This window comes from Streptomyces sp. NPDC019396, from assembly GCF_040632375.1.
Taxonomy (GTDB): Bacteria; Actinomycetota; Actinomycetes; order Streptomycetales; family Streptomycetaceae; genus Streptomyces.
Window position 1 is genome coordinate 1 of sequence record NZ_JBEYBS010000028.1, and the last position, 57,671, is coordinate 57,671.

The following is a 57,671-nucleotide window of genomic DNA, read 5'->3' on the forward strand; positions in this document are numbered from 1 at the left end:
TCTTCAAAGGAACCTCGACCATCCGAAACCGGATGGACGGGGTATCAACTAATCTGGCGTTGATTTTTGGCACGCTGTTGAGTTCTCAAGGAACGTCCGCTTCCTTTGTACTCACCCTCTCGGGCTTTCCTCCGGGCGCTTCCCTTCGTGTTTCCAACCCTACCAGATTCATTTTCCGTCCCGTTCCCGGTTCGGATTCTGTTTCCAGTGGCCGTTGGAGGGCCTTTGCCTTTCGGCTGATCCGACTTTATCAGAACTTCTCGGTCGGAATTTCCATCCTCCGCGACGCTCTCCGTGCACACGAGTGTGTCCGGGGTTTCGCTCAGGCGGAGCCGTAAACGTACTGGAGCGGAGCAGCCGATGCAAATCGAGGGCCGCTCCGCTCCAGGATCACCCGACGGCGTGTCAGACCTCCACGACCACAGGCAGGATCATCGGGCGCCGACGGTAGGTGTCGGAGACCCACTTGCCGATGGTGCGACGAATGAGCTGCTGCAGCTGGTGGGGCTCGGCGACACCGTCCGCCGCGGACTTGCTGAGGGCTTCCTCGACCTTCGGGATCACCGCGTCGAACGCGTTGTCCTCGATTCCGGAGCCTCGCGCATGGATGTTCGGTCCACCGACGATCTTGCCCGTGGTCGAGTCGACCACGACGAAGACGGAGATGATGCCCTCGTCTCCGAGGATGCGCCGGTCCTTGAGCGAGCTCTCGGTGACATCTCCGACCGACAGGCCGTCGACGTACACGTAACCGGCCTGGACCTTGCCGGAGATCCTGGCCTTGCCGTCGACGAGGTCGACGACGACGCCGTCCTCGGCGATCACGATGCGGTCCTTGGGGACGCCCGTCATGGCTCCGAGCTCCGCGTTGGCGCGCAGGTGGCGCCATTCGCCGTGGACCGGCATCAGGTTCTTCGGGCGGCAGATGTTGTAGAAGTACAGCAGCTCGCCTGCCGAGGCGTGGCCCGAGACATGGACGCGTGCGTTGCCCTTGTGGACGACGTTCGCACCCCAGCGGGTCAAGCCGTTGATGACGCGGTAGACCGCGTTCTCGTTACCGGGGATGAGCGACGAGGCCAGGATCACCGTGTCACCCGGGACGATGCGGATCTGGTGGTCGCGGTTGGCCATCCGGGAGAGCGCGGCCATCGGCTCACCCTGGGAACCCGTGCAGACGAGCACGACCTCGTGGTCCGGCAGGTCGTCCAGCGTCTTGACGTCCACGACGAGGCCCGCTGGGACCTTCAGGTAGCCGAGGTCGCGGGCGATGCCCATGTTGCGCACCATCGAACGGCCGACGAACGCGACCCTGCGGCCGTATTCGTGCGCGGCGTCGAGGATCTGCTGGATGCGGTGCACATGGCTGGCGAAGCTGGCCACGATGATGCGTTTGTCGGCGCCGGCGAAGACGCCACGCAGCACATTGGAGATATCGCGTTCGGCCGGGACGAATCCGGGGACCTCGGCGTTCGTGGAGTCGGACAGCAGCAGGTCGATGCCCTCTTCGCTCAGCCGGGCGAAGGCGTGCAGGTCCGTGAGGCGGCCGTCCAGCGGGAGCTGGTCCATCTTGAAGTCGCCGGTGTGCACGACCATGCCGGCGGGGGTGCGGATGGCGACGGCCAGGGCGTCCGGGATGGAGTGGTTGACCGCGATGAACTCGCAGTCGAAGGGTCCGATGCGCTCCCGGTCGCCTTCGGTCACCTCGAGGGTGTACGGGCGGATCCGGTGTTCCTGGAGCTTGGCCTCGATGAGGGCGAGGGTGAGCTTGGAGCCGATCAGCGGAATGTCCGGCTTCAGCCTGAGCAGGAACGGGACGCCGCCGATGTGGTCCTCGTGGCCGTGCGTGAGCACGATGCCCTCGACGTCGTCGAGCCGGTCCTTGATCGCGTTGAAGTCCGGGAGGATCAGGTCGACACCGGGCTGCTCCTCTTCCGGGAAGAGGACGCCGCAGTCGACGATCAGGAGTCGGCCGTCGTACTCGAAGACCGTCATGTTTCGGCCGATCTCACCGAGACCGCCGAGCGGGGTGACGCGGAGACCGCCCTGAGGGAGCTTCGGCGGAGCGCCGAGTTCGGGATGCGGATGACTCAAAAGACTCTCCTCACCACGCGCGCCACGTACCGCATGGGCACGTGGCGCGCGTGACATTCATGCGCTTGCTGTTGTCATTGATGTGATGCTTGTTCAGTTGGTTCATATTCAGTTGTGAAGTCTGTGGTTACAGCTGTACCCCGCCGGCGGCGAGATCGAGCCTGAGCTGTGCGGTCTCGGCCTCGGTGAGCTCTACCAGCGGCAGACGCAGCGGTCCCGCGGGCAAACCCTGGAGAGCGAGCGCCGCCTTGGTCGTGATGACGCCCTGGGTCCGGAACATTCCGGTGAAGACCGGGAGCAGCTTCTGGTGGATCTCGGTGGCCTTCTGTACGTCTCCGGCGGTGTACGCGTCGACGAGAGCGCGCAGCTCGGGGGTGACGACATGGCCGACCACGGACACGAAGCCGATCGCGCCGACCGACAGCAGCGGAAGGTTGAGCATGTCGTCGCCGGAATACCAGGCGAGACCGCTCTGGGCGATGGCCCAGCTCGCGCGGCCGAGGTCGCCCTTGGCGTCCTTGTTCGCGACGATACGCGGGTGCTGGGCGAGGCGCACGATCGTTTCGGTGTCGATCGGCACCCCGCTGCGGCCGGGGATGTCGTACAGCATCACGGGGAGCCCGGCACTGTCGGCGATGGCCGAGAAGTGCCGGTACAGGCCCTCCTGGGGAGGCTTGTTGTAATACGGCGTGACAGCGAGCAGGCCGTGCGCTCCGGCGCGCTCGGCGGCGCGGGCGAGTTCGATGCTGTGGCGGGTGTCGTTGGTGCCGATTCCGGCGACCACGTGGGCCCGGTCTCCGACCGCTTCCAGGACAGCCCGGACGAGCTGGTCTTTCTCCGCATCGCTGGTGGTCGGGGACTCGCCGGTGGTGCCGTTGACGATCAGACCGTCATTGCCTGCGTCCACCAGGTGGGCGGCGAGCCGCTGCGCGCCGTCGATGTCGAGTGCGCCATCCGCCGTGAACGGCGTGACCATGGCGGTGAGGACCCGTCCGAAGGGGGTCTGCGGAGTGGAGATCGGAGCCATGGGTAACACGCTACTCGCTGCTCAGCGGGTAGGTCCCCCTCGGGGGACGTGACGTATGCCGTGACCTGTGGAGCCCGGCACTGCCTGCTCGGGGGTTCAGGCAGTGCCGGGTCCGTTTGATCAGCCTAGATGAACTTCTCGAAACGCCGCAATACGGACACCGAGTCAGGCTGAACCGTACATCTGTCCCTTATGGGGCGATGCGTCCATTCGCGTTGAACGCGGCATAGGTGAGGGGCATGAGCTTGGCCCAGTGCTCCTCCATCTTCTCTCCCACCATCTCGATCTCCCGCTGCGGGAAGGACGGCACCTTGGCGAGCTCGTGCTGGGTGCGCAGACCGAGGAAGTGCATCAGCGAGCGGGCATTGCACGTCGCGTACATCGAGGAGTAGAGGCCCACGGGCAGCACCGCGCGGGCCACCTCACGGGCGACCCCGGCCGCGAGCATCTCCTGGTACGCCTCGTACGCCTGGCGGTAGGAGTCCTCCATCACGCGGCCCGTGAGGTCCTGCTGCGCCTGGGTGCCCTCGACGAAGACGTACTTCCCCGGGCGGCCCTCCTGGACCAGCTTGCGGGCCTCGCCCGGGACGTAGAAGACGGGCTGGAGCTCCCGGTAGCGCCCGGACTCCTCGTTGTACGACCAGCCGACGCGGTGGCGCATGAACTCGCGGAAGACGAAGATCGGGGCGCTGATGAAGAAGGTCATCGAGTTGTGCTCGAAGGGGCTGCCGTGGCGGTCCCGCATCAGATAGTTGATCAGCCCCTTTGAGCGCTCCGGATCCTTGGAGAGCTCGTCCAGGGACTGCTCGCCCGCGGTGGAGACCCGGGCCGCCCACAGCACGTCGGAGTCGCCGGCGGTGTGCTTCACCAGCTCGACGGAGACATCGCTGCGGAAGCTGGGCTTGATGTCGGCGGGGGTCTCGGTCACCGGCGGGTGTCCTTCCAGTTGCTTTCAACGCGGGCGGCGTCCCACTCTACGGCTCGGCACTCACCGCGATCGTCCGACCGTCGCGGCAGGTCCGACCACGCTCCTTCAGGGGGCGCCGGCCCCTTTCGGACCCCCTGGGGTGGCCCGTGGCTGAACGCCTCTGTAGCCTCACCCGTCACAGCCTGTTGTGCGTGATGAGTGAGGATCAGCCGTGCCCCTGCCCTTCCTGACGGCCGACCGAGCCTTTGACACCTCTGACACCTCGACGACCGACGGTGACGTCGCACTGGCGTTCGATGACCATGACGAGTGGCGGCGGCCCTACCGCCCGGGCCCCTGGCGCGTGGCAGCCGCGGCGCTGCTCCTCCTGCTCGCGTCGTTCGTGCTCATGGCGTCGTTGATCGTCGCCTTCGCCGGTGCCCTGCCCGGCGCGGGGCTGTGCTTCGGTCTCGCACTGCTGGTGATCGCCGCGGCGCTGCGGCTGCTGCGCATGGGCACCTGGGTGAGCAGGCACGGTGTGCGCCGTACCGGATTCTTCTCGACATCCACCGTCGAATGGCGGCAGGTCACGGCACTGCGGACCGTGCAGCAGCCGGTGCGCTGGCTGGGCCTGCCACGCACAGTCCAGGGGCAGGCTCTGACACTGGTCCGGGGAGGCGGTGAGCCGCTGCCGCTGCTCACCGACCACAACGCGGACTTCCTCTCGCGGGTCGAGGCGTTCGACAGGGCGGCGGACGTCGTCGAGGCCTGGGGCGCCCGGTACGGTCCCGCGGCGCAGCCCGTGGCCGCCCCCGGCCAGTAGGCGCGAGGGCATTCCGGCCGGATCAGGGTAGGGCTCTGCTGGGGAATCCCGGGCCGGGGTGCCTTCAGACGCTGACGGGCTTGCCCTCATGCAGGGCGATCGCGCGCTGCATCGCCTTTCGGGCGCGCGGAGTGTCCCGGGCGTCGTGATACGCGACGGCCAGCCGGAACCAGCATCGCCAGTCCTCCGGTGAATCCTCCGTCTCGGCCCGGCGCTTGGCGAAGACCGCGTCCGCCGAGTCCCGGTCGATACGACCGCCCGCGGTACGCACCAGCTCGTCGACCGGCAGCCCGCCCTCCCCGTCCAGCTCGGCCGCGAGCGCGTTGGCCTTCTGGACGAAGCGGGTGTTCTTCCAGAGGAACCAGAGCCCGATCACCGGCAGGATCAGCACCGCCACACCAAAGGTGACTGTCAGCACCGTGCCGTGCCGGAGCAGCAGCACGCCCCGGCTGCCGACCAGGACGAAGTAGACGACCAGGACGGCAGCCGTGATGGCGTAGGTGATCTTCGCGCGCATGGGTGAGGTCTCAGTCCAGGTCGAGGAAGTTCTCAAGGCCGAAGGTGAGCCCGGGTGTGCTCACCACACGGCGCACACCGAGCAGGATGCCCGGCATGAAGCTGCTGTGGTGCAGGGAGTCGTGCCGGATGGTGAGGGTCTCGCCCTCCCCGCCGAGCAGCACCTCCTGATGAGCGAGCAGTCCCCGCAGCCGTACGGCGTGCACCGGCACCCCGTCGACGTCCGCACCGCGCGCGCCGTCCAGCGCGGTGACGGTCGCGTCGGGCTGCGCTCCGCGGCCCGCGTCGGCGCGGGCCGCGGCGATCAGCTGGGCCGTGCGTGTGGCAGTACCGGAAGGGGCGTCCGCTTTGTTCGGGTGGTGCAGCTCGACCACCTCGACCGACTCGAAGTAGCGCGCGGCCTGGGCGGCGAACCTCATGGTGAGCACGGCGCCGATGGAGAAGTTGGGCGCGATGAGCACACCCGTCTCCGGGGAGGCGTCCAGCGAGGTGCGCAGATGCGCGAGGCGCTCATCGGTCCAGCCGGTGGTGCCGACGACGGCGTGGATGCCATGGCGCACGCAGAAGTCGAGGTTGCCCATCACCGATGCGGGGGTGGTCAGTTCGACCGCGACCTGTGCGCCGTTCTCGACGAGGGTCTCCAGCTTGTCGTCCCGGCCGAGCGCGGCGACGAGTTCCATGTCGCCGGCGGCTTCGACCGCCCGAACCGCCTCGGATCCGATACGCCCCTGGGCTCCGAGGACGGCCACGCGCAGCTTGCTCATTGCTTGTGCTCTCTCTACGAGTCGGACTCTGTGGGCCCTGCGGGCGTCATGCGACGGATTCGTGCAGGCGATCCGCCTGCTTGTCCTTCAGCGGACCGATCACCGCCAGTGAGGGACGCTGCCCGAGGAGATCGCGGGCGACCGCCCGGACGTCGTCGGGTGTGACCGCGGCTATGTTCGCCAGCATGTCGTCGACCGACATCTGGGCGCCCCAGCACAGCTCGCTCTTGCCGATGCGGTTCATCAGCGCACCGGTGTCCTCGAGCCCCAGCACCGTGGAGCCTGAGAGCTGGCCGATGGCCCGGTTGATCTCGTCGTCGGACAGTCCTTCGGCGGCGACCCGGTCGAGCTCGTCACGGCAGATCTTCAGCACGTCGTGGACCTGGCTGGGCCGGCAGCCCGCGTACACGCCGAAGAGTCCGCAGTCGGCGAAGCCCGAGGTGTACGAGTACACGCTGTAGGCGAGGCCCCGCTTCTCCCGTACCTCCTGGAAGAGGCGCGAGGACATGCCGCCGCCGAGTGCCGTGTTCAGAACGCCGAGGGCCCATCTGCGGTCGTCGGTGCGGGCGAGGCCCGGCATACCGAGGACGACGTGAGCCTGCTCGGTCTTGCGCCCGAGCACGTCTATCCGGCCCGCGGTCCTGAGTGTGCGGTGACCGTCGCGCGGGGCGATCGGCTGGGCTTCCGTCCTGGCCAGCGCTCCGGCGCGGTCGAAGGCCTTGCGGACCTGGCGGACGACCGTGCCGTGGTCGACGTTGCCGGCGGCGGCGACGACCAGATGCGTGGGGTCGTAGTGCTTCTTGTAGAAACGGGCGATCTGCGACCGGTTGAGTGCGTTGATCGTGTCGACGGTGCCCAGGACCGGCCGTCCCAGCGGGCTGTCGCCGAACATGGTGCGCGCGAAGAGGTCGTGGACGACGTCACCCGGGTCGTCCTCGGTCATCGCGATCTCCTCGAGGATGACACCGCGCTCGGCGACGACGTCCTCTTCGAGGATCAGGGAACCCGTGAGCATGTCGCAGACGACGTCGATCGCCAGCGGCAGGTCGGTGTCGAGCACCCGTGCGTAGTAGCAGGTGTACTCCTTCGCCGTGAAGGCGTTCATCTCACCGCCGACCGCGTCGATCGCGGCGGAGATGTCGAGGGCGGACCGGCGCGCGGTGCCCTTGAAGAGGAGGTGCTCCAGGTAGTGCGTGGCGCCGCCCAGCGACGGGGTCTCGTCGCGGGAACCGACGTGCGCCCAGATTCCGAAGGTGGCGGAGCGCACGGACGGGAGGGTCTCGGTGACGATGCGCAGCCCGCCGGGCAGCACGGTGCGGCGGACGGTGCCGATGCCGTGCTCGCCCTTGAGGAGCGTTTGGGTACGGGCGACGGCCCGCGCCTCCGAAGAGGTGCGGGCCGTCGTCCTGGAACTAGGTGACGTCACTTGGCGGCGTCGTCCTTCTCGCCCTCGGCGGAGTCGCTGTCGGACTCGGCCTCGCCCTCGACCACGGGGATCAGGGAGAGCTTGCCGCGCTGGTCGATCTCGGCGATCTCGACCTGGATCTTCTGGCCGACCCCGACCACGTCCTCGACGTTCTCCACGCGCTTGCCACCGGCGAGCTTGCGGATCTGCGAGATGTGCAGCAGGCCGTCCTTGCCCGGGAGCAGGGAGACGAACGCACCGAAGGTGGTGGTCTTGACGACGGTGCCCAGGTAGCGCTCGCCGACCTCCGGCATGGTCGGGTTGGCGATGCCGTTGATCGTGGCACGGGCGGCCTCGGCGGCCGGGCCGTCGGCGGCACCGATGTAGATGGTGCCGTCGTCCTCGATCGTGATCTCGGCGCCGGTGTCCTCCTGGATCTGGTTGATCATCTTGCCCTTGGGGCCGATGACCTCGCCGATCTTGTCCACGGGGATCTTGACGGTGATGATCCGCGGGGCGTTCGGGGACATCTCGTCCGGGGTGTCGATCGCTTCCATCATCACGTCGAGGATGTGGAGGCGGGCGTCGCGGGCCTGCTTGAGGGCCGCGGCCAGGACGGAGGCCGGGATGCCGTCCAGCTTGGTGTCGAGCTGGAGGGCGGTGACGAACTCCTTCGTACCGGCGACCTTGAAGTCCATGTCACCGAAGGCGTCCTCCGCACCGAGGATGTCGGTGAGGGTGACGTAGTGGGTCTGGCCGTCGATCTCCTGGGAGATCAGTCCCATGGCGATACCGGCGACGGGGGCCCGCAGGGGCACACCGGCGTTCAGCAGGGACATGGTGGAGGCGCAGACGGAGCCCATGGACGTCGAGCCGTTGGAGCCGAGGGCCTCGGACACCTGGCGGATCGCGTACGGGAAGTCCTCGCGCGTCGGCAGCACCGGCACGATGGCGCGCTCCGCCAGGGCGCCGTGGCCGATCTCGCGGCGCTTCGGCGAACCGACGCGGCCGGTCTCACCGACGGAGTACGGCGGGAAGTTGTAGTTGTGCATGTAGCGCTTGCGGGTCACCGGGGAAAGGGTGTCCAGCTGCTGCTCCATGCGGAGCATGTTGAGTGTGGTGACGCCCAGGATCTGGGTCTCGCCACGCTCGAACAGGGCCGAGCCGTGCACGCGCGGGATGGCCTCGACCTCGGCGGCGAGCGTACGGATGTCCGTGACGCCACGGCCGTCGATGCGCTTCTTCTCCTTGATCACACGCTCGCGGACCAGGCTCTTGGTGAGCGAGCGGTACGCGGCGGAGATCTCCTTCTCGCGACCTTCGAACTGCGGGAGCAGCTTCTCGGCGGCCAGACCCTTGACGCGGTCCAGCTCGGCCTCGCGCTCCTGCTTGCCGGGGATGGTCAGCGCCTGGCTGAGCTCACCCTTGACGGCGGCCGTGAGGGCCTCAAGGACGTCGTCCTGGTACTCGAGGAAGACGGGGAACTCACCGGTCGGCTTGGCAGCCTTCGCGGCGAGGTCCGACTGGGCCTTGCAGAGGACCTTGATGAAGGGCTTCGCGGCCTCGAGACCGGCGGCGACGACCTCCTCGGTCGGCGCCTCGGCACCGCCCTTGACCAGCTCGATGGTCTTCGTGGTGGCCTCGGCCTCGACCATCATGATCGCGACGTCGCCGTCCTCCAGGACGCGGCCCGCGACCACCATGTCGAAGACGGCGTCCTCGAGCTCGGTGTGGGTCGGGAACGCCACCCACTGGCCGTTGATCAGCGCGACACGAGTGCCGCCGATCGGGCCGGAGAAGGGCAGGCCGGCCAGCTGCGTGGAGCAGGAGGCGGCGTTGATCGCGACCACGTCGTACAGGTGGTCGGGGTTGAGCGCCATGATCGTCTCGACGATCTGGATCTCGTTGCGCAGGCCCTTCTTGAAGGAGGGGCGCAGCGGCCGGTCGATCAGGCGGCAGGTCAGGACCGCGTCCTCGGACGGGCGGCCTTCCCGGCGGAAGAACGAACCGGGGATCTTGCCCGCGGCGTACATCCGCTCCTCGACGTCGACCGTCAGGGGGAAGAAGTCGAGCTGGTCCTTGGGGTTCTTGGACGCGGTGGTGGCCGACAGCACCATGGTGTCGTCGTCCAGGTACGCCACGGCGGAACCGGCGGCCTGCTTGGCCAGGCGGCCCGTCTCGAAGCGGATGGTACGGGTGCCGAAGGAACCGTTGTCGATCACGGCTTCGGCGTAGTGGGTCTCGTTCTCCACTAGCGATATCTCCTCGTCTGCGTCCCCCTGCCCGTGCGGCACGGGGACGGTGGTCGGAGAAGCGCGCCTTGTGTGCGGGCCGGTCTTCGATCGAAGCACCCGGGCAATGGTTCCGGGGGCCACTACCGAGGACCGGCGGCGGAGGGGCGCTCCTCCTCGTTCGGTATTGCGTTGTCTGTTGTGCGTTGTCCGTGCGGCTGTGTGCCGCTTTTCGGTACTGCGCTGTCACCAGGTTACTGAGGTGAACCGCAGGACCGCATGTACAGCAAAAGGAGCGGCCCCCTGAATGTGGGAACCGCTCCCTTCACGGCGTCTTACTTCGCGCCGGCCGCACCGCGGCGGATGCCGAGGCGGTCGACCAGCGCACGGAAGCGCTGGATGTCCTTCTTGGCCAGGTACTGCAGCAGGCGGCGGCGCTGGCCGACCAGGATCAGCAGACCACGGCGGGAGTGGTGGTCGTGCTTGTGGGTCTTGAGGTGCTCGGTCAGGTCCGAGATACGGCGGGACAGCATCGCGACCTGGACCTCGGGGGAGCCGGTGTCGCCCTCCTTGGTGCCGAACTCGGCCATGATCTGCTTCTTGGTAGCGGCGTCGAGAGACACTCGGTACTCCTCTTTCGGTGTTCGCGCGCCTGCGAGTGCCCCTGGTCTTGGTCTCAGGGGAGCTTCCGTGACTCGGAGGCGAAGGCACGATGGGCGCTGCTCCCAGCTGCGTGAAACCGTGGCTGAGGGCGCGTACACAAACGGCCGTCACACAGGGTACCAGCTCGGGGCACCCGGTCAGCGGAAAGGCCTCCCGCCGGTCCGTCAGTGCGGGTCTGCGTCTTTCTGCGTCCGTCTGCGTCCGTCAGGAGGTCAGCGCCCGGATCGAGTGAAAGACGTCGAACACCGCGAGGCACAGGGGCACCAGCGTCAGCAGGACGAACGTCTCCGCGATCTCCAGGAAGCGTCCCCAGAACGGGGTGACGCCCTTGCTCGGGACGATCAGCCCGATGGCGGTGATCAGCGCGGCGACGGCGGCGACGGCGGCGGACAGCCAGATCGTACGGATGTCGAGTCCGGCGCCGTCCCCCTTCAGGGCGGCGTGGATCAGTTCGCCGGGGGGATTCAGGCACAGCCCGATGCCGAGCAGCGCCAGAGCGCCGAGGCCCGCCGCGAGGGCGCAGCCGACCTGGGCGGTGTAGCGGAAGAGGTGGGCGCGCATCAGCATGGCGACACCGGTGGCAAGAGCCAGCAGCTGGCCCCACAGGTTGTCGGAGAACCCGAGCACCGCGGCCGACCCGACGGCCAGCAGCGCGCAGCCGCCGACCAGGCCCACGAGCAGCTCATGGCCTCTGCGCGCCTGGGCGGCGATCCGCTGGGCGTCGACCGGGCCCTGCGGGGCGGGCTCCGCCCCGTAGCCTCCGGCCGCACTGCGCGGCGGCTCGAATCCGACGGGAAGCCGGGCGAAGCGTGTGGAGAGACCCGGCAGGAAGGCCAGGGCTCCGACGGCGAGCGGCGAGCACACCGCGGCGCTCTCGGACGGCTCCATCCCGGTCAGGATCGCCGCGAAAGTGACGAGCACACCGATGGCGGCGGCGAAGGCGAACGCGACGAACGGGCCGTCACCGCCGGGGGCGACCATCATGAGGATCACCGCGACGACCAGCACGGCGGCGCAGGCCAGCAGGAACTGCAGGCGTCCGATGCCCTGGCCCGTGGCCACCGGCAGGAGTCCCGCACCGGCCACCGCGGCGTTCGCCATCGCGCCGAGACCCAGGGCCACGGCCGAGCCGCGGTCGTCGTACACCCGCGCCCGTACGCAGGCGAGCGCGAGCAGCAGGACGCCGGCGATGGCCGCCAGGATGCCCGGCAGGCCGTGCATGTCGTGGCGCGGGTCCGCCGTCCACAGGACGAACCCGAGCAGCACCAGCAGCACCGAGCCGCCGAAGAGCCCGGCTCCGCGCATCAGGCCGTCGGTCCACAGCGTGCGGTCGCTGGCGACCGCCGAGGCGACGGCCTCCGAGACATCGTCGAACACCGCCGGGGGCAGCGACTCGGCGAACGGCCGCAGCGACAGCAGTTCGCCGTCGAGGATGCGCTGGGCCATGAGGGAACGCGCGCCGTCGAGCACACTGCCGTCGCGTCGGACGAGGTGGTAGCCGACCGGGGCCCCCGCCGCGGGGCTCTGCCCGGACAGCCGGAGGATCTCCGGGTAGAGGTCGGCGATGGGGATGTCCTCGGGCAGCGCGACATCGACGCGGCCGTCCGGTGCGACGACCGTGACCCGGCAGAAGCCGGTCCCGCCACCGGTTGAACCGGAGGGACCCGAAGGACCCGAAGGACCCGAGGGACCTGATGAAGGAGCGGGACCCTGGTGACCGCTTCCGGTAGCCGCCGCTGGGGCCGTCATACTCACCTGCTGCTTCCCCCTCGTGAATCGCATGGACCTCGGTCGGTTATGCGTTCCGAATGACTCGCTTGCTCGGTTTCCGCGTTATCTGAACGGTATTTGAGCGGTATTTCATGCGCGCGCAAACACGTTGCGCAACCCTACCCCCCACCCCGTCACCCCCGCACAAGTAGGATCCCTCCCCGCGGATGGATTCCGTCGCCACGGGGGCGCTGATAGGAACTCCGCCATCCGGCAAGGGAATTGGTGTGCTGTGAGTCAAATCGTCGTCAAACGCCCACCGCGGGGCCTGCCACCCGAAGTACCCGGCGAGCAGGTGCAACTGCAATCACCGCCCGAGCTGCCGAGGGGTCAGCAGGAGGGCGCCATGATGCAGCTGCTGCCGATGCTCGGCATGGGCGGTTCGGTCGTCTTCTTCTTCATGACGCCGAGCCCCATCATGCGGATCATGGGTATGGTGATGATCGCGTCGACGGTCGCCATGGCCATCGCCATGCTGGTGCGATACCGGCGCGGTACCCAGGGCGAACTCGCCGACATGCGCCGGGACTACCTCAAGTACCTGACGCAGACCAGGCGTTCCGTGCTGAAGACGGCGCGCTTGCAGCGCGATGCGCAGTTCTATCTGTATCCGTCCCCCGAGCAGTTGTGGGCCCTGGTCGCCGAGGGCAGCCGGGTGTGGGAGCGCCGAATCGGTGACGACGACTTCGCCCAGGTGCGCATCGGTCTGGGCAGCCAGCAGCTGGCCACACCGCTCGTGGCACCCGACACAGGCCCCGTCGAGGAGCTGGAGCCGCTCACGGCGGGCGCGGTGCAGAAGTTCCTCAGCACCCACGGCGTACTCGACGGACTGCCGATGGCGGTGTCGCTGCGGGCGTTCTACCACCTGTCCGTGAGCGGAGAACCGGAGTCCGTGCGCTCCGCCGTGCGCGCGATGGTCGGCTCGCTTGCCGCCCTGCACTCCCCCGAGGACCTGGTCATCGCGATCGCGGCCGGCACCGAGTCGGCCCCGCACTGGGAGTGGGCGAAGTGGCTGCCGCACGTCCAGGCACCGGGGGCCGGCGACGGCGCGGGCAGCCGCCGCCTCATCGCCACGGACGCAGGGGAACTACAGGACCTGCTCGCGTCCCGGCTGGAAGGTCGCCCCCGGTTCCAGGGCGGCGGCCAGCCGCTGCTCGACCAGCCGCACATCGTCGTCGTGCTCGACGGCCGGTCCGTGCCCCCGATGTCGGCGCTGGCAGCGGCCGAAGGCCTTCAGGGCGTGACACTCATCGAGGTCGTGACCGGCGACCTGTCCGCCCCGCGCGGCGGACTCTCCATCGTCGTACACCCCGACTCCCTGCGCCTGGAGTCGGGACACGGAGCGGTCTACGACGGCGCGCCGGACTCGCTGGGCCTCCCGGCCGCCGAGGCGCTCGCCCGCCAGCTCGCCCCGCTGAGGATGGCCAGCGGCGGTGACGACGACGAACCACTGCTCGCGAACCTCGACTTCACCGATCTGCTGAATCTCGGCGACGCCGCCTCCGTCGACGTGAGCCGCACCTGGCGGCCTCGCGCGCAGGCGGAGCGGCTGCGGGTGCCGATCGGCGTGGGCGAGGACGGCACACCGGTCATGCTGGACCTCAAGGAAGCGGCGCAGGAGGGCATGGGCCCGCACGGTCTGTGCGTGGGCGCGACCGGTTCGGGCAAGTCCGAGCTGCTCCGTACGCTCGTGCTCGGCCTCGCCGTGACACATTCGTCGGAGACGCTCAACTTCGTCCTCGCGGACTTCAAGGGTGGCGCCACCTTCGCGGGCATGTCCCAGATGCCGCATGTCGCCGCAGTGATCACCAACCTCGCGGACGACCTGACGCTGGTCGACCGCATGGGCGACTCGATCCGCGGTGAGCTGAACCGCAGGCAGGAACTGCTGCGCGACGCGGGCAACTACGCCAACATCCACGACTACGAGAAGGCACGCGCGGCCGGCGCCCCGCTGCGTCCCATTCCGTCGCTTGTGCTCGTCATCGACGAGTTCAGTGAACTTCTCACCGCCAAACCCGACTTCATCGAGATGTTCGTCCAGATCGGACGCATCGGCCGGTCACTCGGCGTGCATCTGCTGCTGGCCTCACAGCGACTGGAGGAGGGCCGGCTGCGCGGCCTGGAGACCTATCTGTCGTACCGGGTCGGTCTGCGTACGTTCTCCGCGGCGGAGTCGCGCGCCGCGATCGGCGTTCCCGACGCATACCATCTGCCCAACGTCCCCGGCTCCGGCTATCTGAAGTTCGGCACGGACGAGATGGTGCGGTTCAAGGCCGCGTACGTCTCCGGGGTGTACCACGCGAACGGCAGCCAGGCCGCGGTGCCCGGTGGCCCGCTGCCCGTGGACCGCCAGCCCGTGCAGTTCACCGCCCTGCCGGTGCCGGTCCGCTACCTCGCGCCGTCCGTCCGCGCTTCCGTACCGGAGGCACGGACAGCGGATGACGACGCTCTCGCCGACTCGGTGCTCGATGTGATCGTGCGGCGGCTCGAGGGCCGCGGTGTGGAGGCCCACCAGGTGTGGCTGCCGCCGCTGGACAACCCTCCGACCCTGGACGAACTGCTGCCAGGGCTCACGGCCGTACAGGGCCGCGGGCTGACACAGCCCGGCTTCGACGGCGCGGGACAGCTCGTCGTACCGCTGGGCGTGGTCGACAAACCGTACGAGCAGCGCCGTGACACCCTCTACCGGGACTTCTCCGGTGCAGCGGGCCACATGCAGATCGTCGGTGGCCCGCAGTCCGGGAAGTCGACGCTGCTGCGGTCCCTCATCACGGGCTTCGCGCTCACCCACACCCCGCACGAGGTGCAGTTCTACGGCCTCGACTTCGGTGGTGGCGGTCTGTCATCGGTCGCCGGGCTGCCGCACGTCGGCGGGGTCGCCTCACGGCTCGACCCCGAGAAGGTGCGGCGCACGGTCGCCGAGGTGTACGGAATCATGACGCGGCGCGAGGAGTACTTCCGCAGCGCCGGAATCGACTCCATCAGTACGTACCGGCGCCTGCGCGCCCGCGGTGACATCTCCGTGACGGACCAGCCATGGGGTGATGTGTTCCTGATCATCGACGGCTGGGGCAACTTCCGCACCGACTACGAGGGCATGGAGCCCGCCGTGGTCGACATCGCGGCCCGCGGGCTCGGCTTCGGCATCCATGTGGTCCTCACCGCGTCGCGTTCGATGGAGGTCCGAGCCAACCTCAAGGACCATCTGATGAACCGCCTGGAGCTGCGGCTCGGCGACACCATGGACTCGGAACTCGACCGCAAGGCCGCCGTGAACGTCCCGACCGGTGTGCCCGGCCGCGGTCTCACTCAGGAGAAGCTGCACTTCATGGCCGCTGTGCCGCGGATCGACGGCATCAACTCCGACAGCGACCTGTCGGAGGCGACCGCCGCGATGGCCCAGGAGGTCGCCCGCCACTGGACGGCTCCGGGCGCACCACAGGTACGGCTGCTCCCGCGCGAGCTGCCGGCCGGCAACCTCCCCGCGGGGTATGCGGAACCGAACCGCGGCATCGCCTTCGCCATCGACGAGAACAACCTGGAACCGGTGTTCGTCAACTTCGAGCGCGACCCGTTCTTCCTGGTGTTCGGCGACAGTGAGTCCGGCAAGTCGAACCTTCTGCGGCTGCTCATCAAGCAGCTGACGGAGCGCTACGACGCGAACGACTGCAAGTTCTTCGTCATCGACAACCGGCGTGCGCTGATGGACGTCACTCCCGCGTCGCACCTGGCCGAGTACGTCCCGATGTCCAACAACATGGACCACCACGTGGACGCGCTCCACGAGCTCATGCAGCGCCGCACGCCGTCCGCCGACGTCACGTCCCAGCAGCTGCGCGACCGCAGCTGGTGGAGCGGCCCCACGGTGTACGTCGTGGTCGACGACTACGACCTGGTGTCCACGTCGAGCGGCAACCCGCTGTCCAAGCTGACGGAACAGCTTCCCTTCTCGCGCGACGTGGGCGTCCGCTTCATCATCGCCCGCAGTGCGGCCGGTGCGAGCCGGGCGACGTACGAGTCCTTCATGCAGCGCATGATGGAACTCGGCGCCCAGGGTGTGCTCCTCTCCGGCGACCCGCAGGAAGGCGATGTCCTCGGCGGCGTCCGCATGCGCCCGATGCCTGCGGGCCGGGGCATCTTCGTGTCACGGCAGCGGGGGAACCCGCTGGTCCAGACGGGACTGATGCCGGAGCTGCACGGGGACGGGTGACAGCCTCTGGGGGTGGTCGCCGGTGTCTTCGGCTGTGACGCGCTGCGTCTGCGCCTTCCTGGAACCGTGACGGCTGGCCCGGTCTCACCGGGCCAGCCGCGCCGGGAGCACAGGACGCATACGGAGTCGGGGGCGGAGGGGCCACGGCTGAGTTCCCCCACGGGCAAGGCTCTCGCGTCGAGTATCCCGAGAACGAGATCTGGCGCCCCCTGCAGGACGTTAAGCTGCGACTGGCGTCGACATCCGGGAGCACGCAACAACGCGGACGGAGTCTGCGTGACCGTAGCCACGTCCGTGCTTGCGGGCCCGATCCGCACTGCACGGTTGTCAGCCCGCCGACGATCAGCACCTTGTGGCCGTACTCGCGGCTCGAAGGCAACCGACTGGAACAGGCGCCACGAGGGGATCCGGTACGAGCCAGGCGACTTTCCCCATACCGTTCCAACGAGAATCGGGACATCAGACCATTGCGGCTAAGCCCCCTCCTGTTCGATGTAGCGGCGGAAGCCCTGCGCCACGGGCGTGAAGTCGCACGATTCATAGAACGCGTGGACGTACTCGTCGTCGGCTGCCAGCAACTGAACCTTGTAGCAACCAGTCGATTCGCCCAAGTGCACAACAGCCTCCATCAGACGCTGTCCGATACCTCGCCGCTGCCAGGAGCCGGCAACCACGACGTTCTCCACGAAGAGGATGGCTCGCCCGCCCCGGGTGAGGTTCGGAAGGATCAAGGAGTCCGCGGTCCCGACAATGGCGCCGTCAACGTCGGCGACCAGCACGGCACGTCCCTGCTGCCCGGAGATTGCCGCCCAGATTACATCAGCTGACTCATGGGACAGGGGTGCGTCGTCAGGGTTCAACTCGCCGTACAGAGCAAGCAGTGATGGCAGGTCCGTCTCGACGGCTGACCGCACGGTGATCTTCACGCACAGAAGCCTAGATCGAGCGGAACTCCCGTGTTCAGGTGGGTAGACAGCAATCAAGACGACGTCCAAGAAGGGGCATGAACGTAGTTCAGCCCGCAAGGGAGGATTCGCGCCAGTCCGGTCGTCGGTGCTGCAGGGGGTGGTGTCCGCTGGAGCTGCCAGCAGCGTCGTGCTGGAGCAGCTTTTCCATCAGGCTGAGTGACGTGCTCTGCGGAAGCCTGCCGGATTGTGGGCATCGGCGTAGGGACCGGCAAGAGAGGTGCAAACAGCGACCGTTCACGCGGCCAGGGCCGCTCCGGTGCGGGTGCACATCGGCCTGGGCTCAGGAGCCGCGTTCTCCGTTCCGCTGACCGCACGCCAAAGGGTGGGCACCTCCCGCGCGTGCCCACCCTCGTGGCGTCGTATCGCTCAGCTTTTAGAAGTCGTAGTAGCTGCGCGCCTTGTGGTCGCCGGCCTGGTACGCCGGGGCCGCGTCGCGAACCGCCCTGGCGATGCCCTTCAGGGACTCGTGAATGCTCTTGGCTTCGGTGTCCCACTTCTTGTGAGCACCGTCCGCCGCGGTCTTGGCTTCACCCTCGAAGTCGTCCGAGATGCCCTTGAGCTTCGTCTGGAGGGCTTCCAGAGCCGTGTTCAGGTCACCCGCCTGCTTGTCAATGGCTGCGGCTGCCTGATCCAGGGAGTGGTAGGTGACGACCATGCGGTCGTTCGGGTGCTGTGACACAGGTCCTCCAAGGAGCGTTGTCGTATGGATGCTGGGGAACTACTGAACCTTGACGGTGTTCAGAGGGAGGCGATGCTGGACGGGTTGAGGTTGGTCGCCCTTGCGGTCGCGCCCGCGTCCCCGCTGAATCCGGCGGTGACATCGACGCCCGTAAGCGCCTGCTCGATGTCGTGGTCGGTGGCGGAGGCGGTCGTACGCGTGAGCTGAATCGCTTCCTGGAAGTTCAGCAGCAGCTTCGCGATGCGCACCATGGCCTGGTTGATCTCGTCCTGCTTCTTGTTGAAGGCGCCGGCGCCGATGCCCTTCCAGTGGCCTTCGAGGCTGTCGATGACTCCCTGGAGGTTCTTCAGCTGCCCCTTGATGCCCTCGAACTGCATGCTGATTTCGTCTTGGAAACTCTTGAGACTCTGATCGCCGACCTTCTGGATTCCTGACATCTTCCCTCTCCGTTTCTTCAGTTCTCACTCGGTCACGTTCGTGCTTGTGCACGCGCGCACGCAGTGATGGTCTTCTGATGTGGCTTGGCGGGGTGCTGGCACAGCGCGAGAGCCGTCAGGCGCTCCGTCGCCGGCGGAGCACGGCGAACACGACTCCAGCGAGGACTGCGACGGCTGCGGCTCCGCCGAGCACCATGAGCAGTTGACCGTTGTCCTCGGTCTCGCCGCTTGAGCCTGCCGCGACCGCGTCGGAGCCGGGCTTGGGCTTGGGGGCTTGAGACGCAGCTGATGCGGAGGGACCGCTACCGCCCGTCTTCTCGTTGGTCAGGGGGCTGATATCGGCTGCGCCGGGCTTGCCGATGCCACGGTTGATGTGGGCGTTGGGGCGGACGGTTCCATGGCCCAGGTAGGTGCTGACCGTGCCGGGCTTCCAGTTATCGCCTCGGGCTGCGCTCTCGAACATGACGCGGAGCACCTGGTTGGCTGTCCAGTCGGGGTGGAGGGACCAGATCAGCGCGGCAGAGGCGGAGGTGATGGCGGTGGCTGCACTGGTGCCGCCGTTGCCGTCGCAGTAGCGGGTGAAGCTGGTATCACACCAAGAAGGGATGTCATCACCTGGAGCGGCGATATCCACGTAGTCACCGTGCTGGGAGTGATCGCTCACCTGCCCTGAGCGGTCGATGGATGAGACGGCAGTGACTTCATCATAACTCGCTGGATAATTCCTCTTGTTGCCTTTGTGGCCCGAGTTGCCAGCGGCTGCGAAGAACAACTTACCTTTGCTTTGGGCGTACTTGGCCGCCTCACGCTCTTGCGGAGTGGAAAACTCGCTACCGCCCGACATGCTGATGATGCGTGCATCGCTATCTGCCGCAGCACGGATGGCATCCTCGATATCGTGCGCGTTGGCCGACTTCTTGTTCCGATGCTCGGTATCAGCGACACGCATGGGAATGATCTTCACGCCGGGTGCGAGGCCCTGAAGACCACCCCCATTGCCAGTTCCCGCGATCAACTCAGCCATGGTTGTGCCATGGCCTTCGTAGTCGTCGGTCTCGTCCCCGGTCATTGCCGTGGCATCGAAGCCCTTGAGCACTTGCCCTTTCAGCGATGGCGTAGATGGATTTACACCAGTGTCAATCACCGCAATTTTGATGCCATCGCCCGTGGCCTTCTTCCAGATCTCATCGGCATGCATGGCGTCCAGGTACCACTGCTTCGGCCGTACTTCCGACGCCACAGCCGTTGGAGCTCCCACAACTCCAACGGGTCCGGCAAGCACCAGGGCCAGGGCGGATGCGAGACCCCACCGAACGGTGCGCCTCCACAACTGGCTTGTTCCTGCTGTCATTCCGACTTCCGACCTTCCGTCTGCCTAGTCGATCACTGGTGGTACGGCATCACGCCGCTGCGCCGTCCACGTCTGCTCGTCCTCTGTCAGGTAGTCGGGACGCGTGGAACCATCACGCTCCTGCTTTCGCTTGCGGGGTTTCCACTGGCCACCGCTGCCCCCGGAAGCGCCTCCGGAGGTGGGCCGCGTCGCAGCCTGAGATCCGCTGCGAGGGTTACCGACCACCCCGTTGACGCTCGGCGTGCCCCTCCCAACAGGACGTTGAGAGGTGCTCCCCGTGTTCGCGCCGATGACTCCGGGGCGACTGGGACTCACCGCAGAGGCGCGTCCCGGAGCGTGCCCCTCAGTACCGATCACGGTTCCGCGCGGCATACGCGAACCAGTGGAGCCCGTCGTGGGACGCTGCGGAGTACCTCCGACGATGCCGTCCGCACGTCCAGCACGCGGACCAGTCGTCGCATTCGGAGGCACGCGTCCGGCAGCCGACTGCACTGGCCCGCCCGGCCGACCAACCACAGGTCCCTGAGTGGTCGGGCTTCCGACTCTCCCCGTTGCGGGGCTCGCCGTCGTGGGGCCCGACGGCCGACCTACCGGGCCCTGCCTGCCGGCCGCGGTGTGATCGCCGGGAATGCGACCGGTCCCGGTAGCGCGTCCGGTCGCCGTTGGACCGGTGGTGGTCCTGGGAGCACCCTTGGCATCCGTCAACCGAGGCGATACAGGACGGACGGGGTTCGAAGGACCCTGCACGGGCAGAACCGGGGGGGTCGTGGGGCCGGGGGTGCCCGTCGTTGGCGGGGCCACCGGTGCCGGTGCAGGCGGTGCGGGAGGAGCAGGCGGTGCTTGGACACTGTCGATCTCGACCGACGTGTCGCGGTCGGGCACTGGCCTTGCTGCGCCAAGGGATTCCGCCCCGGACGCACCTCTCGCGCCACTCACATCTGGCTGGTGACGAACTGCTTCATCGACAGCAGCCCCTGAAGGAGAGGTTCTCGAGCCGCTGGTTCCGGACTCTCGATCTTCTGACGGGTCCCATGCGGGCCTCGGCACCGCCGCTTCCAGTGCCTTCGGAAACGTCGGCGGCTCCTGCCCAGCCAGGTAGTGCTCCGACACCGTGTAGAACGAAGCCAGACGGTTCATCTGGTTGATCGCCTCTTGGCGGTGACCCTCCGTCTTCACCGCCTGGGCGTACTCGGGGTTGTCGTCCCGGCGCTCCGGCAGTGCGAAGTCCTCCACCTGCTTCTGGACCAACCGGCCGTCGCGCGGGGGCTTTGAGTTGCGCACGGAGGTGAGGCCCTCGCTGGCGACCTTCATCTGTTCGCCGACGGCGTTGGCGAAGGTGCCAAGGCCGAACGTGTACGAGACGAGCTCCTTGCCGTACCGAGTGAACTCGGTACCCGATTCGCCCTTCCACTCCGTGTCCTGGATGTACTGGGCGAGCTCCTCGGCCGCCTTGTTGAGCGCGGTCTTCGCGCCGACGAGGGCGGTGCCCGCGTTCTCCAGGTCCGACGGATTGGAGTTGTCGAGTAGGTCGAGCATGTCGTTGAGCCGGACGCTCTCAAAGCTCGTCTTGCCCAGACTGACGCCCGAGCCGAAGCCGAGCATGCCCAGCGCCCCCGGGCCGCGCACGAAGAAGTCGGTGGCGGAATACGCCGTCTCGATCTGCGCCGAGTCGGAGGTTTGCTGCTTCGCCGCCGCAGCCGACTGCTGTTGCGGGGTCAACTCCGGCTTTTTGCTGTCAGTCATCCGAGATCACCCCAGATCCTTCTGGCCGTGCTTGATGTCGTTCGTCTCGCGCGTGGGCTTGTCGCCGTGCGTCTTCTCCCGCGCCTGGCGCTCTTCTTCGAGGCGCGTCTGGATCTGGTGGAAGCGATACCGCATGTCCTCTTCGACGTTGTCGAAGCCGACATCCGTCGCATGCACCGCGATACTCAGCAGCTCGATCTGGTCACCGAGCGACTTCGAGAGATTGACGAGCGTGGTGTGGACCCGGTTGTACTGGCCGAAAAGACCGTCCGCCTCCGCGAAGCTCATGTTGGCGCCGCTGAAGGACGCGCGCGAGATCTGCTGCTGGGCGACCGACTTGCTGCCGCCGGCGCCGCCCTCGAGGTCGCTGAGAAGTTCGTTCACCCGCTTCTGGAATGTCCTCAATGCGCCGACACCGCGTACAAGGTCGCCCGTGCCACTGGAGCTGCCACTCCAGCCGCCGTCCTCCGCTGGCAGCATTACGACTGATCCTCCCCGTTTACAGTCATCACAGAAAATTCACAACGTTGCGATCGTGGATTGTGGTGACCGGTCATTCACTTGTGCTCTGCAGACACTGTAGCCACAGAGTCTGACAGTCCCAAGTGTCTTAACGGTCACCCGACTTCAGGCGCGACACCCGGTGGCACAACTGGTCGACGATCTATTGAACCTATGCGGTTCCCACACGCGACCGTATCCGTACGCGTACTCAACTTTCGCTCCTCGCTCAGGGGTTCCGCGTTCGCCGCCGGGCGTCGCGTACGGTCACCGCGCCGCCGACGATCGCGGCGACCAGGACCGCGCCCCCGATCACGGCGTAGGTCGCGAGGCGGGCGTTGCGTTCCTCGGCTGTCTCGCCGAGGTGGAACTTGGCCGGGGTGGGGGCTTCGACACGGGTCACGCCCTCGTGGGCGACGGGTTTCTCGATTGGCTTGTCGTCTTCGGTCAGAGCCCGCACCGGGTCGACGACCCCCCAGCCCACGAGACGGTCATGGCCCGCGATCGAGCGCTCAGCGGTCTGCTGGATCTGGGCGACGATCTGCTCCTGGGTCCAGGTGCCGTGCTTGCTCTTGATGAGTGCTGCGACCGCCGCCACATAGGGGGCGGAGAAGCTGGTGCCGTTGTCGGCGCAGTGACCGCCACCGGGGACCGTGGAGATCATGTCCACGCCCGGAGCCGCGATGCCGACGAACTCGCCGGACTGGGAGAACGCCGCGCGTTCGTTGTTGCGGTCGGACGCGGCGACAGCCAGGACGCCCGGGTACGAGGCCGGGTAGGTCTCCTTGACGTTGCCGCCCAGTCCGTCGTTGCCCGCGGAGGCTACGACGACGATCTCCTTGGAGAGCGCGTTGTCGATGGCCGCCTGCAGCCGGGGAGTTGGGCTTACGGCATTGGCCGTGTCCTGGGAGATGTTGATGACATCGGCCTCCTCTTTCACCGCGTGGTTGATGGCGTCGACCAGGGTTTCCGCTGTGCCGTGCCCCTCGGCGTCGTTCTGCTTGATGGGAATGATCGTGGCATCGGGGGCGAGGCCCACGAATCCGGTGCCCTCGGCGGGCCGGGCGGCGATGATGCCCGCGATCTTGGTGCCGTGGCCGACGGTGTCCGAGGTACCGCTCTCGTTGCCGCGCTCGATCTTCTCGCCCTTCTTGTCCTTCTTGGGCAGGAAGTTCTTGCCGCTCTTGGCGTCCACGGCACGGGTGAGCTGCGGATTCTTGATGTCCACGCCCGTGTCGATGACAGCGACCCGGACCTTCTTGCCGGTGGACTGCTTCCACAACTCGTCCAGCAGCACGCGTTGCAGCGCCCAGGGTCGGCCCTCGTACTTCTTGCTGGGGAAGGTGCACTCCGTGGAATCCGCCACCGCGGGAGCGGCCGGCGCACAGAGGAAGACGAGTGTGAGGGCTGCTGCGGCAGCCGGTATGCGGCGGTGTACGGAGTTCATGTCAGGCCCGGCCCTCACGAGCCCTGCGGCTGGGTCGCCGCGCTGGTGGACAGACGGGGGCCGGTGGGCAGGAGGGTCGACCAGACCGCGGGCACCGGTACGGGGTCGACGCCCTTGTACCCGAGCCTGTTCTGGGCCTGCTGGGCCTCCTGCATCCGGGCCTGCTTCTCCTTCTTCGAACCGGAGGAGCCGATGCCGGACTCGTTCGTCGCGCTGTCGCCGTTGGACTGCATGGCATAGCGCAGTCCGGTGTCGGTGACCAGGAAGAGGAAGCCCGTATCGGTCCTGGATCCCTTGAACTGGCGGAACAACTGCCCGGACCCGGGAGTGACATAGCCGCTGCTCGACCCGGTGGGCAGGGTCGCGGGGAAGTCGGTGCCGGCCCAGGTACTGAGGGTGGTGGAGCCGTCGTCGTCGACCGCGCGCAGGACGTTGCACACGGTGCTGCGGCTTCCCTCGTCGGTGGTCGCCGAGTTGACCGTCACGGGGGCGCGCTCCGGCCAGTCCTTGTCCTGGCCGAAGGGCTCGCCCGGCTCGAAGGTGGCGGCGCTGACGGCCTGTGCTCGCCCGTCCTGGTCCAGGTCGACCAGGTCCAGGCTGTTGAGCAGCAGCTTCGCGGTGAAGTCGGTGACGGGGGCGACGCGACCGGGCAGGACGACGTAGTGCTGGTTCCTGGTGCCGTCGGTGGCCGTGAGGACCATGCCCACCTTGTTCACGTCATCCGGCAGCTTTCCGGGCACGCCTGCGTCCCTGCCCGCGTTGGGGATCTCGGGGAACGAGATCGTGTCGCCCTTGTGGAGGGTGTCCAGCCACGCGCGGGACACGCGCTGGGCCACCTGGCCACGGCCCACGATCTGGCGCAGCAGCAACTCGTCCTTTTCGACGGGATACGCGGTGCCTTCCGCGTCGACCACGTAGCGGGTCCCCTCCGCCTCCACGTACATCAGCTCACCGCCGCGCAGCCGGTTCGCTCCCTCGGTCTTCTTCTCCTCGCGCTCGGCGAGGACGAAGGTGGCCTTCTGGATCGCCCTTCCTCCCGCGCCCGGCCGTTCGCAGACGGCCCAGCGCTTGGCGACGCCCGCGTCCTTCTCGTCGGGGAGCCGGTCGGGGGCGTAGGGGATGCCGAGGGTGGCGCCGTGCGGGATCTTGCCGTTGTCGAGCACCGACTCGTCGACGTTGATGACCTTGCCCTTGTCGGCGTTGAGGAGCAGCTTCGCCGACGACATGTTGAGCACCGGGTGGAGCTGCGTCTTGCTGCCGGTCTTCAGCACGACATAGCGGGTGGTCGACTTGCTGGCGATGATGACGTTCTCACCGGGCCGGTCCCAGTCCCGTGGTGCCACCGGCTTGAACATGCCCCACGCGCCGAAGACGGCGAGGACCACGACGGCGACGATGGCTCCGGGCACCACCGCGCGAAGCGGCCGGGGTGCCCCCTCCTCCGAGCCGGTTGTGTTCGGCTGTACGAACTGCGCGATCAGTCTCCGCTTCGCGAAGGTGTATGCGTTGAGTTCGTCCCGACGTGATGCCATCTGTCCGCTGCCCTCTCCCCGCTGGGCGGCCGCTGTTCCCTGACCCAGGTCATGGGGCCGACCGCCGTGCCGCCCCCTACTATGCCGGGTGGCGCCTAGTGCTCACTGCTCCGGTAGGGTGATCGACCGGTCAACGCCCGTGGTAATACGGCGCATACGGACACGAGGGGGACAACGCGGCGATGGGTACGGCGACACGCTCGCGCGGAGGGCGGACTTCCGGACGCACTTCCGAAAATTCCCCACGGCAACGCAGCAACGCACTCTCGGGCGGCCAGCCGTCGGGCGGCACACCATCAGGCAGCACACCGGCGAACGGCCGGTCCCAGTCGGCGCCTGCCTCGACCACCCTGCGGCCCCTGTCGCGCACCACCCGGGTCGGTCCGTTCACGCTGTGGCAGCTGGTGCTTGTCGAACTGGCGCTCGCGCTCGTCGTGGTGGGCTTCGCGCTCGACGGCCTCTGGCTGGTACCCGCCGTGGTCATTGCCACGCTGCTGGTGCTCCTCGCAGTGCTGCGCCGCCGCGGTCACGCCGTACAGGACTGGCTCACCACGGTGCTCGGCCTGCGTGCGCGCCGCCGGGCGGCCATGCCTTCACCTGGCGATCTCGACATCTCACTGGCACCTGTCGCCGAAGCGATCCCCCGCATCAGGCCGTTCACCTATGTGGACCGCGACCGGCGCACCGTCGGGATGCTCGGCGACGGTACGTTCCTCACGGCGGTCGTACGGGTCGAGGCGAGCGGCTCCGGGCTCCGTCCCGCCCTTGGTGCACGGGCACTGCCGCTGTCGCTCCTGGGCGGGGCGCTCCAGGTCGACGACATCGCGGTGGAGTCGGTCCAGCTGGTGCAGCAGGTACGTTCGGCGCCGGCGCACCATCTGCCGCAGCAGGCGGTGGCACGGTTCTCGTACACGCCGCTCCAGGAGCGCACCGGCGCACCCGCGTTGAGGCTCACCTGGGTGGCGGTGAAACTGGATCCGGAGCTCTGCCGCGAGGCGGTCGAGGCGCGCGGCGGCGGGATGGAGGGCGCTCAGCGCTGTCTCGTCCGCGTCGCGGACCATGTCGCGAGCCGTCTGACCGGAGCCGGCTTCCGGGCCACGGTCCTGGACCAGGAGGAGCTCAACTCCGCGATGGCCACCGCGTCCTGCGCGAGCCCGAGCGCAGCCGCACTCGCCGGACGGCCCGGGGCGGCGCCCCAGCGTCGCACGGCCGAGACATCGCGGGTCTGGCGTTGCGACGACCGCTGGCACACGACCTATGCCGTGGACCGCTGGCCCGCGTTGGGGCGCGGGGCGCAGCCCCTGCCCAGGCTGGTGTCGACGCTCACGTCGAGCCCGGCTTACGCGACCACCTTCAGCATCACCCTGCGGCGGGGTGCGCAGAAGGGAGCGACGACGGTGGGCGGCCATGTCCGGATCACCGGCGGATCGGACACCGAACTGGTGGGTGTGCGAAGGGCGCTGGAGCAGGCCGCCCGGTCTGCGAAGGTCGGGTTGCGGCGGCTGGACCGCGAGCAACTGCCCGGTGCGCTGGCGACGATGCCTCTGGGAGGTACCCGCTGATGGGTCTGATGACTGGTTCGCCGCACGGCCTGCGGGGCCTGTTCGGTCCGCGCCACGCCGGACACACCGTGCCGGCGCACACGTTGGGGACGCTCTCCCTGCCGGTCGGGGACGACGGTGTCGTCATCGGCGACGACGCGGAGGGCCGTCCTCAGATGGTGGGCTTCCACCGCTCGACACCGTACGACGTGCTGCTGATCGGCGGGCTCTGGACCGCCCAGGTGCTGGCGCTGCGGGCTGCGGGCACGGGCGCCCGGGTGGCGGTGGAGACCGGGCGCGCCCAGGCCTGGACCACGCTGGCGCAAGCGGCGGGCGCGGGTCTGGAGTGCATCACGCTCCACGATGTGGGGCGGGTGCCGCCGATGGGCGCCACGGTCGGCAGCCCGGTGGTCGTGGTCCGGGACTGCGGCATGCGGCCGCCGAGGGGGCGTGTGGTGTCCTCGCCCTGGCAGTCGGTGCTCACACTGCTGCCCTATCTGAGTCCGGTCGCGCCGCGGCTGCTGCGCGACGCGACGCTGGTGGGGGTGCAGCGGGTCTCGCCGCAGGAAGCCGAGCAGATCGGCCGGATCCTCGGGTTGTCCCGGCCCGAGAGCGACGCGCTTCCGACGCTTCCTGACGGTGTGACGCTCTGGGTCTCGGGGCGCGAGCGGCACTGGGTGATGACCGGCGCGACGGACGCGGAGACCGGGCTGCTCGGTATGCCTCGCCGGATGGACTGAGGTGCCGGGGCACTGGCACGGGATGGCTGTCCGGCCGGACGGAGCAGCGTTCACCGCGCTGTCGCCCTCGTCTCGAAGCGCCGGTGGCCGTCAACCCCGCTGGATACAATGCCCGGTGTGATCCGGGCAACATCCCACTGCGATGTCCCCCTCGAGGATGAGTCACAGCCGGCCTGCCCGGGCACGTCCGACTCGGCTTCACCGAAAGGAAGTGCGGCTCATGGGGAGCACACAAGAGAAGGATGAGCTCTACGCCCTCGACATCTCCGGGGTCGAGTGGCACGGTGCGCCGGGTACCAGCCCGGGTGAGGAGCGGGTGGAGATCGCCCATCTTCCTGGCGGTGCTGTGGCGATGCGGTCCTCGGTCGACCCGGACACGGTGCTCCGGTATACCGAGGCGGAGTGGCGGGCGTTCGTACTCGGTGCCCGGGACGGGGAGTTCGACCTCCGGTGACGGTCCTACCGGATCGCCGCTGATCGCCGCGGAGGGGCGGGCTCACAACCGGAGCCTCCCCCTCGATCCGGCTGTCGGCACCGATGGCTAGGGTGGTGGGAGTGACGCGGTCAGAACCTGCGGACGGTGCGCGGCGTCAGATACGGGGAGAGCGAGCGGCGGAACGAACGACGGTTACGGCCGCCCCCCACCCACCACGGCACAAGGGTGCTCGACCACAGGAGGCAAAGTGAACGGCGATCGGGACGAGATCCACGGGGGCTGGAACACACCCGCCGACGATCAGTCCGACGCGGAGCCCGCCGACGTGACGGGTGAGTTCACCATCGACTACACCCCTCCCGCCTGGTACACGCAGAACGACCCAGCGGCTCCGGGCGGTACGGGCGCAGCCACCGGTACGGGAGCGGACGGGCAGCAGGTGACGCCGCCGTCGTCCGGAGCACCGGGAGCAGTGCCCGGGCTGCCCCAGGGCAGCGGCTTCGAACCCAGCTGGACGCCCGCGCAGCCCCCGTCCCCCATGCCCGTCCCACCCCCTGCGCCGGCGGCGGCTCCTGCCGCGCAGCAGTTCGGCGGCGGGGACCTGGAGAGCGGCGCCACGATGCGGTTCTCGCCCGCCGCCCTGAGGCGGGAGATCGCCGAGCGGGACTCCGCGAAGCCGGCCGAGTCGGACGAACACGCTCCCGGTGCCGCGGCCGACGCCGAGATCCCGCAGGCTCCCGGGGAGACCAGGGCCCGGACGTCGGGTGGCTCGGGTGATGACGTGGCCGCGGCGGAGGACTCCGCCGGCGGTACGAGCGGGGACGTGACCGTGGACGAGCCGTCCGCCGAGCAGAGCACCGGGCAGCGCGAGGAGGCCGAACCCGCCCCGGCTGACGGGACGCCTGACACGGCGGAGGACGCGAGGGCGGACGCCGCCTCCGGGGCCGCGAACGCCGGCGCGGCAGCCGAGCCCGCCGACGACACCGCGCCCGCGAACGCCCATTCGGACGCCGTGCCGCAGGATGCGGCTCCCCAGACGTCGGTCCCGCGGGATCCCGCCGCGCAAGGCAGCACCCCACAGGACGCCGCGCCTGCTCCCGCAGCGGCCCAGCCCTGGACTCCCCCGCCGGTCCCGCAGACGACCGGGCTGCCGCCCCTGCCGCCTGCGTTCCAGCCCGCCGCGCCTGGGGCCGCGTCGCCGTGGCCCGCTGGGCCCACCGGCTCCGCACCCCAGAACGCCGACAGCTCCCAGCCGCCAGCGCAGCAGCAGGGCTACGGCTTCCCGCAGCAGGGTCATCCCGCTCCCCCGGCGCACGCCGCCCCGGGGCAGGCCGCTCCCGGCTTCCCCTCGCAGCAGGGCGGATACGGCTTCCCCCAGCCCGGCGCTCCCGGGCCGGCGGCCGCGCCGGTCGTTCCCGGCGTCCCCCCTCAGCAGAGCGGATACGGCTTCCCGCAGCCCGGCCCGCAGGCGCAGCCGCACGGCACTCCGGGCCAGCCGGGTCACTCGGCCGCTCCGCAGCCGCAGGCTCCACCGGCGCAGGCACCCCAATCACCCCAGGTGCCGCACGTACCTCAGGCGCCGCACGCACCTCAGGCACACTCGCCGCAGGGCCCGCACGCTCCTCAGGCACACTCGCCGCAGGGCCCGCACGCACCTCAGCCGCCCTACACCGCACAGCCGGGCTCTCCACTGCCGTCCGCCGCGCCCGGGCCGAATCCGCAGCAGCCGTATCCCGGTGTTCCCGCGCAGCAGGGGCCGGGACAGCAGCAGCAGCCCGCCGGGCCCGTCGATCCCCGGACGGGCACCGGGTGGCCCACACCCGTGGCGCACGACCAGCGAGAGCGTTCCGTGCCAGGTGCCCCGCTGGGGTACACCGCGGCCGTGGAGCTTTCGTCCGACCGGCTGCTGCGCAACACCAAGCAGAAGGCCAAGTCGAGCCGGAATCCCGGTGCGGCGTCCCGTTTCAAGCTCGGCGGCAAGCGGGAGGAGGCCGAGCGGCAGCGCAAGCTGGAGCTGATCCGCACGCCGGTGCTCTCCTGCTACCGGATCGCGGTCATCAGCCTCAAGGGCGGCGTGGGAAAGACCACGACCACCACCGCACTCGGCTCCACTCTGGCCTCCGAGCGCCAGGACAAGATCCTGGCGATCGACGCCAACCCGGACGCGGGCACGCTCGGCCGCCGGGTGCGCCGGGAGACCGGCGCGACCATCCGGGACCTCGTCCAGGCGATCCCGTACCTCAACTCCTACATGGACATCCGCCGCTTCACCTCTCAGGCGTCCTCCGGGCTGGAGATCGTCGCCAATGACGTGGACCCGGCCGTCTCGACCGCGTTCAACGACGAGGACTACCGGCGCGCGATCGATGTGCTGGGCAGGCAGTATCCGATCATCCTCACCGACTCGGGCACCGGTCTGCTCTACAGCGCCATGCGCGGGGTGCTGGATCTGGCCGACCAGCTGATCATCATCTCCACCCCGTCCGTCGACGGAGCGAGCAGTGCGAGCACCACCCTCGACTGGCTCTCGGCGCACGGCTACGCGGACCTGGTCCAGCGCTCGATCACGGTGATCTCGGGGGTCCGGGAGACCGGAAAGACGATCAAGGTCGAGGACATCGTGCAGCACTTCGAGACGCGCTGCCGCGGTGTCGTGGTCGTTCCGTTCGACGAGCATCTCGCGGCGGGCGCCGAGGTCGACCTGGACATGATGCGTCCGAAGACCCGCGAGGCGTACTTCAACCTGTCGGCGATGGTCGCGGAGGACTTCGTACGGGCACAGCAGATGCAGGGGCTGTGGACCTCGGACGGCCAGGGCCAGCAGCCGCCGCACCTGGCACCGCCCATTCCGGGTCAGCACATGCCCGGCCAGCCGATGCCGGGTCAGCCCGCGCAGGGCCAGCCGATGCCCGGTCAGCCCTATGCCCCGAGCCCGCAGCAGCCTCAGCCGCCCTACGGCGCACAGCCCGCGTACGGCGTACAGCAGCCGTACGCCCCACAGCCGGGTGCGCGGCAGCCCTGGCAGCAGTCGTCGCCGTCCCCGGCGCAGTCCATGCCCGGTCCCGCCGGCTCCCCTCCGGGGCAGCCGCAGCAGCCGGGGCAGCAAGGGCAGCCGGTGTACCCCGGACAGCCGGGATACCCGAATCAGCCAGGCCAGCCGGATCAGTCAGGCTCGCACGGCCCCGTACCGCCGCCCGGTTACGGCTACCCACAGCAGCACCCGCAGCAGCCTCCGCAGGCGCCGCCACCCCCTCAGCAGTAGGGCGACAGGGGTTCAGACCAATAACGGGCCCGCACCGATCACCCTCGGTGCGGGCCGTTGGCATTCCCGCAGCCCACATGGGGTCTGACGCCCCGTCGGGCATCGTTGACACGTCTAGACCGCGCTGATAGATCTCGCTTCACCAGTGGCTGTCCAAAAGATCCACGTGCCTTCTCCGAGCGAGCAACGATCGCGAGGTCAGCGTCTCATGGTCACCAACGCCCCCGCACACAGCGCACACCGGCAGCCGTTCGCCCGTGTGCTCCTCGCCTCCGCCCTCGTCGCCGCGTCCGCCGCGGTAGCCGCGCCACGGACCGTAGAGGCCGCGGACGGCAGCCGGGACGATGGGCGAAACGGTGGAAAGTACGTCCTCACCGTCGCCGTTTCGCAGAGCGTCGACTCGCTCAGCCCGTTCCTGGCTCAGCGGCTCGTCTCCACGAGCCTGCACCGGCTGATGTACGAGTATCTGACGAACTACGACGTCAAGGACGCGCACCCGATCCCCGGATTCGCCACGGAGTGGACGGCATCCCCGGACAAGCTCACGTGGACGTACAAGATCCGCAGGAACTCCACGTGGTCCGACGGCAGACCCGCCACTGCCATGGACGCCGCGTGGACGTTCAACCGGATGATGGCGGACGAGAACGCGGCCACCGCGAACGGCAGCTTCACCGCCAACTTCAAGAAGGTCACGGCCCCGGATCCGGAGACGCTGGTCATAGAGCTGAAGAAGCCGCAGGCCACCATGTCGGCGCTCGACGTCCCGATCGTGCCCAAGCACGTCTGGGAGAAGGTCGGGGACTTCTCTAAGTTCAACAACGACAAGCAGTTCCCGGTCGTGGGCAACGGCCCGTACATCCTGACCGACTTCAAGGTCGACCAGTACGTCAAGCTGAAGCCCAACCCGGGCTTCTGGCGCGGCGTACCCGTGTTCGACGAGCTGGTGTTCAAGTACTACAAGGACGGGGACGCCGCCGTCGCCGCGCTGCGCAAGGGCGAGGTGTCGTTCGTCTCCGGGCTGACGCCCGCTCAGGCCGCATCGCTGGGCTCCGCCGGGAACATCAAGGTCAATGACGCTCCCGGCCGGCGTTTCTTCGCCCTGGCGACCAACCCCGGGGCACGGTCCCAGGACGGCGGCAGATTCGGCAGCGGCCATCCCGCGCTACTCGATCCGGCCGTGCGCAAGGCCCTCTTCCACGCCGTCGACCGCAAGTCCATCGTCGACAAGGTCTTCCAGGGCCATGCGGTGGAGGGCGAGGGCTATATCCCGCCCCGCTTCACCTCGTACTTCTGGAAACCCTCCCCCGGCCGGCGGATCGACTACGACCCGGCCGAGGCGGCGCGGCTGCTCGACCGGGCTGGTTACCGCAGGAACAGCAGCGGCAGGCGCGTCGGCGAGGACGGGAGGGCGCTGGACTTCCGGCTCCTGTGCCATGCCACGGACCCGAACGACAAGGCGGTCGGCAAATACCTCCAGGAGTGGTGGGGTGAACTCGGCATCGCCCTGAAGGTGGACTGCCTCGACAACGTCTCCGACCCCTGGGTCAAGGGTGACTACGATCTGGCCTTCGACGGGTGGTCGGTGAATCCGGACCCGGACTTCGTGCTCTCCATCCACACCTGCTCCGCGCTGCCCGCCACGCCGAAGGACACGGGTGCCACGGACAACTTCATCTGCGACAAGAAGTACGACGAGCTCTACGAGCAGCAGGCCGCGGAGTACGACCCCGCCAGGCGCGCCGAGCTGGTCAGGCAAATGCAGGCCCGGCTGTACGACATCGGGTACATGAATGTCATGGCGTATCCGAACGCCGTCGAGGCGTACCGCACCGACCAGATCAAGTCCATCACGACCATGCCGGAGAACGGCGGCAACATCTACGGCCAGGACGGCTACTGGAGCTGGTGGTCCGCCAAGCCGGCCGCCGCCGCGGCACACGGCGGTTCAGGGGCCGGTGCGTCCCGGACGCCGCTGACCATCGGCATCGCCATGGCCGCCGTCGTGGTCATCGCCGGCGCCGTGCTCACCGCCTGGCGGCGGCGGGCCACCGCGGACGACCGTGAATAGCCGATGAGCGGCGTCGCAGGCACCACGGCCACGAGTCCCGCCCCCGCGGCGGGCACGGCCAAGCCGCCGCGCTCCCGTGCCGCGCGCGTCACGGACGCGGGTTCCTATGTGCGTTACGTGGCGGGCAAGCTGGGCGGTGCGGCGGTGTCGCTGTTCGCCGTCCTCGTCACCGGCTTCTTCCTCTTCCGGATCATCCCCGGCGACCCGGTCAAGGCGATGACCCACGGGATGCCGACGACGGCGGCGCAGCTGGCGACCCTGCGTCGGCAGTTCGGGCTCGACCTTCCCCTGTGGCGGCAGTTCACCGACTACTGCGCCGGGGCGCTGACCGGCGACCTCGGCACGTCGTACCAGTTCCACGCGCCCGTGGGCGAGCTGATCGCGCAGAAGCTCCCGGCGACGCTGCTGCTCACGGGTGTCGCGGTGGTCGTCTACTCGGCACTCGGGCTGTGGCTGGGCACCCGTGCGGCCTGGCGGCACGGCGGGCTCGGGGACCGGGTCCACACGGGCGTGGCACTGGCCCTGTGGTCGGTGCCGTCGTTCTGGCTGGGGCTGCTGCTGATCATCGTGTTCGCGGTGGGGGCCGGTCCGGTGCCGGGGCTGTTCCCGACCGGCGGTATGGAGTCCGGCGGTGAGACCGGCTCCGCCTATGCCCTCGATGTGGCCCATCACATGGTGCTGCCGGTGCTGACGCTGGTGGCGGTGGGATACGCGCAGACGCTGCTCGTGATGCGGTCCTCGCTGCTCGACGAGATGGGCGGCGACTATCTCACGACGGCCCGTGCGAAGGGGCTGCGGGACGACGACGTACGGCGCCGGCACGCCGTGCCGAACGCCCTGCTGCCGACCGTGACCATGGTCTTCATCAACCTCGGGCATGTGGCCGCCGGTTCGATCCTGGTGGAGACGGTGTTCTCCTGGCCGGGGCTCGGCGGGCTGTTCTACCAGGCGCTGAGCGTGCCCGACCTACCGCTCGTCCAGGGGCTGTTCATGGTGTTCGCAGGGGCGATGATCCTGATGAATCTGCTCGCCGATCTGGTGTATCCGCTGCTCGATCCGAGGGTGGGCCGATGAGCGGGTCACTCGTGTGGACGCGCCGCCGGGAATCGGTGGCCCGCTTCTGGCGCCAGTACCGCATGCACCGGGCGGGGGTGGCGGGCCTGGCCGGGCTGGCGCTCCTCGTCGCGATCGCGCTGGCCGCGCCGCTGCTCGTCGGCGACGGCGTGCAGAACGTGACGGACGCGCCCGGCAGCGCGCTGGAGTCACCGAGCGTCGCTTTCCCCCTCGGCACCGACCAGTTCGGGCGCTCGCTGCTGGGGCTGCTGGTCTGGGGTGCACGCATCTCGCTCACGGTCGGACTGCTTGCCGCCGCCCTGTCGGTGGCCATCGGCACGCTCGTCGGGGTGGTCGCCGGGCACTACGGCGGCTGGCTGTCCACGGTCGTCATGCGGATCACCGACTGGTTCCTGGTGATGCCGACACTGGTGCTGGCCATCGTGCTCGCGACGGTGCTGTCGCGCAGCGTCTGGACCGTGGTCCTGGCGATCGGCGTCACCTCCTGGCCCACCACGGCGCGGCTGGTGCGGGCGCAGACCATCGCGGTGGAGTCGCGCCCCTACATCGAGCGGGCGACCGCGCTCGGCGGCGGCCATGGGCACATCATGGCCCGCCATGTGATTCCGAACGTGATGCCGCTGGTGCTGGCGCAGACGACGCTCGGAATCTCCAGCGCGATCCTGACCGAGGCGACACTCGCCTTCCTGGGTCTGGGCGATCCGGCGGTGGTGTCCTGGGGCGGCATGCTCCAGGACGCGCGGGAAGCGGGCGCGGTGTCGTCCGGGCACTGGTGGTACCTGGCGCCGCCCGGGATCGCGATCGCGCTGGTCGCGCTGGCGTTCACGCTGTGCGGGCGGGCCGTCGAGTCCGTGCTCAATCCGAAGCTGGGGGTGGACCGATGACCACACTGCCGATGCCGTCGGCGCTGCCGGAGCAGCCGGAGCAGCCCTCGCGGAGCCTTCTGGAGGTCAGGGACCTCCATGTGACGTACGGCTCCGGGGCGTCAGCCGTCCCAGCCGTACGGGGAGTGGATCTGGCCGTCCCCGCGGGCGGAAAGCTCGGTGTCGCGGGCGAGTCCGGCTGCGGCAAGTCGACGCTGGCGCTCGCCCTGCTGCGGCTGCTCCCGGCCTCGGCACGGTTGTCGGGCGAGATCCTGCTGGACGGCGAGGACGTGCTGACCATGCGGTGGGGGCGGCTTCGCGCGGTGCGCTGGGCGGGCGCGTCGATCGTGTTCCAGGGCGCGATGCACTCGCTCAACGCGGTGCACCGGATCGGCGAGCAGATCGCGGAGCCACTGCTGGTGCACGGGAGGGCCGCCCCGGGCGCGGCGCGTCATCAGGCCGGCGCGCTGCTGGAGCAGGTGGGGCTGCCGGCGTCCCGCGCGCAGGCGTATCCGCACGAGTTGTCGGGCGGCCAGCGGCAGCGGGTGATGATCGCGATGGCGCTCGCCTGCGAACCGCGGCTGATCGTCGCCGACGAACCGACCACGGCCCTGGACGTCATGATCCAGGCTCAGATCCTGCGTCTGATCGGGGAACTGGTCGCCTCGCAGGACATCGGACTGCTGATGATCAGCCACGACTTGGCGGTGCTGGCGGACACCTGTGACCGGCTCGCGGTGATGTACGCCGGTCGGGTGGTGGAGGAGGGGCCCGCGCGGGATGTGTACGACGCGGCTGAGCACCCCTACGGGCGGGCGCTGGCGTCGGCGTTTCCCCGCATCGGTGACGCGGCCTCCCGTCGGGCGCCGAAGGGGCTGCCGGGTGATCCCCCGGATCCGTCGGCGCTACCGGGCGGCTGCGCGTTCCATCCGCGCTGCCCGGTGGTCCTGGAGGTCTGCGCGCACGAGGACACGGTGCTGCGGGACACCGGGTCGGGGCGGCGAGTCGCTTGTGTACGCGCCGGAACGGAGGCGGGCGCATGAGCACGAATCCCTTGTTGTCGGCCGCCGGACTGGGGGTGGCGTTCCCGGCGCGCCACGGAGCGGCCTCCGTGCGGGCCGTCGACGGGGTGGACCTGGACATCGCCACCGGGGAGATCGTCGCGCTCGTCGGCGAGTCCGGCTGCGGAAAGACCTCGCTGGCGCGGGCACTGCTGGGCCTCGTCGAGCCGACGGCCGGGCGGGTGATGTTCGAGGGAGCGCCGCTTGCCTACGGCGCGCGGTCGCTGAAGGCGTACCGCAAGCGGGTCCAGCTGGTGCTCCAGGACCCGAGCGGCTCCCTGAACCCGCGGCACACCGTGTACGAGGCGGTGGCCGAGGGGCTGAGGATCCATCGCGTTCCGGGCGACGAGCGGGAGGCCGTGGCCGAGGCCCTCGCGCGGGCAGGCCTCAGACCGCCTGAGCGCTTCTTCCTGCGCTACCCGCACGAGCTTTCGGGCGGACAGCGCCAGCGCGTCGTGATCGCCGGCGCGCTCGTGCTGCGTCCGGAGCTGATCGTGGCCGACGAGCCGGTGGCCTCGCTGGACGCCTCGGTACGCGGAGAGATCCTCGCGCTGCTGCTGCGGCTACGGGACGAGCTGGGCCTTTCGGCACTGGTGGTGACCCACGATCTGGGCCTGGCCTGGAACATCGCCGACCGGGTCGCCGTGATGTACCTGGGCCGGATCGTGGAGGCGGGACCGGTCGAGGAAGTACTGACGGCACCCCGCCATCCGTACACACAGGCTCTGCTCTCGGTACTCCCCGAGTCCGCGGGCCCTGCGGTCGTCCTCACCGGCGAGCCTCCCGACCCCGCCCGTATCCCTCCGGGCTGCCGCTTCCACGCCCGCTGCCCGGTGCTGGCCTCCGGCGAGGCGGAAGCGTCGGGCGTCGCCATTCGCTGCCACACGGAGGACCTGGCGGTGCTGCGGGGCGCGGGCGTGGCCTGTCATTTCGTGCACAGCGACGCGGAGTAGGTGCCGGGCGTGCGCCCGTGCCGCCCGTGCCCTGTCACCTCGCGGCCACGTGGTGGGCGGGTCTCTCCGGCGTACCGCACGGCGTGTCGCAGGGCGGGTCCCGCGGCGTACCGCACCCCGTGCGGTGGGCCGGAGTGTCCGGCCTCGAACGCCGGACGGCTCAGGTTCCGCGGACTTGTCCGGCACCGTGAGGTCGCCGTCCGGTCACGGTACTAGGCCGCCGCCGTCAGCTCCCGCGCCCGCTTCACGTCCGCCGCGATCGCGTCCAGCAGTGCCTCGATCGACGCGAACCTCTCCTGGCCCCGCACATAGGCGAGGAAGTCCACCGCCACGTGCAGCCCGTACAGATCGAGGCCGCCGCGGTCGATCGCGTATGCCTCGACGGTCCGCTCGGTGCCGTCGAACTGGGGGTTCGTGCCGACGGAGATCGCCGCCGGCATCCGCTCGCCGTTCCCGGTGAGCCAGCCCGCGTAGACGCCGTCCGCGGGGATGGCGGTGTGCGGAAGGGTCTCGACGTTCGCCGTCGGGTAGCCGAGTTCCCGGCCTCGCTGGGCGCCGCGGACGACGATTCCCTCGACGCGGTGCGGGCGGCCCAGGATCTCCGCGGCGCCCTGGACGTCGCCTTCGGCGACCAGGCGGCGGGTGAGGGTGGAGGAGAAGGGCTCGCCGCCGCCCGCCGCTCCGCTCACGAACAGGTCGACCACCTCGACCTCGTAGTCGTAGGTGGCTCCCAGCTCGGACAGGAAGGCGACGTTCCCGGCCGCCCTGTGGCCGAAGCGGAAGTTGGGGCCCTCGATCACGGCGCGTGCGTGCAGCTTGTCGACGAGCACCTTCACGATGAAGTCGGCGGGCGAGAGCTGGGAGAACTCGGCGGTGAAGGGGAGGACGAGGACCGCGTCGACGCCGAGTTCCGCCATCAGCTCCGCGCGCCGGTGGTGCGGGGCGAGCAGCGGCGGGTGGCTGCCCGGGCGGACGACCTCGCTCGGGTGGGGGTCAAAGGTCACGACGACGGTTCGCACGCCGAGCTCACGGGCGCGCTGCACGGCCCGCCCGATGATCAGCTGGTGACCGCGGTGTACCCCGTCGTAGGAGCCGATGGTGACGACGCTGCGTCCCCAGTCCTGGGGGATGTCCTCCAAGCCACGCCAGCGCTGCACTGTGACCGCTCCTCGCCCGAACTTGTGTACGTGTTTGCCGATTGCGCAGCTCTAAGACTGCCATGCCCGCGGTCGCGGCCCGGCATCGGCACCTGGCTGAAGGCCGTCGTGGGGCGGACCTGCCCGCCCCACGACGCCTCAGCCGAAGACCGCGAGGCTCTTCGCCTTGCCCTGCTGCTGCTCCACCAGGGCGAGGAACCGGTCGTCAGGGCCGAAGACCGCCACCGGACCCGTCGTGTCGTAATCCGGCATCTCCAGCCGTACGCCGTTGACCAGCAGCCGGGCCCGCTCCTCGTCCACGTCCCAGCGAGGGAACGCCGCCGCCGCTGCCTGGCTGATCGGCATGACCGTCAAGTCCTCCTGGAGCTGGTCCAGGGTCTTCGCCGCATCCAGCTTGTACGGGCCGACGCGGGTGCGGCGCAGCGCCGTCAGATGGCCGCCCACGCCGAGCCCGGCGCCCAGGTCACGGGCGAGAGCCCGGATGTACGTACCGGAGGAGCAGACGACGGAGACGACCAGGTCGACGACGGGGGTGCCGTCGTCGGCCACGGCCTCGCGGACGTCGTACACAGTGAACTGGGAGACGGTCACCGGACGGGCCGGGATGTCGAACTCCTCGCCGCCGCGTACCCGTGCGTAGGACCGCTTGCCGTCGATCTTGATGGCGCTGACCTTGGAGGGGACCTGCATGATGTCGCCACTCAGCGCGGCTACGCCCGCGTCGATGCCCTCGCGGGTCACCTTGGAGGCGTCCGTGGACGCGGTGATCTCGCCCTCGGCGTCGTCCGTGACGGTGGTCTGGCCCAGCCGGATGGTGCCGAGGTACTCCTTCTCGGTCAGTGCGAGGTGCCCCAGGAGTTTGGTGGCCTTCTCGACACCGAGCACGAGCACCCCCGTGGCCATCGGGTCGAGGGTGCCGGCGTGCCCGACCCGGCGGGTGCGGGCGATGCCGCGCATCTTGGCGACCACGTCGTGCGAAGTGAAGCCCGACGGCTTGTCGACGATGACAAGTCCGTCGGGCGCGGTGCTGTGCCGGCTCATTCGGAGGCTTCGTCCTCGTCCTCCGGCTTGCGGTACGGGTCCGCGTCGCCCGCGTAGTTCTTGCCCGTGGAGGCCTCGCGGACCTCCGCGTCACTGGCGCGCGCCCGGTCGAGCAGATCGTCGATCGTGCGCGCGGTGTCGGGGAGGGCATCCGGGACGAAGGTCAGGCTCGGCGTGTACCGGACCCCGGTCTGCTTGCCGACCTCCGAGCGGAGGACGCCCTTGGCGGACTCCAGCGCCGCGGCGGACGCGGCACGCTCCTCGTCGTCGCCGTAGACCGTGTAGAAGACCGTGGCCTCCCGCAGGTCGCCGGTGACCCGGGCGTCCGTGATCGTGACGAAACCCAGCCGCGGATCCTTGATTCGCCGGTCCAGGGTCTCCGCGACCACGACCTGGATGCGATCGGCCAGCTTGCGGGCCCGCGCGTTGTCGGCCACCGGTCCTTCTCCTCTTCCTGCTTGCTTTCAATCATCGTCGCCGTGCAGCCGTCGTCGTACCGACAGCAGCTCGACCTCGGGCCGGGCGGCGACCAGTCGCTCGCACCGGTCCAGTACGTCGCTGATGTGCCCCGGGTCACCCGAGACCACCGCGAGGCCGATCTCGACCCTGCGATGGAGGTCCTGCCCACCCACCTCGGCCGCACTCACCGCGTACTTGCGCTGGAGTTCGGCCACGATCGGGCGGACGACGGAGCGTTTCTCCTTCAACGAACGAACGTCGCCGAGGAGCAGATCGAAGGACAGCGTCCCCACGTACATGCATGTCCGGATGTCCCGCCGGTACGGGTTCGGAAAGTGCCCTGCCCGCTCTTGGCAGGGACATCAAGAACCGTACACGCAACGGCCGGGGCCGATCGACGGGATTTACGTCCCGCCGACCGGCCCCGAACCGGCTGTCCTGCGTCAGCCGCGCTGTCAGCCGCGAGGCTTCTCGCGCATCTCGTACGTCGCGATGACGTCGTCGACCTTGATGTCGTTGAAGTTTCCGAGGTTGATACCACCCTCGTAGCCTTCGCGGATCTCGGTGACGTCGTCCTTGAAGCGACGCAGACCCTCGATGTTGAGGCTCTCCGCGATGACCTTGCCATCGCGGACGAGGCGCGCCTTGGTGTTGCGCTTGACCTCGCCGGAGCGGATGAGGACACCCGCGATGTTGCCCAGCTTGGACGAGCGGAAGACCTCGCGGATCTCCGCCGTACCCAGCTCGACCTCTTCGTACTCCGGCTTGAGCATGCCCTTGAGGGCCGCCTCGATCTCCTCGATCGCCTGGTAGATGACCGAGTAGTAGCGGACGTCCACACCCTCGCGCTCGGCCATCTGCGTGGCACGCCCGGCGGCGCGCACGTTGAAGCCGATCACGATGGCGTCGGAGCCGGTCGCCAGGTCGATGTCCGACTCGGTGACCGCACCCACACCGCGGTGCAGCACGCGGATGTCGACCTCTTCGCCGACGTCCAGCTGGAGCAGCGAGGACTCGAGGGCCTCGACCGAACCGGACGCGTCGCCCTTGATGATGAGGTTGAGCTGCTGGACCTCGCCCGCCTTGAGCACCTTGTCGAGGTCCTCGAGGGACACCCGGCGGGTGCGCTTGGCGAACGCGGCGTTGCGCTCACGGGCGGCACGCTTCTCGGCGATCTGGCGGGCCGTACGGTCCTCGTCGACAACCAGGAAGTTGTCGCCGGCGCCCGGGACGTTGGTGAGACCCAGGACCAGGACCGGCGTCGACGGAGTGGCCTCCTCGACGTTGTTGCCCTTGTCGTCGAGCATCGCGCGGACACGGCCGTACGCGTCGCCGACGACCATGGTGTCGCCGATGCGCAGGGTGCCTCGCTGGACGAGGACGGTCGAGACGGCACCGCGGCCGCGGTCGAGGTGGGACTCGATCGCGATGCCCTGCGCGTCCTGCTCCGGGTTGGCGCGGAGGTCCAGGGCGGCGTCCGCCGTCAGGACCACGGCCTCCAGCAGGTTCTCGATGTTCAGACCCTGCTTGGCGGAGATGTCGACGAACATGGTGTCGCCGCCGTACTCCTCGGCCACCAGGCCGTACTCGGTCAGCTGACCGCGCACCTTCGTCGGGTCCGCGCCCTCGACGTCGATCTTGTTGACCGCGACGACGATCGGGACATCCGCGGCCTTGGCGTGGTTGAGCGCCTCGACCGTCTGCGGCATGACACCGTCGTTGGCCGCGACCACGAGGATCGCGATGTCGGTGGACTTGGCACCACGGGCACGCATGGCGGTGAACGCCTCGTGACCCGGGGTGTCGATGAAGGTGATGCGACGCTCTTCGTCGTTGACCTCGGTGGAGACCTGGTACGCACCGATGTGCTGGGTGATACCGCCGGCCTCGCCCGCGACGACGTTGGTCTTGCGGATCGCGTCCAGCAGCCTGGTCTTACCGTGGTCGACGTGACCCATGACGGTCACCACCGGCGGACGCGCGACCAGGAACTCCTCGCCGCCCTCGTCCTCGCCGAACTCGATGTCGAAGGACTCGAGCAGCTCGCGGTCCTCCTCCTCCGGGCTGACGATCTGAACCGTGTAGTTCATCTCGCCGGCAAGGAGGTGAAGGGTCTCGTCGGAGACGGACTGCGTCGCCGTGACCATCTCGCCGAGGTTCATCATCACGGCGACGAGCGACGCCGGGTTGGCGTTGATCTTCTCCGCGAAGTCGGTGAGGGAGGCACCGCGCGACAGACGGACGGTCTCGCCGCCGCCACGCGGCAGCATCACGCCGCCGACCGACGGGGCCTGCATGGCCTCGTACTCCTGGCGCCGCTGCCGCTTCGACTTACGGCCACGACGCGCCGGACCACCGGGACGGCCGAAGGCGCCCTGCGTGCCACCACGGCCGCCCGGACCACCCGGACGTCCGCCGAAGCCGGGACGGCCACCGCCGCCACCGCCGAAGCCGCCACCGCCGCCACCACCGGGGCGCGGGCCGCCGAAGCCGCCACCGCCGCCGCCACCGGGACGACCGCCGCCACCGGGACCGGCCGGACGGCCGGCGAAACCGCCGCCACCGGGACGACCACCGGCACCGCCGGGACGACCACCGCCGCCGCCGGGGCCACGACCGCCGCCGCCACCACCGGGACCGGGGCGCGGGCCGGCAGCGGGACGCTGCGGCATCATGCCCGGGTTCGGGCGGTTACCACCGGGACCACCAGGACCCGCGGGACGCGGCGCCTGGGGACGGGGCATACCGCCCGGAGTGGGACGGGGGCCGCCGGGGCCCGCCTGGGGACGGGGACCGCCCTGGCCGGAAGCCTGCGGACGCGGGCCACCGGGGCCACCCTGAGCACCGGGACGCGGGGCGCCGCCCGGACGGGGCGCCTGCGGGCGCGCCATACCGGTGGAGCCACCAGAGGTGAAGGGGTTGTTACCCGGACGCGGGCCCGCGGGACGGGCACCGGGACGCGGGGCCTGACGCTCGCCACCGGGGCGCGGAGCACCGGGACGGGCACCGCCCTGGGCACCCTGACCCGGACGGCTGCCCGGACGCGGGCCGGGAGCGGTACCGGGCCGGGGACCGGCAGCCGGAGCGGCCGGAGGCGCGGTGAACTCAGGCGCGGCCGGGGCGGCCGGAGCCGGCTTCGGCGCGGCCGGAGGCTTGGGGCCGGGAGTCGGCCGCGGGCCCGGCGCCGGGGCGGCGGGAACGCTCTTGGGAGCCTCGGCGGCGACCGGCTTGGGGGCCGGGGCGCCGGGCTTGGGGGCAGCGGGACGCGCCGCCTGCGCCGGGGACGGCGCGGGGGCGCCGCCTGCGCGGCCTTCCGCCTCGGGGGCGGGCTTCGCAGGGGTCGCCTTGCGCGGTGCTGCGGGCTTTCCGGCGGCGCGCTTCGCGGGGGAGGCCCCGGAGCCCTGCTGGAAAGCATCAGTCAATTTGCGTACAACCGGTGCCTCGATCGTCGAGGACGCCGAACGGACGAATTCACCGAGTTCTTGGAGCTTGGCCATGACGACCTTGCTCTCTACGCCGAACTCCTTGGCGAGTTCGTATACCCGGACCTTAGCCACTTCGCTCCTTTTAGGTCCGGGTTACCGCCGGACCGTTGCTACTTCATGGGCGTACTCATCGCGTACTCATCGAGTGCTCATCGCAATCTCGACCTACTTCCAACTCGCGAGGTACCTGACCGCATGGGGATCCGTGCGGTACTTCTTCTTACGGTGCTGCCTGTGCCGCTGTCCTCTCGACGGCCTGGCGTACGTCCGAGGTTTCGAGCGCTCCCTGGGCTTTGAGGGCCCTCGGGAACGCCCGGCGGCGGACCGCCAGGTCGAGACAGACCGAGGCGGGGTGCAGATACGCACCCCGGCCGGGCAGCGTACCGCGATGATCGGGGACGCAAGCACCCTCGACCGCCACGATGCGCAGCAGATCGCTCTTGGCCGCTCGCTCCCGACACCCCACACAGGTGCGCTCAGGGCATGCTCGGGCATGCGTCCGGCCAGACACGTCTAAGTCTACCTCCCCGTACCGACCTCACCCCTTTGAGGTAAGAGTCGAACAGTTGATGGCTCAAAACTCGCTGCGCTTCACCGCGCGTCAACGACTACGCACCGTGAGGCATTCCGCTCGGCTCAGCTCTGCTCAGGCTCGGGCGACGGCTGCTCCGTATCCGGGCGGATGTCGATACGCCAGCCGGTGAGACGCGCGGCGAGGCGGGCGTTCTGGCCCTCCTTGCCGATCGCCAGTGACAGCTGGTAATCGGGCACCGTAACCCGTGCGGAGCGGGCGCCGAGGTCCACGATCTCGACCTTGGAGACCCGCGCCGGTGACAGTGCGTTGGCCACCATCTCGCCCGGGTCGTCCGACCAGTCCACGATATCGATCTTCTCGCCGTGCAGCTCGGCCATTACGTTGCGCACCCGGCCACCCATCGGGCCGATGCAGGCGCCCTTGGCGTTGAGCCCGCTACGGGTGGACCGTACGGCGATCTTGGTGCGGTGACCCGCCTCGCGGGCGATGGCCGCGATCTCGACCGAACCGTCGGCGATCTCGGGCACCTCCAGGGCGAAGAGCTTCTTCACCAGATTGGGATGCGTCCTCGAGAGGGTGACGGACGGACCGCGCACACCCTTGGCCACCCGCACGACGTACGTGCGCAGACGCAGACCGTGGGTGTACTCCTCGCCCGGGACCTGCTCCTGCACGGGCAGGATGGCCTCCAGCTTGTCGTCCAGCCGGACGAGGACGTTCTTGGGGTCCTTGCCCTGCTGCACCTGGCCGGCGACGACATCGCCCTCACGGCGGGCGTACTCGCCGAAGGTCACGTCGTTCTCCGCGTCCCGCAGCCGCTGCTGGATGACCTGACGGGCCGTCGAGGCGGCGATCCGGCCGAAGTCGTGCGGGGTGTCGTCGAACTCGCGGGGCTCCTGGCCCTCGTCGAGCTCGGACGGGTCCTCCTTCGCCCACACGGTCACGTGCCCGTTGTCGCGGTTGAGCACGACGCGGGCGTGGCGGCGGCTGTCCGGGGTGCGGTGATAGGCGATGAGGAGGGCGGACTCGATCGCCTCGACCAGCAGGTCGAACGCGATCTCCTTCTCCTGTGCCAAGCCCTTCAGGAGCTTCACGTCGATGTCCACGGTTACGCCTCCTCCTCATTCTGAATGCCGTTGCTGTCCTTGCGGCTGAATTCGATCTCCACCCGGGCCTTGGCGATCTCGGCGAAGGCGATCCGGCGCGCGGTGGGCTTACGGCCCTTCACACCCGGCACCTCCAGATCGAGGCCTTCGTCGTCCACGTCGAGGATGCGCGCGACCAGTTCGCCCGCGGGACTGCCGTCCGGGGCGGTCAGCTGGAACCGGGCAAGCCTGCCCTTGGCGCGCACGTAGTGGCGGTGCTCCCTCAGCGGACGCTCGGCACCGGGCGAGGTCACTTCGAGCTGGTACTCGCCGTCACCCATGGCGTCGGTCTCGTCGAGCCGCTCGGAGATCACACGACTCAGCTCGGCGCAGGCGTCGAGATCGACGCCTTCCTCGGAATCCACGACGACCCGAAGCACACGGCGGCGGCCGGCCCGGGACACTTCGATCTCTTCCAGATCCAGATCCGCGGCGCTGACGAGCGGTTCGAGCAGTCCGCGCAGCCTCTCGCTCTGGGTGGTGCTCATCCGGGTGACTCCTCGGCCGCGTGTGCTGTTGTGGGTTTCGTCGTGTGTCAGCACAAAGGGTATCCGGTCGCGAGGGGTGTTGCCGTCCACCCGCGACTGACCCGCAGGTACGCTCGCCTGCGGTGATCACATCAAGGGCCCGGCTGGTACGGGCCCGGGCCTCCGAGGAGAGACGCGTGGAGCGCACCGGTACGACGCGCAGACAGGCGCTCATGGCCACGGGTGCGGCGACGGCTGCCGCGCTGACGGGCTGCACGTCGGCGGCCGGTGGGGCTCGACCTCGCACGGCACCGGACGGCGTCCCGGCCGAGACCGTCCTGCGCCAGCGCAGTGCGGCACGCAGCGGTGCGCTGCTGGGGCGCTACGACGCGGTGCTGGTCGCCCATCCGGAGCTCGCGCCACGGCTCGCACCGCTACGGGCGGCAGTGGCCCTGCATGCGAAGGCGCTGGCACCGGTACCCACCCCAGCGGCGCCTTCGCCCCGTACGACGGGTCGTGGAGCCCCCTCACCTGCACCGTCGCGGGCCGGTTCGGATCCGGACGCCGCGCTGCGGGAGCTGGCCGCCGTCGAACGGAGCACCGCCGACGCGCACACCGCCGCGCTGGCCGGCGCTCCCCCCGAGTACGCCCGGCTGCTGGCCTCCGTCGCCGCGGCCGGAGCGGTGCACGCCTATCTGCTGACCAAGGGAGCCCGCTGATGAGCACCGTCGCCGCGGTGCAGGCGGCGCTCGCCGCCGAGCACGCCGCCGTATACGGGTACGGGGTCGTCGGCGGCCGGGTGGGCAAGGACCGGCAGGCCGAAGCGACGGAGGCGTACTCCGCCCACCGGGCGCGGCGCGACGCCATGGAGCGGACCGTGCGGGACCTGGGTGCGAAGCCCGTCGTGGCGGACGCCGCCTACGCCCTGCCCTTCCCGGTGCCGGACGCGCCTGCGGCCGTACGTCTGGCCGCGGTGCTGGAGGACCGGATCGCCGGCGTCTACTCGGATCTGGTCAGGGCGGCGGAGGGAGCGCTGCGCCAGGAGGCGGCGGGCGCGCTGCGTGAGGCGGCGGTGCGGGCGGTCCGCTGGCGGGGTACCGGCGTAGCCTTTCCGGGGCTCGCCGAGCGGGCGACGAGGCAGTGAAGGAGAACAACGCACGCATGGGTTTCGAAGCGCCCCAGCGTCTGGTGCGGGCGCTCGGCGACAGCGAGTGGCTGCGAGAGCTGCCGAAGCTCCTCGAGGAGGCGGTCGCCCGCCACCGACTGGACGTGGAGCGGGTGGCGGTACCGGGCGGCCGGAGCAGCCTGGTGGCACTCGTGCGGCGCCAGGACGGCTCACCGGCCGCGCTGAAGCTGGTCCCGCACTCGGCCGGGCCCGAACACGAGCACGCGGCCCTGGAGCACTGGAACGGCTTCGGGGCGGTACGGCTGCTGGAGGCGTCCGAGGGGGCGCTGGTGCTGGAGCGGCTGCACCCGGAGCTGTCGGTACGCTCGCTCCCCGGGGCCAAGGCCCTGCTGGAAGCGGCGGGTACGGTGCGCAGGCTGTGGACAGCGCCGCCGGAAGGCCATGCCTTCGAGACGGTGACGGAGCGTACGGCCCGGCAAGCGGCGGCGCTGTCGGAACGCGTCGGCACGGCGCCGCCCGCGCTGATGGCCGCGGCGCTGGACGCCCGGGAGGAACTGGTCGCGAGTGCCTCCCCCGAAGTGCGGCTGCTGCACGGCAACTTCCGGCAGAGCAAGGTGCTCGGCGGTGACCGGTCGCCATGGCTTGCGGTCGGCCCCGAGCCGGTCGTCGGCGAACCCGCCTACGACCTGGCACGGCTGGTCCGCGACCGTGTGGAGGACCTCGTGGCCTCCTCCTCGGGCCCTTCCGCGGCCCGTCGCCGCGTCAACCGGCTCGCGGACTCCCTGGACGTGGACCCCGACCGGCTGCGCGGCTGGACGCTGTTCCGCGCGGTGGAGTCGGGGACCCGTGCGCTGGTGGCGGGCCGGGCAGGCGAGGCGGAGGTGTCCCTGGAGTTCGCGGGGTGGCTCTAGGGCCTCTCGGGCCCGACCCCGCCGCTCATGGTGCGGGGCATGCCCAGAGGCCCGCCCCGCACCGCCCGGCGCCTAGCCGAGCACGCGCGCGATCGCCTCGTCCACCGGGAGTTCCTCGCGCTCCCCCGTGCGGCGGTCCTTCAGCTCGACGACGCCTTCCGCGGACCTGCGCCCCGCCACCAGGATCGTCGGCACGCCGATCAGCTCCGCGTCGGTGAACTTCACGCCAGGGGACACCCCGGCACGGTCGTCCACGAGGACCCGCGCGCCCGCCGCGCCCAGCTTCTCCGCGATGTCGAGTGCCAGCTCGGTCTGGAGCGCCTTGCCGGCAGCCACGACGTGCACGTCCGCCGGGGCGATCTCGCGCGGCCAGCACAGGCCCTGCTCGTCGGCGTGCTGCTCGGCCAGGGCCGCGACCGCTCGGGACACACCGATGCCGTACGAGCCCATGGTCACGCGGACCGGCTTGCCGTTCTGGCCCAGCACGTCGAGCTGGAAGGCGTCTGCGTACTTGCGGCCGAGCTGGAAGATGTGGCCGATCTCGATCGCGCGGTCGAGCTTGAGGCCGGTACCGCAGGAGGGGCAGGGGTCGCCGTCCTCGACCACGACGACGTCGAGGTAGTCGTCGACCTCGAAGTCCCGGCCGCAGACGACGTTCCTGGCGTGCGTGTCGGGCTTGTTCGCGCCGGTGATCCACGCGGTGCCGGAGGCGATGCGCGGGTCGGCGATGTAGCGGACCTTGTCCAGGCCCTGGGGCCCGACATAGCCGCGCACCAGGTCGGGCCGACCCTCGAAGTCCTCGGCGGTGACCAGCTCGACTTCGGCCGGGGCGAGGTGGTCGCCGAGCTTGCCGAGGTCGACCTCGCGGTCACCGGGCACGCCGACGGCGACGATCTCGCCGTCCACCTTGACCAGGAGGTTCTTCAGCGTGGCGGAGGCCGGAACGCCGAGGTGCTCGGCGAGGGTCTCGATGGTCGGGGTGTCGGGGGTGTCGAGTTCCTCGACCGGGCCGTGCTCGGCCGCCTCGACCACCGGGACCTTGAAGGTGACGGCCTCGGTGTTGGCCGCGTAGTCGCAGGAGGGGCAGTACACGAAGGTGTCCTCGCCCGCGGCCGCCGGGGCCAGGAACTCCTCGGACGCCGAGCCGCCCATCGCTCCCGAGACGGCGGAGACGATGCGGTGCTCCAGACCGAGGCGCTGGAAGATCTTGATGTAGGCCTCGCGGTGCAGCCGGTAGGACTCCGCCAGGCCCTCGTCGGTGGTGTCGAAGGAGTACGAGTCCTTCATCTGGAACTCGCGGCCCCGCAGGATGCCCGAACGCGGACGGGCCTCGTCGCGGTACTTCGTCTGGATCTGGTAAAGGATGACCGGAAGGTCCTTGTACGAGGTGCACTGGTCCTTCACCAGCTGAGTGAAGATCTCCTCGTGCGTGGGGCCGAGCAGATAGTCCGCGCCCTTGCGGTCCTGGAGGCGGAAGAGCTCGGCGCCGTACTCCTCCCAGCGTCCGGTGGCCTGGTAGGGCTCCTTGGGCAGCAGCGCGGGCAGCAGCACCTCCTGCGCGCCGATCGCGTCCATCTCCTCGCGCACCACGCGGGCGACGTTCTCCAGCACTCGCATGCCCAGCGGCAGCCAGCTCCAGATGCCGGCGGCGTTGCGGCGGACGAAGCCCGCGCGGACGAGGAGTTTGTGGCTGAGGGTCTCCGCGTCGGCCGGGTCGTCGCGCAGTGTCTTGACCATCAGACGGGACATGCGCTGGACCTGGGCTGCCATGGGTTTATCTCCTGCGTACAAGAAAGGGTGGTGTGCAGGAGGTTAGCCGGGTGGTCCCGGACGGCGGAAATCAGTTCCCGCCCGGCAGGTCACCTTCCGCGCTTGAGCGGCAGCGGTGCCCCCATCACGGCGTACGGCTTGGGCGCGCTGGGGAAGAGCACCTGGCGTGCCAGGTCCTGGTAGCCCAGGGTCCGGTACAGCCTGCGCGCCGGGCTCTCGGTATCGATCGCGGAGAGGATCGAACGGGGCTGTGCGGCGGTGTCCGTGATGGTGGTGATCAGGGTGCGGCCGAGGCCCCGCCCCTGGTGGGCGGGGTGGACATGGAGTTCGGTGATCACGAACGAGTCGTCGAGCCACTGGTCGTGACCGCCCCTGCGCAGATACGGCTCGACGACCGTGGACCACCAGTGCGTGCGGTCGTTGGGCATGCCGTAGACGAAGCCGACCAGCCGTCCGTCGGGGGTGGTGGCGCCGAAGGCGCGGGCGCCGGGGTAGAGCAGATGCCGCATCACGATGTGGCGGCGGATGGCGATCTCGTCCTCGCTGAGCCCGAAGGCAAGGGCCTGCACGGCGAGCGCGTCGTCCACCCGGGCAGCGAGATCGAGGGGGCCGACGACGGCATCGTGTTCCATGCCGGGCACCCTACTTGTCCCCGATCTGCCCGGAACAGTTCGGATCAGTTCAGAACAGCACGCTCATGAAGGAGCCCACCTCGCGGAAGCCGACGCGTCGATAGGTCGCCCGGGCGGCGGTGTTGAAGTCGTTGACATACAGGCTGACGACCGGGGCGACGTCCTGGAGGGCGAAGCGCAGGACCGCCGCCATACCGGTCTCGGAGAGCTTGCGGCCGCGGTATTCGGGGGCGACCCAGACACCCTGGATCTGGCAGGCCTGGGGGGTCGCTGCGCCGATCTCGGCCTTGAAGACGACCTTGCCGTCACCGTCGATCCGGGCGAAGGAACGCCCCGAGCCGACGAGCTCGGCCACCCGTGCCTGGTAGATCAGTCCGCCGTCCCCCGCGAGCGGGGAGACCCCGACCTCCTCGGTGAACATGGCCACGCAGGCCGGCATGATCACCTCCATCTCGTCCTTGCGGATGCGGCGGACGTACGGGTCGGGGGCGATGCCGTCCGGCATGGACTCGGTGACCATCAGCGGCTGGTGGGAGCGGACCTCACGGGCCGGGCCCCAGCTGGGTTCGAGTAGCTGCCAGAGCTGGGCGGTGGCCTCGGCGGGGCCGACGATGGAGGAGCAGCGACGCCCGGCCCTGCGGGCCCGCTCGGCGAAGGCGCGCACGGCGTCCGCGGTGGCGCAGATGGGCACGAGGTTGGCGCCGGAGTAGCACAGGGAGCGCAGCCGCCCCTCCTCGTACCAGCCCCACATCTCGCCGCCGAGGCGCCAGGGGTCGAGGCCCGCGACCTGGACGCGGGAGGTGACGAAGGCGTTGTGGACGGGCTCGCTCTCCAGTACGGCGAGCGCGGCGCCGAGGTCGTCGGGTTCGAGCACCCGGGTGGTGGTCTGCGTCAACACGAGGGCCGCTCCAACACTCCTTCGGGGCAACGTTTCATCCTGCCCCCGTCGCCGCGTGCCGGTTCGGGCACAGGTTGACGGCCTGGTCAGCCGGTCTCCGCACTGTACCTGGAGTTGCTGTACGGCACCCCATGGGAGCAGGCCCTACGCAGGTCCGGGACCGTATACGAAAGGACCGGGCCCCTGCTCGGGGCCCGGTCCCATTCGGAGTGCGTCGGTGGGTCAGCTCACCGAGACCTCGGGCTCGCCCGAGAGGACACCGTCCTTCTCCATCTGCTCGGCGATCTTCAGGGCCTCTTCGATGAGGGTCTCGACGATCTTCGACTCGGGCACGGTCTTGATGACCTCGCCCTTCACGAAGATCTGGCCCTTGCCGTTGCCGGACGCGACGCCGAGGTCGGCCTCGCGGGCCTCGCCGGGGCCGTTGACGACACAGCCCATGACGGCGACGCGGAGCGGCACCTCCATGCCTTCGAGCCCGGCGGACACCTCGTCGGCGAGCTTGTAGACGTCGACCTGGGCACGACCGCAGGACGGGCAGGAGACGATCTCGAGCCGGCGCTGGCGCAGGTTCAGCGATTCCAGGATCTGGATGCCGACCTTGACCTCCTCGGCCGGAGGGGCCGAGAGCGAGACCCGGATGGTGTCGCCGATGCCCTCGCTGAGCAGGGCACCGAAGGCGACGGCCGACTTGATGGTGCCCTGGAAGGCGGGGCCGGCCTCGGTGACGCCGAGGTGCAGCGGGAAGTCGCACTGGGCGGCCAGCTGCCGGTAGGCGTTGACCATGACGACCGGGTCGTTGTGCTTGACCGAGATCTTGATGTCGTGGAAGTCGTGCTCCTGGAAGAGCGACGCCTCCCACAGCGCCGACTCGACGAGCGCCTCGGGTGTGGCCTTGCCGTACTTCTGGAGCAGCCGGCGGTCCAGGGAGCCCGCGTTCACACCGATACGGATCGGGGTGCCGGCGTCCTTGGCCGCCTTGGCGATCTCCTTGACCTTGTCGTCGAACTGCTTGATGTTGCCCGGGTTGACCCGCACCGCCGCGCAGCCGGCGTCGATGGCCGCGAAGACGTACTTCGGCTGGAAGTGGATGTCGGCGATCACGGGGATCTGCGACTTCTTGGCGATGGTCGCGAGTGCGTCGGCGTCGTCCTGGGTGGGGCAGGCGACCCGCACGATCTGGCAGCCGGAGGCGGTGAGCTCGGCGATCTGCTGGAGCGTGGCACCGATGTCGGAGGTCCGCGTGGTCGTCATCGACTGCACGGAGACGGGAGCGTCTCCGCCGACGGCCACCGAGCCGACCTGGATCTTGCGGCTGACCCTCCGGTCGGCGAGCTTGGTCGGAACGGACGGCATTCCGAGAGAAATCGCGGTCATCTGCTGTGCAACCCCAAGGTGTGGATCGAGGTCCCGAGTCGGTGTCAGCGGGCTCCGGCCTTTGAGGTTACGCCACGGCCCTCGGGCCAGGCACATCGCGCCGCGCACGGCTTCCCACGAGTGAGCGGCCGGGCATGCGGTATGCCCGGCCGCTCCGCACGGCCCTGAGCCGCTCCGAACAGGCTGTGAACGGTCGGCCGCTAGGAGATCTTCACCGGGTTGACGATGTCGGCGACCAGTACCAGCAAGGTGAAGCAGATGAAGATCCCTGCCACCACATAGGCGACCGGCATGAGTTTCGCGACATCGAAGGGACCGGGGTCCGGACGCCGGAAGAGCCGTGCGACCTGCCGTCGTACGGACTCCCACAGGGCGCCCGCGATATGGCCGCCGTCCAGCGGAAGCAGCGGCAGCATGTTGAACAGGAACAGCGACAGGTTGAAGCCCGCGAGCAGCATCAGGAACGTGGCGATGATGTTCGGCGTCGGTACGTCCAGGTTCAGCACCTCGCCGCTGATGCGGGCCGCGCCGACCACTCCGACCGGCGAGTCGTCCTTGCGCTCGCCGTCACTGAAGGCCGCGTTCCACAGGTCGGGGACCTTGGTGGGGAGCGAGAGGATCGACTCGAAGCCGTTCTCCATCATGTCGCCCATCCGGTCCACGGACTGTCCGAAGGTCTGCGGGGTGATCTCGGTCTTCGCGGCGAAGCCCAGGTATCCGGCGCGGACGTACTCGTCCGGCACGACCTGGCCCTCGGCGTCCTTCTTCGCCACCAGGTTCTCGCGCAGGGTGGCCTTGAGGACCTTCTCCTGGCCGCCGCGGTCCACGGTGATGGTGGCGGGTCCGATGGTGTTGCGGATGCGGTTGGACAGATCGGCCCAGTCCTTCACCGGGGTGCCGTTGAAGGCCGTGATCCGGTCGCCCTTCAGCAGACCGGCCGCGGCACCGGGCGACTGCGGGTCGGTCTTCTTGCAGGCGTCGCGGTCCTCGCTCTGCGGGATGACGCACTGCTGGACCCCGGCGACCGTGGTGGTCTGGGTCTGGAAGCCGAACGACATCGAGACACCGAGGAAGATCGCCACGGCGAGCACCAGGTTCATGAACGGGCCCGCGAACATCACGATGACGCGCTTCCACGGCTTGCGGGTGTAGAAGAGCCGGTCCTCGTCGCCTGGCTTCAGCTCCTCGAAGGCGGCGGTGCGGGCGTCCTCGATCATTCCGCGCCAGGGCGAGGTGGAGCGGGCCTCGATACGGCCGTCCGGGCCCGGCGGGAACATGCCGATCATGCGGATGTAGCCGCCGGCCGGGATGGCCTTGATGCCGTACTCGGTCTCGCCCTTGTGCCGCGACCAGACCGTGGGGCCGAAGCCGACCATGTACTGAGGCACGCGGATGCCGAACATCTTGGCGGTCGAGAGATGGCCGAGCTCGTGCCAGGCGATGGAGATGAGCAGCCCGACCGCGAACAGCGCTATCCCGAGGACCGTCAACAGAATCGTCATGCGCGAGCCTCCGCTGTCGCCTTCGCTGTCATCGCTGCCTCAGTCGTCTGTCCGGCCTGCGCAGCCAGTTCCCGGGCCCGGGCACGCGCCCAGGTCTCCGCTTCGAGGACGTCCGGCACCGTCAGCGAGGTTCCCCCGGCCGGGGACCCGTGTTCGCCGACGACTGCCGTGACCGTATCCATGATTCCGTTGAACGGCAGCCGTCCCGCGAGAAACGCGTCCACGCATTCCTCGTTCGCGGCATTGAACACCGCCGGGGCCGTACCGCCCAGTTCCCCGACATGCCGGGCGAGCCCTACGGAGGGGAAGGCCTCGGTGTCCAGCGGGAAGAACTCCCAGCTGGAGGCCTTGGTCCAGTCGAACGCGGGCGCGGCGTCGGGCACCCGCTCCGGCCAGCCGAGACCGATCGCGATCGGTCCGCGCATATCCGGAGGGGTGGCCTGGGCCAGGGTCGAGCCGTCTGTGAATTCCACCATCGAATGGACATACGACTGCGGGTGCACGACCACCTCAATGCGGTCGAACGGAATGTCGTAGAGCAGGTGCGCCTCGATGACCTCGAGCCCCTTGTTGACGAGGGTCGCGCTGTTGACCGTGATCACCGGTCCCATGGCCCAGGTGGGGTGCGCGAGGGCGTCCTGCGGGGTGACGTCCGCCAGCTCGGCCTTGGTACGGCCGCGGAACGGGCCGCCGGACGCGGTGACGACGAGCTTGCGGACGTCGGCGCGTGTGCCGGCGGCCAGCGCCTGGAAGAGTGCGGCGTGCTCGGAGTCCACGGGGATGATCTGACCGGGCTTGGCCAGGGCCCTCACCAGGGGGCCGCCGACGATCAGCGACTCCTTGTTGGCGAGGGCGAGGGTGCGGCCCGCTTCCAGGGCGGCGAGGGTGGGCGCGAGGCCGATGGAGCCGGTGATGCCGTTGAGCACGGTGTGGCAGTCGGATGCGGCCAGTTCCGTGGCCGCACCGGGTCCGGCGACGATCTCGGGGAGCGGCTCGCCCGCCCCGTACCGCTCGCTCAGCGCCTCCGTGAGCGCCGGGACGGCGTCCTCACGTGCGACAGCGACCGCACGCACCCGCAGCCGGTGTGCCTGCTCGGCCAGCAGCTCGACCCGGCCGCCGGCCGCCGAGAGGGCCGTGACACGGAACCGGTCGGGGTTGCGCAGGACCAGGTCGACGGCCTGGGTGCCGATGGAGCCGGTGGAGCCGAGTACGACGATGTCCCGCCGGCCCGCGGCCGGGTCGAAGACGATATGCGGGTCGGCGAGGGGGGATGGGCTGTCGGTCATGCCCCCCATTGTGGCCGCACCGGGAGCGGGCCAGGACAAGGGTGCCCCCCACAAGGGCGCCGCGCCCGCCTTCCGCTCAGCGGAACGCGGGCGCGGCGACCACGCGGAGCGTCCGGTCAGCGGATCGGGCGGTGGACGTTCTCCCGCCGCGCCGGGCCGGGGCTGGCGTCGGCGATCCACGGCCCGTCGCCACTCGGGTCGATGACGCCTTCCTCCAGCCAGGTGTAGTTGCCGGCCAGCACGCCGTTGACCATTTTCCGGTCGAGGTCGTCCGTGTTGGTCCACAGCCTGCCGAACAGCTCTTCGACGCGGATCCGGGACTGCCGGCAGAACGCGTCGGCCAGCTGGTACGCCTCCCGGCCGTGCGAGCCGGTCAGCCGCAGGTTCTCGGCACGCACGCAGGCCGCGCTCATGGCGAAGAGTTCGGCACCGATGTCCACGACCCGCCCGAGGAAGCCCTGCTTGGTCTCCATCCGGCCCTGCCAGCGGGACATCCCGTAGAACGTCGAGCGGGCGAGCTTGCGCGCCGAGCGCTCCACATAGCGCAGATGGGCGGACAGATCCGCGTGACCCGCGCGCTTGAACTCGGCGTACGAACCGGGCAGTTGCCCAGGACCGGCGACGAGCTTGGGCAGCCAGCGGGCGTAGAAGGCCGTCGCCTGGGCGCCTGCCTTCGCCTTGTCGCCAAGGGACTTGTCCGGGTCGATGATGTCCCCGGCCACCGAGAGGTGCGCGTCGACCGCCTCGCGGGCGATCAGCAGATGCATGATCTCGGTCGAGCCTTCGAAGATCCGGTTGATCCGCAGGTCGCGCAGCATCTGCTCGGCGGGCACCGCCCGTTCGCCGCGCGCGGCGAGGGACTCCGCCGTCTCGAAGCCGCGTCCGCCGCGGATCTGGATCAGCTCGTCCGCCATCAGCCAGGACATCTCGGAGCCGTACAACTTGGCGAGCGCGGCCTCGATACGGATGTCGTTGCGGTCCTCGTCGGCCATCTGGGACGACAGGTCCACTATCGCCTCCAGGGCGAAGGTGGTGGCCGCGATGAAGGAGATCTTCGAGCCGACGGCCTCGTGCTTGGCGAGGGGCTTGCCCCACTGCTCGCGTACGGAGGACCATTCGCGGGCGATCTTCAGGCACCACTTGCCCGACCCCACGCACATCGCGGGCAGTGAGAGACGCCCGGTGTTGAGGGTGGTCAGCGCGATCTTGAGCCCTGAGCCCTCGGGTCCGATCCGGTTCGCGGCGGGCACCCGGACCTGGTGGAAGCGGGTGACACCGTTCTCGATACCGCGCAGCCCCATGAAGGCGTTGCGGTTCTCGACCGTGATGCCGGGGGAGGTCGCCTCGACGACGAAGGCGGTGATACCGCCCTTGTGGCCCTCGGACTTCGGCACCCGGGCCATCACGACGAGGAGGTCGGCGACCACGCCGTTGGTGGTCCAGAGCTTGACGCCGTCGAGAACGTACTCGTCGCCCTCGGGTACGGCCATGGTCGCCAGTCGCGCCGGGTCGGAGCCCACGTCGGGCTCGGTGAGCAGGAAGGCGCTGATGTCCGTGCGGGCGCAGCGCGGCAGGAAGGCGTCCTTCTGCTCCTGTGTGCCGAAGAGTTTCAGCGGCTGCGGTACGCCGATGGACTGGTGGGCGGAGAGCAGCGCACCGACGGCCGGGCTCGCGGAGCCGACCAGGGCGAGCGCCTTGTTGTAGTACACCTGGGTGAGCCCGAGACCGCCGTATCTGGGGTCGATCTTCATGCCGAGCGCGCCGAGTTCCTTGAGCCCGGCGACGACCTCGTCGGGGATCCGCGCCTCGCGCTCGATCAGGGCGCTGTCGATCCGCGTCTCGCAGAAGTCGCGCAGCTTGGCGAGGAACTGCTCGCCGCGCTGGACGTCCTCGGGCGAGGGCATCGGGTGGGGATGGATCAGATCGAGCCGGAAGCGGCCCAGGAAGAGTTCCTTGGCGAAGCTGGGCTTGCGCCAGCCCTGCTCGCGTGCGGCCTCGGCGACTTGCCGGGCTTCGCGCTCGGAGACCTTGGGTGCGGTTTTCGGTGTGGATGGGGCGGACATGAGGGACTCACCTCGCCGCTTCGTCGGGGGCGGCCGTGCGGAGCTACCACACGGTGCTACTCGTCCGTATCTACCCGATCCGGGAGCACCTCACCAGTCCTGCGGGGCACCCGGGTGTATCAGACGCAATCATGTTGATCCAGGCCCGAAGCCGGGTACGGGCGGGCAAACGAAGCCGGCCGGAGCCCCCGCACATGGGCTCCGGCCGTCCGGTTCCGTCCCCGGCCCTGAAGGACCGGGGACGTGTGACGGTCCCGTCGGGCCTGAAGGACCGGTCCGTGGTCTACAGGGCCAGTCCGGTGAGGACGAGCACCCGCTCATAGGTGTAGTCGTCCATCGCGTACCTGAGGCCCTCGCGGCCCACGCCGGACTGCTTGACGCCGCCGTACGGCATCTGGTCGGCGCGGTAGGACGGGACGTCGCCGACGATCACGCCGCCGACCTCGAGGGCGCGGTGGGCGCGGAAGGCGGTCTGGAGGTCACGCGTGAACACACCGGTCTGAAGACCGAACTTGGAGTTGTTGACCTCGGCGAAGGCCGCCGCCTCGTCATCGACCCGATGCAGGGTGAGGACAGGTCCGAAGACCTCCTCGCACGCCAGGGTCACGTCGGCGGGCAGGTCGGCGAGCACCGTCGGAGCGTAGGCCGCCCCGTCACGCTTGCCGCCGGTGAGCAGCTTGGCGCCGCCGGAGACGGCCTCGTCGACCCAGGACTCGACCCGCTTGGCCGCGTCCTCGCTGACGAGCGG

The 57,671-nt window shown here is 69.5% G+C and carries 47 protein-coding genes (1 of these 47 running past the window's edge); 14 read left to right on the forward strand and 33 right to left on the reverse strand.

Features of this window, described 5'->3' with window-relative positions:
- Positions 1-405: 405 nt before the first annotated feature.
- From ABZ532_RS26565 to thyX, 3 genes are all read right to left on the reverse strand, one after another.
- Positions 406-2,091, reverse strand: a complete 1,686-nt coding sequence (locus tag ABZ532_RS26565) for a ribonuclease J (protein WP_361288752.1) — start codon at positions 2,089-2,091, stop codon at positions 406-408.
- Between the two features lie 127 nt (positions 2,092-2,218).
- A complete protein-coding gene (dapA, locus tag ABZ532_RS26570; protein WP_361288755.1) occupies positions 2,219-3,118 on the reverse strand; it encodes a 4-hydroxy-tetrahydrodipicolinate synthase in 900 nt (299 codons plus the stop codon).
- A gap of 190 nt (positions 3,119-3,308) precedes the next feature.
- Positions 3,309-4,046 (reverse strand): FAD-dependent thymidylate synthase, encoded by a 738-nt coding sequence (gene thyX / locus ABZ532_RS26575; protein ID WP_361288758.1) that lies wholly within the window; start codon positions 4,044-4,046, stop codon positions 3,309-3,311.
- A 211-nt stretch (positions 4,047-4,257) separates the two neighbouring features.
- On the opposite strand from thyX, the gene ABZ532_RS26580 reads away from it, so the two are divergent.
- Entirely contained in the window at positions 4,258-4,848 is a 591-nt protein-coding gene (locus tag ABZ532_RS26580; RefSeq protein ID WP_361288761.1) for a hypothetical protein, read from the forward strand.
- A 64-nt stretch (positions 4,849-4,912) separates the two neighbouring features.
- On the opposite strand, the gene ABZ532_RS26585 is transcribed toward ABZ532_RS26580, so the two are convergent.
- From ABZ532_RS26585 to eccD, 6 genes are all read right to left on the reverse strand, one after another.
- Positions 4,913-5,365: a tetratricopeptide repeat protein gene (locus ABZ532_RS26585; protein WP_361288764.1), complete on the reverse strand. Its 453-nt coding sequence runs from the start codon at positions 5,363-5,365 to the stop codon at positions 4,913-4,915.
- A 10-nt stretch (positions 5,366-5,375) separates the two neighbouring features.
- A complete protein-coding gene (gene dapB, locus ABZ532_RS26590; RefSeq protein WP_361288767.1) occupies positions 5,376-6,128 on the reverse strand; it encodes a 4-hydroxy-tetrahydrodipicolinate reductase in 753 nt (250 codons plus the stop codon).
- A gap of 46 nt (positions 6,129-6,174) precedes the next feature.
- Positions 6,175-7,554 (reverse strand): pitrilysin family protein, encoded by a 1,380-nt coding sequence (locus ABZ532_RS26595; protein WP_361288770.1) that lies wholly within the window; start codon positions 7,552-7,554, stop codon positions 6,175-6,177.
- Complete coding sequence (locus ABZ532_RS26600) at positions 7,551-9,785, reverse strand: polyribonucleotide nucleotidyltransferase (protein WP_361288773.1); 2,235 nt, start codon at positions 9,783-9,785, stop codon at positions 7,551-7,553. The genes ABZ532_RS26595 and ABZ532_RS26600 overlap by 4 nt, the downstream gene beginning before the upstream one ends.
- Before the next feature lie 314 nt (positions 9,786-10,099).
- Positions 10,100-10,387, reverse strand: a complete 288-nt coding sequence (gene rpsO / locus ABZ532_RS26605) for a 30S ribosomal protein S15 (RefSeq protein ID WP_168437547.1) — start codon at positions 10,385-10,387, stop codon at positions 10,100-10,102.
- Between the two features lie 244 nt (positions 10,388-10,631).
- Positions 10,632-12,176 (reverse strand): type VII secretion integral membrane protein EccD, encoded by a 1,545-nt coding sequence (gene eccD / locus ABZ532_RS26610; protein WP_361288776.1) that lies wholly within the window; start codon positions 12,174-12,176, stop codon positions 10,632-10,634.
- Between the two features lie 253 nt (positions 12,177-12,429).
- Here eccD and eccCa point away from each other — a divergent pair, with 253 nt between their 5' ends.
- Positions 12,430-16,410, forward strand: coding sequence for a type VII secretion protein EccCa (eccCa, locus tag ABZ532_RS26615; RefSeq protein ID WP_361288779.1), 3,981 nt, complete (start codon positions 12,430-12,432; stop codon positions 16,408-16,410).
- A gap of 473 nt (positions 16,411-16,883) precedes the next feature.
- Here eccCa and ABZ532_RS26620 read toward each other — a convergent pair whose 3' ends face one another.
- From ABZ532_RS26620 to eccB, 8 genes are all read right to left on the reverse strand, one after another.
- Positions 16,884-17,336, reverse strand: coding sequence for a GNAT family N-acetyltransferase (locus ABZ532_RS26620; protein ID WP_361288782.1), 453 nt, complete (start codon positions 17,334-17,336; stop codon positions 16,884-16,886).
- A 415-nt stretch (positions 17,337-17,751) separates the two neighbouring features.
- Positions 17,752-18,057 (reverse strand): WXG100 family type VII secretion target, encoded by a 306-nt coding sequence (locus ABZ532_RS26625; protein ID WP_361288785.1) that lies wholly within the window; start codon positions 18,055-18,057, stop codon positions 17,752-17,754.
- 59 nt (positions 18,058-18,116) lie between these two features.
- The gene (locus ABZ532_RS26630; RefSeq protein ID WP_361288788.1) at positions 18,117-18,494 is read right to left on the reverse strand and encodes a WXG100 family type VII secretion target; all 378 of its coding nucleotides are present in this window, start codon (positions 18,492-18,494) and stop codon (positions 18,117-18,119) included.
- A gap of 115 nt (positions 18,495-18,609) precedes the next feature.
- A complete protein-coding gene (locus tag ABZ532_RS26635; protein WP_361288791.1) occupies positions 18,610-19,845 on the reverse strand; it encodes a S8 family serine peptidase in 1,236 nt (411 codons plus the stop codon).
- Between the two features lie 24 nt (positions 19,846-19,869).
- Positions 19,870-21,588 (reverse strand): hypothetical protein, encoded by a 1,719-nt coding sequence (locus ABZ532_RS26640; protein ID WP_361288794.1) that lies wholly within the window; start codon positions 21,586-21,588, stop codon positions 19,870-19,872.
- A gap of 6 nt (positions 21,589-21,594) precedes the next feature.
- Positions 21,595-22,068 (reverse strand): hypothetical protein, encoded by a 474-nt coding sequence (locus ABZ532_RS26645; RefSeq protein WP_361288797.1) that lies wholly within the window; start codon positions 22,066-22,068, stop codon positions 21,595-21,597.
- A gap of 250 nt (positions 22,069-22,318) precedes the next feature.
- The gene (mycP, locus tag ABZ532_RS26650; RefSeq protein ID WP_361288800.1) at positions 22,319-23,536 is read right to left on the reverse strand and encodes a type VII secretion-associated serine protease mycosin; all 1,218 of its coding nucleotides are present in this window, start codon (positions 23,534-23,536) and stop codon (positions 22,319-22,321) included.
- 14 nt (positions 23,537-23,550) lie between these two features.
- On the reverse strand, positions 23,551-25,068 hold the full coding sequence (eccB, locus tag ABZ532_RS26655; protein ID WP_361288803.1) for a type VII secretion protein EccB: 1,518 nt from the start codon (positions 25,066-25,068) through the stop codon (positions 23,551-23,553).
- A gap of 182 nt (positions 25,069-25,250) precedes the next feature.
- On the opposite strand from eccB, the gene eccE reads away from it, so the two are divergent.
- The 9 genes from eccE to ABZ532_RS26700 all read left to right on the forward strand — a co-directional run bounded on the left by eccE (position 25,251) and on the right by ABZ532_RS26700 (position 37,069).
- Positions 25,251-26,630: a type VII secretion protein EccE gene (gene eccE / locus ABZ532_RS26660; protein WP_361288806.1), complete on the forward strand. Its 1,380-nt coding sequence runs from the start codon at positions 25,251-25,253 to the stop codon at positions 26,628-26,630.
- Positions 26,630-27,349 carry a hypothetical protein gene (locus ABZ532_RS26665; RefSeq protein WP_361288809.1) on the forward strand — a complete coding sequence of 240 codons (720 nt, stop codon included), beginning with the start codon at positions 26,630-26,632 and terminating at the stop codon, positions 27,347-27,349. The genes eccE and ABZ532_RS26665 overlap by 1 nt, the downstream gene beginning before the upstream one ends.
- 220 nt (positions 27,350-27,569) lie before the next feature.
- Complete coding sequence (locus ABZ532_RS26670; protein ID WP_361288812.1) at positions 27,570-27,803, forward strand: DUF397 domain-containing protein; 234 nt, start codon at positions 27,570-27,572, stop codon at positions 27,801-27,803.
- A 229-nt stretch (positions 27,804-28,032) separates the two neighbouring features.
- Positions 28,033-31,047, forward strand: coding sequence for an SCO5717 family growth-regulating ATPase (locus ABZ532_RS26675; RefSeq protein WP_361288815.1), 3,015 nt, complete (start codon positions 28,033-28,035; stop codon positions 31,045-31,047).
- 208 nt (positions 31,048-31,255) lie between these two features.
- On the forward strand, positions 31,256-33,118 hold the full coding sequence (locus ABZ532_RS26680; RefSeq protein WP_361288818.1) for an ABC transporter substrate-binding protein: 1,863 nt from the start codon (positions 31,256-31,258) through the stop codon (positions 33,116-33,118).
- A 3-nt stretch (positions 33,119-33,121) separates the two neighbouring features.
- A complete protein-coding gene (locus tag ABZ532_RS26685; RefSeq protein WP_361288821.1) occupies positions 33,122-34,192 on the forward strand; it encodes an ABC transporter permease in 1,071 nt (356 codons plus the stop codon).
- Positions 34,189-35,076, forward strand: a complete 888-nt coding sequence (locus ABZ532_RS26690) for an ABC transporter permease (protein WP_361288824.1) — start codon at positions 34,189-34,191, stop codon at positions 35,074-35,076. The genes ABZ532_RS26685 and ABZ532_RS26690 overlap by 4 nt, the downstream gene beginning before the upstream one ends.
- Entirely contained in the window at positions 35,073-36,098 is a 1,026-nt protein-coding gene (locus ABZ532_RS26695) for an ABC transporter ATP-binding protein (protein WP_361288827.1), read from the forward strand. The genes ABZ532_RS26690 and ABZ532_RS26695 overlap by 4 nt, the downstream gene beginning before the upstream one ends.
- Positions 36,095-37,069, forward strand: coding sequence for an ABC transporter ATP-binding protein (locus tag ABZ532_RS26700; protein ID WP_361288830.1), 975 nt, complete (start codon positions 36,095-36,097; stop codon positions 37,067-37,069). Before ABZ532_RS26695 ends, ABZ532_RS26700 begins: the two co-directional genes overlap by 4 nt.
- A 212-nt stretch (positions 37,070-37,281) precedes the next feature.
- Here ABZ532_RS26700 and ABZ532_RS26705 read toward each other — a convergent pair whose 3' ends face one another.
- From ABZ532_RS26705 to rimP, 8 genes are all read right to left on the reverse strand, one after another.
- Positions 37,282-38,226, reverse strand: a complete 945-nt coding sequence (locus ABZ532_RS26705) for a bifunctional riboflavin kinase/FAD synthetase (protein WP_361288833.1) — start codon at positions 38,224-38,226, stop codon at positions 37,282-37,284.
- Positions 38,227-38,364: 138 nt separating this feature from the next.
- Positions 38,365-39,267, reverse strand: a complete 903-nt coding sequence (truB, locus tag ABZ532_RS26710; protein ID WP_361288836.1) for a tRNA pseudouridine(55) synthase TruB — start codon at positions 39,265-39,267, stop codon at positions 38,365-38,367.
- Positions 39,264-39,704, reverse strand: coding sequence for a 30S ribosome-binding factor RbfA (gene rbfA / locus ABZ532_RS26715; protein WP_361288839.1), 441 nt, complete (start codon positions 39,702-39,704; stop codon positions 39,264-39,266). Before rbfA ends, truB begins: the two co-directional genes overlap by 4 nt.
- Positions 39,705-39,731: 27 nt before the next feature.
- Positions 39,732-40,025, reverse strand: coding sequence for a DUF503 domain-containing protein (locus tag ABZ532_RS26720; protein ID WP_361288842.1), 294 nt, complete (start codon positions 40,023-40,025; stop codon positions 39,732-39,734).
- Between the two features lie 156 nt (positions 40,026-40,181).
- On the reverse strand, positions 40,182-43,283 hold the full coding sequence (gene infB / locus ABZ532_RS26725; protein WP_361288845.1) for a translation initiation factor IF-2: 3,102 nt from the start codon (positions 43,281-43,283) through the stop codon (positions 40,182-40,184).
- Positions 43,284-43,431: 148 nt separating this feature from the next.
- Positions 43,432-43,722, reverse strand: a complete 291-nt coding sequence (locus ABZ532_RS26730) for a YlxR family protein (protein WP_361288848.1) — start codon at positions 43,720-43,722, stop codon at positions 43,432-43,434.
- A gap of 125 nt (positions 43,723-43,847) precedes the next feature.
- Positions 43,848-44,852: a transcription termination factor NusA gene (gene nusA / locus ABZ532_RS26735; RefSeq protein ID WP_361288851.1), complete on the reverse strand. Its 1,005-nt coding sequence runs from the start codon at positions 44,850-44,852 to the stop codon at positions 43,848-43,850.
- Between the two features lie 2 nt (positions 44,853-44,854).
- On the reverse strand, positions 44,855-45,379 hold the full coding sequence (rimP, locus tag ABZ532_RS26740; RefSeq protein ID WP_361288854.1) for a ribosome maturation factor RimP: 525 nt from the start codon (positions 45,377-45,379) through the stop codon (positions 44,855-44,857).
- 176 nt (positions 45,380-45,555) lie between these two features.
- On the opposite strand from rimP, the gene ABZ532_RS26745 reads away from it, so the two are divergent.
- The 3 genes from ABZ532_RS26745 to ABZ532_RS26755 are packed head-to-tail and all read left to right on the forward strand — an operon-like array spanning position 45,556 to position 47,395.
- On the forward strand, positions 45,556-46,077 hold the full coding sequence (locus ABZ532_RS26745; protein ID WP_361288935.1) for a hypothetical protein: 522 nt from the start codon (positions 45,556-45,558) through the stop codon (positions 46,075-46,077).
- Positions 46,077-46,502, forward strand: a complete 426-nt coding sequence (locus tag ABZ532_RS26750; protein WP_361288857.1) for a ferritin-like domain-containing protein — start codon at positions 46,077-46,079, stop codon at positions 46,500-46,502. The genes ABZ532_RS26745 and ABZ532_RS26750 overlap by 1 nt, the downstream gene beginning before the upstream one ends.
- A gap of 17 nt (positions 46,503-46,519) precedes the next feature.
- Complete coding sequence (locus ABZ532_RS26755; RefSeq protein WP_361288860.1) at positions 46,520-47,395, forward strand: aminoglycoside phosphotransferase family protein; 876 nt, start codon at positions 46,520-46,522, stop codon at positions 47,393-47,395.
- A gap of 72 nt (positions 47,396-47,467) precedes the next feature.
- On the opposite strand, the gene ABZ532_RS26760 is transcribed toward ABZ532_RS26755, so the two are convergent.
- The 8 genes from ABZ532_RS26760 to ABZ532_RS26795 form a co-directional block, all read right to left on the reverse strand.
- Positions 47,468-49,165, reverse strand: coding sequence for a proline--tRNA ligase (locus ABZ532_RS26760; RefSeq protein ID WP_361288863.1), 1,698 nt, complete (start codon positions 49,163-49,165; stop codon positions 47,468-47,470).
- A gap of 89 nt (positions 49,166-49,254) precedes the next feature.
- A complete protein-coding gene (locus ABZ532_RS26765) occupies positions 49,255-49,797 on the reverse strand; it encodes a GNAT family N-acetyltransferase (protein ID WP_361288866.1) in 543 nt (180 codons plus the stop codon).
- Between the two features lie 49 nt (positions 49,798-49,846).
- Positions 49,847-50,695, reverse strand: coding sequence for a GNAT family N-acetyltransferase (locus tag ABZ532_RS26770; protein ID WP_361288869.1), 849 nt, complete (start codon positions 50,693-50,695; stop codon positions 49,847-49,849).
- Positions 50,696-50,917: 222 nt separating this feature from the next.
- Positions 50,918-52,072, reverse strand: a complete 1,155-nt coding sequence (gene ispG / locus ABZ532_RS26775; protein WP_361288872.1) for a flavodoxin-dependent (E)-4-hydroxy-3-methylbut-2-enyl-diphosphate synthase — start codon at positions 52,070-52,072, stop codon at positions 50,918-50,920.
- Positions 52,073-52,272: 200 nt separating this feature from the next.
- Complete coding sequence (locus ABZ532_RS26780) at positions 52,273-53,574, reverse strand: M50 family metallopeptidase (RefSeq protein WP_361288875.1); 1,302 nt, start codon at positions 53,572-53,574, stop codon at positions 52,273-52,275.
- Positions 53,571-54,860 carry a 1-deoxy-D-xylulose-5-phosphate reductoisomerase gene (dxr, locus tag ABZ532_RS26785; protein WP_361288878.1) on the reverse strand — a complete coding sequence of 430 codons (1,290 nt, stop codon included), beginning with the start codon at positions 54,858-54,860 and terminating at the stop codon, positions 53,571-53,573. The genes ABZ532_RS26780 and dxr overlap by 4 nt, the downstream gene beginning before the upstream one ends.
- A 116-nt stretch (positions 54,861-54,976) precedes the next feature.
- Positions 54,977-56,923, reverse strand: a complete 1,947-nt coding sequence (locus ABZ532_RS26790; RefSeq protein ID WP_361288881.1) for an acyl-CoA dehydrogenase family protein — start codon at positions 56,921-56,923, stop codon at positions 54,977-54,979.
- Between the two features lie 283 nt (positions 56,924-57,206).
- On the reverse strand, positions 57,207-57,671 hold the end of the coding sequence (locus tag ABZ532_RS26795; RefSeq protein ID WP_361288884.1) for an aldehyde dehydrogenase family protein. It continues 981 nt past the right edge of the window; the window shows 465 of its 1,446 coding nt (coding positions 982-1,446); the start codon falls outside the window, past its right edge; its stop codon occupies positions 57,207-57,209.

What these genes read in the sequence shown, in the direction of transcription:
- truB (WP_361288836.1), bottom strand. Translation starts at nt 39,267, where the DNA reads ATGAGCCGGCACAGCACCGCGCCCGACGGACTTGTCATCGTCGACAAG.
- ABZ532_RS26635 (WP_361288791.1), bottom strand. Translation starts at nt 19,845, where the DNA reads ATGACAGCAGGAACAAGCCAGTTGTGGAGGCGCACCGTTCGGTGGGGT.
- eccD (WP_361288776.1), bottom strand. Translation starts at nt 12,176, where the DNA reads ATGACGGCCCCAGCGGCGGCTACCGGAAGCGGTCACCAGGGTCCCGCT.
- ispG (WP_361288872.1), bottom strand. Translation starts at nt 52,072, where the DNA reads ATGACCGCGATTTCTCTCGGAATGCCGTCCGTTCCGACCAAGCTCGCC.
- ABZ532_RS26720 (WP_361288842.1), bottom strand. Translation starts at nt 40,025, where the DNA reads ATGTACGTGGGGACGCTGTCCTTCGATCTGCTCCTCGGCGACGTTCGT.
- ABZ532_RS26685 (WP_361288821.1), top strand. Translation starts at nt 33,122, where the DNA reads ATGAGCGGCGTCGCAGGCACCACGGCCACGAGTCCCGCCCCCGCGGCG.
- ABZ532_RS26760 (WP_361288863.1), bottom strand. Translation starts at nt 49,165, where the DNA reads ATGGCAGCCCAGGTCCAGCGCATGTCCCGTCTGATGGTCAAGACACTG.
- ABZ532_RS26695 (WP_361288827.1), top strand. Translation starts at nt 35,073, where the DNA reads ATGACCACACTGCCGATGCCGTCGGCGCTGCCGGAGCAGCCGGAGCAG.
- ABZ532_RS26750 (WP_361288857.1), top strand. Translation starts at nt 46,077, where the DNA reads ATGAGCACCGTCGCCGCGGTGCAGGCGGCGCTCGCCGCCGAGCACGCC.
- rimP (WP_361288854.1), bottom strand. Translation starts at nt 45,379, where the DNA reads ATGAGCACCACCCAGAGCGAGAGGCTGCGCGGACTGCTCGAACCGCTC.
- mycP (WP_361288800.1), bottom strand. Translation starts at nt 23,536, where the DNA reads ATGAACTCCGTACACCGCCGCATACCGGCTGCCGCAGCAGCCCTCACA.
- ABZ532_RS26700 (WP_361288830.1), top strand. Translation starts at nt 36,095, where the DNA reads ATGAGCACGAATCCCTTGTTGTCGGCCGCCGGACTGGGGGTGGCGTTC.
- ABZ532_RS26585 (WP_361288764.1), bottom strand. Translation starts at nt 5,365, where the DNA reads ATGCGCGCGAAGATCACCTACGCCATCACGGCTGCCGTCCTGGTCGTC.
- ABZ532_RS26665 (WP_361288809.1), top strand. Translation starts at nt 26,630, where the DNA reads ATGGGTCTGATGACTGGTTCGCCGCACGGCCTGCGGGGCCTGTTCGGT.
- ABZ532_RS26640 (WP_361288794.1), bottom strand. Translation starts at nt 21,588, where the DNA reads ATGACTGACAGCAAAAAGCCGGAGTTGACCCCGCAACAGCAGTCGGCT.
- dapA (WP_361288755.1), bottom strand. Translation starts at nt 3,118, where the DNA reads ATGGCTCCGATCTCCACTCCGCAGACCCCCTTCGGACGGGTCCTCACC.
- ABZ532_RS26755 (WP_361288860.1), top strand. Translation starts at nt 46,520, where the DNA reads ATGGGTTTCGAAGCGCCCCAGCGTCTGGTGCGGGCGCTCGGCGACAGC.
- eccB (WP_361288803.1), bottom strand. Translation starts at nt 25,068, where the DNA reads ATGGCATCACGTCGGGACGAACTCAACGCATACACCTTCGCGAAGCGG.
- ABZ532_RS26670 (WP_361288812.1), top strand. Translation starts at nt 27,570, where the DNA reads ATGGGGAGCACACAAGAGAAGGATGAGCTCTACGCCCTCGACATCTCC.
- dxr (WP_361288878.1), bottom strand. Translation starts at nt 54,860, where the DNA reads ATGACCGACAGCCCATCCCCCCTCGCCGACCCGCATATCGTCTTCGAC.
- eccE (WP_361288806.1), top strand. Translation starts at nt 25,251, where the DNA reads ATGGGTACGGCGACACGCTCGCGCGGAGGGCGGACTTCCGGACGCACT.
- ABZ532_RS26780 (WP_361288875.1), bottom strand. Translation starts at nt 53,574, where the DNA reads ATGACGATTCTGTTGACGGTCCTCGGGATAGCGCTGTTCGCGGTCGGG.
- ABZ532_RS26690 (WP_361288824.1), top strand. Translation starts at nt 34,189, where the DNA reads ATGAGCGGGTCACTCGTGTGGACGCGCCGCCGGGAATCGGTGGCCCGC.
- ABZ532_RS26630 (WP_361288788.1), bottom strand. Translation starts at nt 18,494, where the DNA reads ATGTCAGGAATCCAGAAGGTCGGCGATCAGAGTCTCAAGAGTTTCCAA.
- ABZ532_RS26765 (WP_361288866.1), bottom strand. Translation starts at nt 49,797, where the DNA reads ATGGAACACGATGCCGTCGTCGGCCCCCTCGATCTCGCTGCCCGGGTG.
- dapB (WP_361288767.1), bottom strand. Translation starts at nt 6,128, where the DNA reads ATGAGCAAGCTGCGCGTGGCCGTCCTCGGAGCCCAGGGGCGTATCGGA.
- ABZ532_RS26790 (WP_361288881.1), bottom strand. Translation starts at nt 56,923, where the DNA reads ATGTCCGCCCCATCCACACCGAAAACCGCACCCAAGGTCTCCGAGCGC.
- ABZ532_RS26645 (WP_361288797.1), bottom strand. Translation starts at nt 22,068, where the DNA reads ATGCTGCCAGCGGAGGACGGCGGCTGGAGTGGCAGCTCCAGTGGCACG.
- ABZ532_RS26680 (WP_361288818.1), top strand. Translation starts at nt 31,256, where the DNA reads ATGGTCACCAACGCCCCCGCACACAGCGCACACCGGCAGCCGTTCGCC.